Annotated in this window: 53 protein-coding genes (1 of these 53 cut by a window edge); 20 read left to right on the plus strand and 33 right to left on the minus strand. The window is 70.9% G+C overall.

The genetic code is table 11. The annotated features are described in order from the left end of the window. The first annotated feature begins 248 nt into the window (after positions 1-248). The 3 genes from ACZ5GT_RS06270 to ACZ5GT_RS06280 all read left to right on the plus strand — a co-directional run bounded on the left by ACZ5GT_RS06270 (position 249) and on the right by ACZ5GT_RS06280 (position 5,773). Complete coding sequence (locus ACZ5GT_RS06270) at positions 249-1,682, plus strand: endo-1,4-beta-xylanase (protein WP_469015204.1); 1,434 nt, start codon at positions 249-251, stop codon at positions 1,680-1,682. A gap of 712 nt (positions 1,683-2,394) precedes the next feature. Next, positions 2,395-4,800, plus strand: a complete 2,406-nt coding sequence (locus ACZ5GT_RS06275) for an SdrD B-like domain-containing protein (protein WP_469015207.1) — start codon at positions 2,395-2,397, stop codon at positions 4,798-4,800. 310 nt (positions 4,801-5,110) lie between these two features. After that, positions 5,111-5,773 (plus strand): hypothetical protein, encoded by a 663-nt coding sequence (locus ACZ5GT_RS06280; RefSeq protein WP_469015443.1) that lies wholly within the window; start codon positions 5,111-5,113, stop codon positions 5,771-5,773. A 26-nt stretch (positions 5,774-5,799) separates the two neighbouring features. Here ACZ5GT_RS06280 and ACZ5GT_RS06285 read toward each other — a convergent pair whose 3' ends face one another. Next, positions 5,800-7,137 carry a right-handed parallel beta-helix repeat-containing protein gene (locus ACZ5GT_RS06285; RefSeq protein WP_469015210.1) on the minus strand — a complete coding sequence of 446 codons (1,338 nt, stop codon included), beginning with the start codon at positions 7,135-7,137 and terminating at the stop codon, positions 5,800-5,802. An 88-nt stretch (positions 7,138-7,225) separates the two neighbouring features. Between ACZ5GT_RS06285 and ACZ5GT_RS06290 the strand changes: the two genes are divergently transcribed. Continuing rightward, entirely contained in the window at positions 7,226-8,383 is a 1,158-nt protein-coding gene (locus ACZ5GT_RS06290) for a Dyp-type peroxidase (RefSeq protein ID WP_469015216.1), read from the plus strand. Positions 8,384-8,599: 216 nt separating this feature from the next. Here ACZ5GT_RS06290 and snpA read toward each other — a convergent pair whose 3' ends face one another. Further along, on the minus strand, positions 8,600-9,292 hold the full coding sequence (snpA, locus tag ACZ5GT_RS06295; RefSeq protein ID WP_469015219.1) for a snapalysin: 693 nt from the start codon (positions 9,290-9,292) through the stop codon (positions 8,600-8,602). Positions 9,293-9,475: 183 nt separating this feature from the next. On the opposite strand from snpA, the gene ACZ5GT_RS06300 reads away from it, so the two are divergent. Next, positions 9,476-10,501, plus strand: a complete 1,026-nt coding sequence (locus tag ACZ5GT_RS06300) for a LysR family transcriptional regulator (protein ID WP_469015222.1) — start codon at positions 9,476-9,478, stop codon at positions 10,499-10,501. 546 nt (positions 10,502-11,047) lie between these two features. Here ACZ5GT_RS06300 and ACZ5GT_RS06305 read toward each other — a convergent pair. From ACZ5GT_RS06305 to ACZ5GT_RS06320, 4 genes are all read right to left on the minus strand, one after another. After that, positions 11,048-11,461, minus strand: a complete 414-nt coding sequence (locus tag ACZ5GT_RS06305) for a (R)-mandelonitrile lyase (protein WP_469015226.1) — start codon at positions 11,459-11,461, stop codon at positions 11,048-11,050. A gap of 47 nt (positions 11,462-11,508) precedes the next feature. Continuing rightward, complete coding sequence (locus ACZ5GT_RS06310) at positions 11,509-11,835, minus strand: carboxymuconolactone decarboxylase family protein (RefSeq protein WP_469015229.1); 327 nt, start codon at positions 11,833-11,835, stop codon at positions 11,509-11,511. 64 nt (positions 11,836-11,899) lie between these two features. After that, a complete protein-coding gene (locus ACZ5GT_RS06315; protein ID WP_469015232.1) occupies positions 11,900-12,667 on the minus strand; it encodes a glucose 1-dehydrogenase in 768 nt (255 codons plus the stop codon). A 285-nt stretch (positions 12,668-12,952) separates the two neighbouring features. Continuing rightward, complete coding sequence (locus tag ACZ5GT_RS06320; RefSeq protein ID WP_469015236.1) at positions 12,953-13,969, minus strand: zinc-dependent alcohol dehydrogenase family protein; 1,017 nt, start codon at positions 13,967-13,969, stop codon at positions 12,953-12,955. A gap of 235 nt (positions 13,970-14,204) precedes the next feature. On the opposite strand from ACZ5GT_RS06320, the gene ACZ5GT_RS06325 reads away from it, so the two are divergent. Then, positions 14,205-15,128 (plus strand): helix-turn-helix transcriptional regulator, encoded by a 924-nt coding sequence (locus ACZ5GT_RS06325; RefSeq protein ID WP_469015240.1) that lies wholly within the window; start codon positions 14,205-14,207, stop codon positions 15,126-15,128. A gap of 170 nt (positions 15,129-15,298) precedes the next feature. Here ACZ5GT_RS06325 and ACZ5GT_RS06330 read toward each other — a convergent pair whose 3' ends face one another. Together ACZ5GT_RS06330 and ACZ5GT_RS06335 are read right to left on the minus strand one after the other, a co-directional pair. Next, complete coding sequence (locus tag ACZ5GT_RS06330; RefSeq protein ID WP_469015246.1) at positions 15,299-17,083, minus strand: sensor histidine kinase; 1,785 nt, start codon at positions 17,081-17,083, stop codon at positions 15,299-15,301. Continuing rightward, complete coding sequence (locus ACZ5GT_RS06335) at positions 17,073-17,768, minus strand: response regulator transcription factor (RefSeq protein WP_469015250.1); 696 nt, start codon at positions 17,766-17,768, stop codon at positions 17,073-17,075. The genes ACZ5GT_RS06330 and ACZ5GT_RS06335 overlap by 11 nt, the downstream gene beginning before the upstream one ends. Positions 17,769-17,913: 145 nt before the next feature. Here ACZ5GT_RS06335 and ACZ5GT_RS06340 point away from each other — a divergent pair, with 145 nt between their 5' ends. The 4 genes from ACZ5GT_RS06340 to ACZ5GT_RS06355 are packed head-to-tail and all read left to right on the plus strand — an operon-like array spanning position 17,914 to position 21,797. Continuing rightward, positions 17,914-18,510 carry a hypothetical protein gene (locus ACZ5GT_RS06340; RefSeq protein WP_469015253.1) on the plus strand — a complete coding sequence of 199 codons (597 nt, stop codon included), beginning with the start codon at positions 17,914-17,916 and terminating at the stop codon, positions 18,508-18,510. After that, a complete protein-coding gene (locus tag ACZ5GT_RS06345; protein ID WP_469015256.1) occupies positions 18,500-19,849 on the plus strand; it encodes an efflux RND transporter periplasmic adaptor subunit in 1,350 nt (449 codons plus the stop codon). The genes ACZ5GT_RS06340 and ACZ5GT_RS06345 overlap by 11 nt, the downstream gene beginning before the upstream one ends. Next, entirely contained in the window at positions 19,846-20,535 is a 690-nt protein-coding gene (locus ACZ5GT_RS06350; protein ID WP_469015259.1) for an ABC transporter ATP-binding protein, read from the plus strand. The genes ACZ5GT_RS06345 and ACZ5GT_RS06350 overlap by 4 nt, the downstream gene beginning before the upstream one ends. Then, positions 20,532-21,797, plus strand: a complete 1,266-nt coding sequence (locus ACZ5GT_RS06355) for an ABC transporter permease (protein WP_469015264.1) — start codon at positions 20,532-20,534, stop codon at positions 21,795-21,797. Before ACZ5GT_RS06350 ends, ACZ5GT_RS06355 begins: the two co-directional genes overlap by 4 nt. Positions 21,798-21,994: 197 nt before the next feature. Here the strand turns inward: ACZ5GT_RS06355 and map are convergent, their stop codons facing one another. Continuing rightward, positions 21,995-22,777, minus strand: a complete 783-nt coding sequence (gene map / locus ACZ5GT_RS06360) for a type I methionyl aminopeptidase (protein WP_469015267.1) — start codon at positions 22,775-22,777, stop codon at positions 21,995-21,997. A 65-nt stretch (positions 22,778-22,842) separates the two neighbouring features. Here map and ACZ5GT_RS06365 point away from each other — a divergent pair, with 65 nt between their 5' ends. Next, the gene (locus ACZ5GT_RS06365; RefSeq protein WP_469015270.1) at positions 22,843-23,148 is read left to right on the plus strand and encodes a helix-turn-helix domain-containing protein; all 306 of its coding nucleotides are present in this window, start codon (positions 22,843-22,845) and stop codon (positions 23,146-23,148) included. 295 nt (positions 23,149-23,443) lie between these two features. On the opposite strand, the gene ACZ5GT_RS06370 is transcribed toward ACZ5GT_RS06365, so the two are convergent. Then, positions 23,444-24,055, minus strand: coding sequence for a TetR/AcrR family transcriptional regulator (locus tag ACZ5GT_RS06370; protein ID WP_469015275.1), 612 nt, complete (start codon positions 24,053-24,055; stop codon positions 23,444-23,446). A gap of 280 nt (positions 24,056-24,335) precedes the next feature. On the opposite strand from ACZ5GT_RS06370, the gene ACZ5GT_RS06375 reads away from it, so the two are divergent. Beyond that, entirely contained in the window at positions 24,336-24,830 is a 495-nt protein-coding gene (locus ACZ5GT_RS06375) for a hypothetical protein (protein WP_469015279.1), read from the plus strand. Between the two features lie 52 nt (positions 24,831-24,882). On the opposite strand, the gene ACZ5GT_RS06380 is transcribed toward ACZ5GT_RS06375, so the two are convergent. Further along, entirely contained in the window at positions 24,883-26,244 is a 1,362-nt protein-coding gene (locus tag ACZ5GT_RS06380) for a class I SAM-dependent RNA methyltransferase (RefSeq protein ID WP_469015286.1), read from the minus strand. 55 nt (positions 26,245-26,299) lie between these two features. Next, positions 26,300-28,348 (minus strand): APC family permease, encoded by a 2,049-nt coding sequence (locus ACZ5GT_RS06385; protein ID WP_469015289.1) that lies wholly within the window; start codon positions 28,346-28,348, stop codon positions 26,300-26,302. Between the two features lie 392 nt (positions 28,349-28,740). Between ACZ5GT_RS06385 and ACZ5GT_RS06390 the strand changes: the two genes are divergently transcribed. Continuing rightward, positions 28,741-29,412, plus strand: a complete 672-nt coding sequence (locus ACZ5GT_RS06390) for a potassium channel family protein (protein ID WP_469015449.1) — start codon at positions 28,741-28,743, stop codon at positions 29,410-29,412. After that, a complete protein-coding gene (locus ACZ5GT_RS06395; protein ID WP_469015293.1) occupies positions 29,412-30,089 on the plus strand; it encodes a potassium channel family protein in 678 nt (225 codons plus the stop codon). The genes ACZ5GT_RS06390 and ACZ5GT_RS06395 overlap by 1 nt, the downstream gene beginning before the upstream one ends. Positions 30,090-30,176: 87 nt before the next feature. On the opposite strand, the gene ACZ5GT_RS06400 is transcribed toward ACZ5GT_RS06395, so the two are convergent. The 6 genes from ACZ5GT_RS06400 to ACZ5GT_RS06425 all read right to left on the minus strand — a co-directional run bounded on the left by ACZ5GT_RS06400 (position 30,177) and on the right by ACZ5GT_RS06425 (position 34,356). Next, the gene (locus tag ACZ5GT_RS06400; RefSeq protein ID WP_469015296.1) at positions 30,177-30,956 is read right to left on the minus strand and encodes a DUF3159 domain-containing protein; all 780 of its coding nucleotides are present in this window, start codon (positions 30,954-30,956) and stop codon (positions 30,177-30,179) included. Positions 30,957-30,959: 3 nt separating this feature from the next. Further along, positions 30,960-31,358 carry an OB-fold nucleic acid binding domain-containing protein gene (locus tag ACZ5GT_RS06405; protein WP_469015300.1) on the minus strand — a complete coding sequence of 133 codons (399 nt, stop codon included), beginning with the start codon at positions 31,356-31,358 and terminating at the stop codon, positions 30,960-30,962. A gap of 193 nt (positions 31,359-31,551) precedes the next feature. Next, complete coding sequence (locus tag ACZ5GT_RS06410; RefSeq protein ID WP_469015304.1) at positions 31,552-32,283, minus strand: ABC transporter ATP-binding protein; 732 nt, start codon at positions 32,281-32,283, stop codon at positions 31,552-31,554. Positions 32,284-32,403: 120 nt separating this feature from the next. Continuing rightward, positions 32,404-33,162 carry a DUF3710 domain-containing protein gene (locus tag ACZ5GT_RS06415; protein WP_469015307.1) on the minus strand — a complete coding sequence of 253 codons (759 nt, stop codon included), beginning with the start codon at positions 33,160-33,162 and terminating at the stop codon, positions 32,404-32,406. Position 33,163: 1 nt separating this feature from the next. Next, positions 33,164-33,715, minus strand: a complete 552-nt coding sequence (gene dut / locus ACZ5GT_RS06420; RefSeq protein ID WP_469015314.1) for a dUTP diphosphatase — start codon at positions 33,713-33,715, stop codon at positions 33,164-33,166. A gap of 56 nt (positions 33,716-33,771) precedes the next feature. Further along, positions 33,772-34,356 (minus strand): PaaI family thioesterase, encoded by a 585-nt coding sequence (locus tag ACZ5GT_RS06425; protein WP_360757051.1) that lies wholly within the window; start codon positions 34,354-34,356, stop codon positions 33,772-33,774. A 58-nt stretch (positions 34,357-34,414) separates the two neighbouring features. Between ACZ5GT_RS06425 and ACZ5GT_RS06430 the strand changes: the two genes are divergently transcribed. Then, positions 34,415-34,879 carry a DUF3093 domain-containing protein gene (locus tag ACZ5GT_RS06430; RefSeq protein WP_469015322.1) on the plus strand — a complete coding sequence of 155 codons (465 nt, stop codon included), beginning with the start codon at positions 34,415-34,417 and terminating at the stop codon, positions 34,877-34,879. A gap of 4 nt (positions 34,880-34,883) precedes the next feature. Here ACZ5GT_RS06430 and ACZ5GT_RS06435 read toward each other — a convergent pair whose 3' ends face one another. From ACZ5GT_RS06435 to ACZ5GT_RS06450, 4 genes are all read right to left on the minus strand, one after another. Further along, a complete protein-coding gene (locus ACZ5GT_RS06435) occupies positions 34,884-35,801 on the minus strand; it encodes a hypothetical protein (protein ID WP_469015329.1) in 918 nt (305 codons plus the stop codon). Positions 35,802-35,814: 13 nt separating this feature from the next. Beyond that, positions 35,815-36,111 carry a DUF4193 domain-containing protein gene (locus ACZ5GT_RS06440; protein WP_003997302.1) on the minus strand — a complete coding sequence of 99 codons (297 nt, stop codon included), beginning with the start codon at positions 36,109-36,111 and terminating at the stop codon, positions 35,815-35,817. Between the two features lie 404 nt (positions 36,112-36,515). Next, on the minus strand, positions 36,516-37,754 hold the full coding sequence (locus tag ACZ5GT_RS06445) for a sensor histidine kinase (RefSeq protein ID WP_469015335.1): 1,239 nt from the start codon (positions 37,752-37,754) through the stop codon (positions 36,516-36,518). A 5-nt stretch (positions 37,755-37,759) separates the two neighbouring features. Beyond that, complete coding sequence (locus ACZ5GT_RS06450; RefSeq protein WP_055494404.1) at positions 37,760-38,413, minus strand: response regulator transcription factor; 654 nt, start codon at positions 38,411-38,413, stop codon at positions 37,760-37,762. A 414-nt stretch (positions 38,414-38,827) separates the two neighbouring features. Here ACZ5GT_RS06450 and ACZ5GT_RS06455 point away from each other — a divergent pair, with 414 nt between their 5' ends. Continuing rightward, positions 38,828-38,992: a hypothetical protein gene (locus ACZ5GT_RS06455; protein ID WP_165954967.1), complete on the plus strand. Its 165-nt coding sequence runs from the start codon at positions 38,828-38,830 to the stop codon at positions 38,990-38,992. A gap of 164 nt (positions 38,993-39,156) precedes the next feature. Here the strand turns inward: ACZ5GT_RS06455 and ACZ5GT_RS06460 are convergent, their stop codons facing one another. Next, the gene (locus ACZ5GT_RS06460) at positions 39,157-39,972 is read right to left on the minus strand and encodes an inositol monophosphatase family protein (RefSeq protein ID WP_469015347.1); all 816 of its coding nucleotides are present in this window, start codon (positions 39,970-39,972) and stop codon (positions 39,157-39,159) included. 8 nt (positions 39,973-39,980) lie between these two features. Further along, positions 39,981-41,108, minus strand: coding sequence for a ferrochelatase (locus ACZ5GT_RS06465; protein ID WP_469015350.1), 1,128 nt, complete (start codon positions 41,106-41,108; stop codon positions 39,981-39,983). Between the two features lie 169 nt (positions 41,109-41,277). Here ACZ5GT_RS06465 and ACZ5GT_RS06470 point away from each other — a divergent pair, with 169 nt between their 5' ends. From ACZ5GT_RS06470 to sepH, 3 genes are all read left to right on the plus strand, one after another. Continuing rightward, on the plus strand, positions 41,278-42,516 hold the full coding sequence (locus tag ACZ5GT_RS06470) for an MFS transporter (protein WP_469015355.1): 1,239 nt from the start codon (positions 41,278-41,280) through the stop codon (positions 42,514-42,516). Further along, positions 42,476-43,804, plus strand: coding sequence for a D-arabinono-1,4-lactone oxidase (locus ACZ5GT_RS06475; RefSeq protein WP_469015360.1), 1,329 nt, complete (start codon positions 42,476-42,478; stop codon positions 43,802-43,804). The genes ACZ5GT_RS06470 and ACZ5GT_RS06475 overlap by 41 nt, the downstream gene beginning before the upstream one ends. A gap of 478 nt (positions 43,805-44,282) precedes the next feature. Beyond that, positions 44,283-45,323: a septation protein SepH gene (sepH, locus tag ACZ5GT_RS06480; RefSeq protein WP_469015367.1), complete on the plus strand. Its 1,041-nt coding sequence runs from the start codon at positions 44,283-44,285 to the stop codon at positions 45,321-45,323. Between the two features lie 316 nt (positions 45,324-45,639). Here the strand turns inward: sepH and ACZ5GT_RS06485 are convergent, their stop codons facing one another. The 3 genes from ACZ5GT_RS06485 to ACZ5GT_RS06495 form a co-directional block, all read right to left on the minus strand. After that, complete coding sequence (locus ACZ5GT_RS06485; RefSeq protein ID WP_469015372.1) at positions 45,640-47,148, minus strand: APC family permease; 1,509 nt, start codon at positions 47,146-47,148, stop codon at positions 45,640-45,642. 134 nt (positions 47,149-47,282) lie between these two features. Next, positions 47,283-48,635, minus strand: a complete 1,353-nt coding sequence (locus ACZ5GT_RS06490) for an aminotransferase family protein (protein WP_469015379.1) — start codon at positions 48,633-48,635, stop codon at positions 47,283-47,285. Between the two features lie 64 nt (positions 48,636-48,699). Continuing rightward, entirely contained in the window at positions 48,700-50,172 is a 1,473-nt protein-coding gene (locus tag ACZ5GT_RS06495; RefSeq protein WP_469015381.1) for an aldehyde dehydrogenase, read from the minus strand. A 242-nt stretch (positions 50,173-50,414) separates the two neighbouring features. On the opposite strand from ACZ5GT_RS06495, the gene ACZ5GT_RS06500 reads away from it, so the two are divergent. Further along, positions 50,415-51,032 carry a TetR/AcrR family transcriptional regulator gene (locus tag ACZ5GT_RS06500; protein WP_469015384.1) on the plus strand — a complete coding sequence of 206 codons (618 nt, stop codon included), beginning with the start codon at positions 50,415-50,417 and terminating at the stop codon, positions 51,030-51,032. 49 nt (positions 51,033-51,081) lie between these two features. Here ACZ5GT_RS06500 and ACZ5GT_RS06505 read toward each other — a convergent pair whose 3' ends face one another. The 6 genes from ACZ5GT_RS06505 to ACZ5GT_RS06530 all read right to left on the minus strand — a co-directional run. Continuing rightward, positions 51,082-52,008, minus strand: a complete 927-nt coding sequence (locus ACZ5GT_RS06505) for a LysR family transcriptional regulator (protein ID WP_469015391.1) — start codon at positions 52,006-52,008, stop codon at positions 51,082-51,084. 173 nt (positions 52,009-52,181) lie between these two features. After that, positions 52,182-53,327, minus strand: a complete 1,146-nt coding sequence (locus ACZ5GT_RS06510) for a M20 family metallopeptidase (protein WP_469015396.1) — start codon at positions 53,325-53,327, stop codon at positions 52,182-52,184. Continuing rightward, positions 53,327-54,001: a DUF1028 domain-containing protein gene (locus ACZ5GT_RS06515; protein ID WP_469015399.1), complete on the minus strand. Its 675-nt coding sequence runs from the start codon at positions 53,999-54,001 to the stop codon at positions 53,327-53,329. The genes ACZ5GT_RS06510 and ACZ5GT_RS06515 overlap by 1 nt, the downstream gene beginning before the upstream one ends. After that, positions 53,998-54,468 carry a RidA family protein gene (locus ACZ5GT_RS06520; protein WP_360754680.1) on the minus strand — a complete coding sequence of 157 codons (471 nt, stop codon included), beginning with the start codon at positions 54,466-54,468 and terminating at the stop codon, positions 53,998-54,000. The genes ACZ5GT_RS06515 and ACZ5GT_RS06520 overlap by 4 nt, the downstream gene beginning before the upstream one ends. 10 nt (positions 54,469-54,478) lie before the next feature. Next, a complete protein-coding gene (locus ACZ5GT_RS06525; protein ID WP_469015406.1) occupies positions 54,479-55,795 on the minus strand; it encodes a flavin-containing monooxygenase in 1,317 nt (438 codons plus the stop codon). A 285-nt stretch (positions 55,796-56,080) separates the two neighbouring features. Next, on the minus strand, positions 56,081-56,357 hold the final stretch of the coding sequence (locus ACZ5GT_RS06530) for a sulfurtransferase (RefSeq protein ID WP_469015409.1). Its footprint extends 572 nt past the window's final position; only the last 277 of its 849 coding nucleotides appear in the window; its start codon lies off the right edge, out of view; its stop codon occupies positions 56,081-56,083.

Genomic DNA, 56,357 nt, shown 5'->3' on the forward strand with positions numbered 1-56,357 from the left:
CGAAACATTCGAAGCAAGCTCAGAAACTTTTGCGCCGCCAGAGTATTGACGATGCATCGTCAATGCCTCAATCATCCCAACCTGAGAAGGCGACCCGGTTCGACATTTCGAACCCTCCGGGCTGCCGGGCTCCGCCCTGCCCCGCCCCGTCCGTCCGTCTGCCCGCACGGCAGTGGGCGACGCAAGACCCTGCGCCGCAAGACCCTGCGCTTCAGTCCTTCCGTGATGTCTATCTTGGAGGCACATTCATGGGCTCGTACGCCCTTCCCAGACCCGTTGTCCGCCGGAAGATCCGCGGCCTGCTGTTGACGCTGATCGTCGGCGTCCTCGGTGTGGTCGCCGCACTTCTCGCGCCGCCGACCGCACACGCCGCCGAGAGCACGCTCGGCGCCGCGGCGGCGCAGAGCGGCCGCTACTTCGGCACCGCCATCGCCTCGGGCAAGCTGGGCGACTCGGCGTACACGACGATCGCAGGCCGTGAGTTCAACATGGTGACGGCCGAGAACGAGATGAAGATCGACGCCACCGAACCGCAGCGGGGCCAGTTCAACTTCACCGCCGGCGACCGTGTCTACAACTGGGCGGTGCAGAACGGCAAGCAGGTGCGCGGCCACACCCTGGCCTGGCACTCCCAGCAGCCCGGCTGGATGCAGAGCCTCAGCGGCAGCACCCTGCGCCAGGCGATGATCGACCACATCAACGGCGTGATGGCCCACTACAAGGGCAAGATCGCCCAGTGGGACGTCGTGAACGAGGCCTTCGCCGACGACGGTTCGGGAGGTCGGCGGGACTCCAACCTGCAACGCACCGGGAACGACTGGATCGAGGTCGCCTTCCGCACCGCGCGCGCCGCCGACCCGGCGGCCAAGCTCTGCTACAACGACTACAACATCGAGAACTGGACCTGGGCCAAGACCCAGGGCGTGTACAACATGGTCCGGGACTTCAAGCAGCGCGGTGTGCCCATCGACTGCGTCGGCTTCCAGTCTCACTTCAACAGCGGCAGCCCCTACAACAGCAACTTCCGCACCACCCTGCAGAACTTCGCCGCCCTCGGCGTCGACGTGGCCATCACCGAACTCGACATCCAGGGCGCCTCGGCCTCGACCTACACCAACGTGACCAACGACTGTCTGGCCGTCCCGCGCTGCCTCGGCATCACCGTCTGGGGGGTGCGCGACACCGACTCCTGGCGATCCGGGGACACGCCGCTGCTCTTCAACGGCGACGGCAGCAAGAAGCCCGCCTACACCGCCGTCCTCAACGCACTCAACGGCGGCACCACCACCCCGCCCCCTTCGGACGGCGGACAGATCAAGGGCGTCGGTTCGGGCCGCTGCCTGGACGTGCCCAACTCCGGCACCACCGACGGCACCCAGCTCCAGCTGTGGGACTGCCACAGCGGCACCAACCAGCAGTGGACCTACACCGACGCCGGCGAGCTCAGGGTCTACGGCAACAAGTGCCTGGACGCCGCCGGCACCGGCAACGGCGCCAAGGTCCAGATCTACAGCTGCTGGGGCGGCGACAACCAGAAATGGCGCCTCAACTCCGACGGATCCATCGTCGGCGTCCAGTCCGGCCTCTGCCTCGACGCCGTCGGAGCCGGAACCGCCAACGGCACCCTGATCCAGCTCTACTCCTGCTCGAACGGCAGCAACCAGCACTGGACCCGCACCTGACGGGACCCGCAGGACATCGTCGACGGTCCCGGGTCGCCGCCGTCGTGGCGGCGACCCTCGCGATCGCATGCCCGCCGCGCTGAATCGGCGCCCGCCGAGGCAGCAGCGGTCCTTTCACGCTCCTCGGCCGGAATGAACCCGTCCCGAATGCGCCATCCGGACGGCACGGACCCGACGCGACCAGATTCGGCCAGAGTGGCCATCATTTCGCAGCCGAACATTCTTCCGGCCGCCGTTCTGCTGCGCTCGCGCGCTATCGCTGATCCCGATGAATGTGAGGGGTTCTTGTGGTGGCGGCGAGACCCCAGGGATACGATATTGCGCGCTGCTCGCAACGGCCGGGGATGAGGGTGACACACCTTGATTGAGCTGCAAGAACACGCAACCCGAGGCGGTCCCGCCCGAGGTCGTGAAGGCGCTTTCACCTTTCACGCTTGCGACACTCACAAGTTATCCTCATACGATCACTATAAAGCGGCCCACGCGACAGCGGTGGGCCCTTTTCATTGCCTGCCGTTGGCGACCGGCGTCCGCGCCCGGGGTCGCGAAGTGGGCGTGCGGCGAAAAGCGAGTGCTTCGTTCTCACGACAAGACAAGTGTGGAGTGTGATGCCATGAATCGACTCGGCAGAGATTCGCGCCGGTCGGCCTGGCGGCTTGCGGAGCCGCCGGCGCGCGTCGCGTTATCCGTTCTGTTGCTGGCAGGGGGCGCCGTGGGAGCGACGGCCGGACCGGCTGCCGCTTCGGCCGCCGACGGCACGCTGACGGTCGAGGTGCTGCGCGACTTCTTCGGCACCGGAGTGGTCAACACGACGATGGACCTGCCGCAGCGGGGCATGAAGGTGAAGATCTCCGACCCCGCCGGACACAGTGTCACCGGCGTCACGGATGCCACCGGAAAGGTCGTGACGCCGGGGTCGACGGCGCTGAGCGGCGGCCGGTACCGCGTCGACGTCAGCATCCCGGCGCCGTACAGCGACTACCTCCGGGCGGCGCCCGCGTCGACGAAGGAGAACCACTTCGACAGCTTCACGTCGTTCGTGGACGTGTCGGACGGCAAGAACGCCTCGGTGGTGACGGGGGTGTGGAATCCGGCCGACTACGCGCTGCCGGACTCGCGGTACTTCGTGCCGGTCCACAACGGCGCCAACGGGACGGACAACCGGGCGCTGGTGGCGTTCGGGACGAAGGTCCGGGGCACGTGTCCCACCGATGTGGCGTGCCCGACCACGCTGGCCACGCAGGACCAGGTGGGCACGACGTTCGGGCTGGCGTACGACAAGAACAGGACCCGGCTGTTCCAGAGCGCGTTCGCCCGCCGCTACGCCCCGTACGGGCCGCAGGGCGGGGGCGCGATCTACACGGTGCCGGTCGACGGCTCCGGTGTGCCGCGGCTGTTCGCGCGGGTACCGGACGCCGCGGTGACGCGGCACGACACCGCCAAGATGATCAAGGATGCCGGGTTCACCGACGTGCCGGGCAAGGAGAGCATCGGTGGCCTGGCCCTGTCGGAGGACGGCTCCACGCTCTACGCGGTGAACCTGCGGACCCGCAGCCTGGTGAGCTTCGACGCGACAGGGGCCACCGCCGCGGCGCCCAAGTCGACGGTCCCCATCCCGGATCCGGGGTGCGCGAGCCCCGAGGACTGGCGGCCGTTCGGTCTCCAGGCCCACGACAACACCCTGTATGTCGGCGGCGTGTGCAGCGCGGAGAGCACGCGGCAGCGCGCGGACCTGAAGGCCTACGTCTCCGCCTACGACGGCAAGCGGTTCACCACGGTGCTGAGCCACCCGCTCACGTACGAACGCGGCACCGTCTTCGGTTCCGGCGACAAGGCCACCCACTGGAACCCGTGGAACACCAGCCTCGACACGTGGGACGACCGCAAGTCGGGCAACGTCTACATCGATCCGCAACCGGAGCTGGCCTCCCTCGCCTTCACCCGCGACGGCTCGATGGTCCTGGGATTCCGCGACCGGTTCATGGACGTGCTCAGCTGGGGAGGGCTGGACCCACGACCGGGGAACGACACGGCCGAGAACGGCATGTCCGGTGGTGACATCACCATGGTCTGCGCCACTCCCACCGGTGAGTACCAGTGGGAAGGCACGGGGAACTGCCCCGACCACGCCACCCCCGCCAACAACGGCGGCCAGCCCGCCGATGTCGTCGAGTACTTCCCGGGCGACTTCTACGCCAACGCGCACCGGGAGACCGCGCTGGGGTCGGTGGCCTACATCCCGCAGCAGCAGTGGGTCGTCAGCACGGAGTTCGACCCGGTCGTCAACGTCGCGACATCGGGGACCGGGTACTTCGACATCGCGACCGGTGAGGGCCCGGGCAACAACCCGACCGCCAACGGGTTCCAGTTCGTCAGCCGGGAACAGGGCGGGTTCGGCAAGGCCGGCGGGCTCGGTGACATCGCGTACGCGGCGGCGAACGCGCCGGTCCAGATCGGCAACGTCGTGTGGTTCGACGGCGATCACAACGGGATCCAGGACCCGGGGCACGTGCTGCTGCCGGGGGCGACGGTCAACCTGCTGGACGCGGACGGCAAACAGGTCGACACGACCAGGACCGATGCCGCCGGCGAGTACTACTTCGGTGGTGTCGGCGCGGCGTACGAGCTCACGCCGGGCGCGAAGTACACGGTGCAGTTCGACGTGTGCACCGCGGACACCGGCCAGGTGCCCGAGCAACCCCCGGCGAGCGAGCTGAGGTTCACGCTCCCGCGAGCCGGCGCCGACCGTGCGCACGACTCCAATGTGACCCCGCCGGCCACCGGGCCGTTGTGCAGCGGCTACGCGCCCGTCACGGCGCCGGACAAGCCGGGCGGGGTCGATCACACGATCGACGCCGGGGTGTACATCCCGAAGGAAACACCGACCCCGACACCGACTCCCACCCCGACCCCGACACCGACGCCGCCCGCGCACTCCACGGCGCCGTCGCCCGCGCCGCCCGCCAACCACCCGGCCCCGGCCGGTGGCGACGAGGGTTCGCTGGCGAACACCGGTACGTCCGGGCTGGCGGAGCTGATCGGCGTCGTCGGTCTGCTGGTGGGTGCGGGCCTGGTCATCGCGTTCGTGACCCGGAATCGTCGCGCCCGGCACCACTGAACGAACCGCACAGCGCTGATCCGCCCGTCCGTGATCCGGACGGCGCGGACGGGCGGATCACGTCCGAGGCCGGTCCACGAGGGCCGGCCTCGGCGTGGTCCGTCACCGGACTGCCGAGTGCCGCCGCGAGGCCGCGGCGGCGGACGGCGTGGTGACCGAAAGGATGAATCGCAGAGTGTCAGCGTCGAACCGCGTGCGGAGCATGAGAACCCTGCAAGCCCCACCGGGCCGTCCGGCCGGCCGGCGCCGATGGCCGCGGTCGCGCCGCGCCGCGGCCGTCATGGGCATCGCGGTGGCCGCGGTGGCCGCGGTGGCCGCGTTCCTGATCACCGACGGCGACTCCGGCGCCCACGGTGCACGCCCGCTGACGACCGATGAGACGAGCCGACTGGCGATCACGCGCTTCCGCAACTACCAGGCGCAGGGCCGCGCGGTGACGATCACCGTGCCGGGCGCCGCCGGCGGGCTGACCGTCACCGGGTCCGTCGACTACCGGCACAAGGTCGGTTACGGCGTGGTGCACGGCACCGGGCGCGACAAGTCCAGCGACGGGCTGATCCGGTGGACGCCCACGGCGGTGCACGTCCGCCCGATGACGGACGCCCCGGCGCACGCACCCGTGCCGCCGCCCCGTTCGGGCTGGTACGACCGTCCGCTGCTGTCGACCGGCAGCGCGCTGGACACCTCCCTGTCCATCACGCTCGGTCTCGGCGGCGACCGGCCGGACAACGCCGAACTGCTGCCGCAGAACGGCGCCGCGTGGTTGGGGCGGGACCAGGTGGACGGGCGCCGGGTGGACGTCATGACCGGACCGTCCTCCCCGGACCGCTCCGGTACGGCGGGCAACGTGCGCTACTGGATCGGCTCCGACGGCACCATGTACCGCGTCCGGGTCAGGGTGGGTTCGCAGCCGGAGCCGGTGGTCATCGATTTCGACACCCACAAGTACGTCCCGGTCGAGCCGGCACCCTGAAACTGCTGCGGCCCGGTGACCGCCGTTCAGGACGTCCGCACCCGCGCGTTCGCGGCGAGCAGTGACACGGGCGGCAGCCGGACGCCCTCCAGCTTCGGCAGGGCCGGGACGGGCGGGACAGCGGTGGCGCCCGCGGTGGCGGCGTGCGGGAACTGCGGCTGCGGAGCGGGCGCCGCGACCTCGGTGAACGGGATGCCACCGGGTGCCGTCGGCACCGTCCACCTGCCGGACGGCGAGGACACCCCGGCCGGAACCGGGCAGGCCGCACTCGTCGCGAGCCGGGCGGGCACGGTGGTGCGCAGATCGTTGCCCCGCAGGCAGTTGCCCCGTCCCCGCGTGGCGGTGGGGAACGTCCAGCCGACGTCGACTCCATTGCCGGTGAACATGTTGTCCACGATCTGGTTGCCGACCGGAGGCATGTCGGTGGTCGCCGTGATCACCAGCCCGGCGTTGCGGTTGCCGGCGATGCGGTTGCGGACGAACCGGTTGTCGCTGCCGCCGTCGACGCCGACGCCGATTCCCCACCCGCCGTCCGCCTGCTGAGGGGTGGCCGTCCGCTGGTTGCCGGCGATGAGGTTGCCCGCGATCACCGAACCCTTCTGCGGGACGAGTTTCTCCTGGTGGTCGGAGTTGGTGGTGAGTCCGACCCGGTTGCCGACCAGGCGGTTGCCGACCACATACATGTCCTCGCTGGCGTTGGTGCCTTCGTAGCCGACCGCGTTGAGTTCGGCGACGTTGTCCCGCACCACGATGTTGCAGGGCTTGCACTGGCCGACGTAGATCCCCGAGTCGGCGCCGCCCGACGCGTACGAGTGCTCGATGACCCCGTTCTGGGCGGAGAACGCGTAGATGCCGTACAGACCGTTCCGCGTCGCGGTCACGTGGGAGACCAGGAACGACTTCAGGAAGGTGACGGGCTCGTCGCCGGTGTCGTAGCCGCCGTTTCCTCCCGGCAGGCCGGCGGCCGCCTTCGCCGAACCGGTGACCAGGACCCCGTTCTGCGTGTTGTTCTCCACGGTCAGGTTCTCCACGGCCACCCCGGGCGCGGAGACGACGACGCCGTTCGGCTGCTGCAACCGCCCGTCGATGACGACCTTGTCCCGGGACAGACCGCGAAGAGTGATGCGCGCCGTGCCGATCCTCACCGACTCGTGGTAGACGCCCGGCGCGACCAGCACCAGGTCACCGGGCCGGGCCAGGGACACCGCATCCGAGATCGTGGGGGCATCGGCAGGGACGCGGATCGTCACGTGCGCACCGGCCGGACGCCGGCCTCTGTCCGGTCCGCCACCGCCGCCGCAGCCTGCCACCAGTGTCAGCGTGCCCACTACCGCCGCCAGCACGCGAAGAGCTAATCGAGGCATGATCCCAGTCTGGCATGACGCCCCAACCCCCTTCCGGAACCGCGAGATTGACGGGATTTCGCGATACGGGTGTGGCACTCTGCACCCCATGCGCCGAGCCGACCGCCACCTGTCACGCCGCACCTTCCTCGATGTCACCGGCGCCATGACGGCCGCCGGCCTGACCGCCGGGTGCACATCGGACTCCGCCCGGCCGGGCCAGCACGCCCCTGCCCGGGGGGCTGCGCCCGTGCCGATTCCGGCGACGGGCCGCCACCAGGCGGGCATCACGCTCCCCCGGCCGGCCCAGCCCCATCTGCTCGCCGTGGTGGCCGACCTCGGTGCCACCGTGGCACCCGGTCCGTTACTGGCCGAACTCGGACAGGCCATCCGCGCACTCACAGCGGGCACCGACCCGCGGCTGCTGGGCCTGCCGCCGGGCGACCTCACCGTGACCATCGGCGTGGGCCCCCGGCTGGTGCGCACGGCCGGTGCCTCGCTGCCCGGCACGGCCGACCTCCCACGATTCTCCCGCGAGCGGATCGCCCCGCAAGCACGCGGCGGTGACCTGCTGATGCAGATCTGCGCCGGCGACGCGCTGCTCCTACCGGTCGTCGCCGCCGCGCTCCTGGACCACGCCGGTGACCGCGTCCACGAACGCTGGCGGCAGTCCGCACACCGCGGTACGAACGTGCCCGTCGGCAACGGCCTCAGCGCGCCACGCAACCCGCTCGGTTTCATCGACGGCATCGTGGGCCCGCACACGCCCGCCGAACGACGACGCGACCTGTGGCTGGCCGGGCCCCCCGCGGTCGCCGGCGGCACCCTTGCCGTACTGCGGCGTATGGAACTCGACCTGCCGCGGTTCGCCGCCCTGTCCGTAGCCGAACAGGAAGCGGTCTTCGGGCGACGCCGGGCGAGCGGCGTCCCCCTCTCCGGCGGCACCGCCGCCTCGGGCCCGGCACTCGGAGCCAAGACACCGGACGGGCGCTATCTCGTCCCCGCGGACGCCCACGTACGCAGAGCGCACGCCACCGTCGTCGGGGTCGGCCTCATGCTCCGCCGTTCCTACAGCACCGACCAGCCCGCCCCCGGCCTGCTGTTCATCAGCTTCCAGAACGACCTGCGGACCTTCACCGCCACCCTCACCCACATGGACATCTCCGACGCGCTGCTGCCCTTCACCACCACGACCGCCAGCGCGACATTCCTGATCCTCCCCGGCTTCGACCGGCAACATCCGCTCGGTTCCCCGCTGTTCGGCTGATCACGAGCGACTCGATGGGCGGCAGACCTCAATCGCTCACACCGCCTGACGACTTACCCATGGCCGCAAGGGTCGCAAGGGGCGCGTCAGTCGGATGCGGCGGCAGTCCTACCGGCCCGACCCGGCACAGATGTACGGACCGCGGCGGGGAACCGCGGTCCGTACACGTGTGGTGAGATCACGGCCCGCAGGCCGGTCCGCCCGTGGCGCGGTCGGTCAGCGCTGCACGCCGGCCTTGGCGAGGGCCTTGGCCAGACCGTTGGCCCACAGTTGGTTGACGCGGGACCTCTCGGTAGCGTTCGGGTAGCGGTTGGTGCAGGACGTGCCGGGGCCACCGCCCGACATGAGCTCACTGCACGGGCCGCTGTAGTGGTCGGGCAGGCCCAGCACGTGGCCCGTCTCGTGGGCGGCCACCCGGATCGAGTCGTACTGCTGGTTCTGCGCGTAGTCCAGGAAGATGTAGCCGCTGCCGTGGCCGTCGGTGGACGCGTACGACCCGCGTGAGTCGTTGCCCTCGTAGTAGGCGAAGTCAGCGCTGCCCGACGTCGCCTGGAGCTTCACGTTCGACACGGAACTGTTCCAGATCGAGGCGGCGCTCGATATCTGCGAGCGGAAGCTGGGTGCCTGGGAGGCGTTGTAGTAGACGGTCACCGCCTGGAGGGAGGGCTGCGCGGCCTGCCGCTGGGCGACGGACTTCAGTACCGCGTCGAAGAAGGCCTTGTTGCCGGCGTTCTCAGCGGAACCGACGTAGCCGGCGGCGCTACGGGCCTGGGCGCGGTCGGCGCCCTGGGGCTGGGCGCCCGCCGGGGCCGCGGTGCCCAGGGCCGCCGCGGCCAGTCCGAGACCGAGGGCGAGAGCTGCGAGTCTCCTGGAGTTCTTCTTCCTGGCGTTGGTACGCAACGACGCCATGTGGGGGGCTCCTGTTCGTTCTGTGGGGTGGAACGATCGGTTGCCAGGAAGTCTCGGACATCTGAACGGGCCCCGGGATGATGGCAAATGGGGATAGCGCCGGGCTATCAGGGTCCAACTCATCCACATTCGCAGGCACTTGAACACCTGGTGTCACACGGAGCCCCGCTCTACGCTCCCCCCATGGAGCTGGAGGTCAGGCACCTGCGCGTGCTCTGCGCCATCGCCGACACTGGCAGTCTGCACAAAGCGGCGCGGGAACTCGGCATGGCGCAGCCCTCGTTGAGCACCCAGCTGCGGCGCATCGAGAACACCTTCGGCGCCCAGTTGTTCGTACGCAGCCGCACCGGCTGCCGCCCCACGCCGCTGGGCCTGGCGGTGCTCAGCCGGGCCCGGCCGCTGATGACGGAGTTCTCGGCGATGGTGACGGAGACCCGGGCCGAGGCCGCCCGCGCCGCCTGCGGCTTCCAGCTTCGCATCGGCGCCACGGCGAACCGCGCCATCCCGGGCTGGCTGTACCGGCTGCGGGCCGGGGTGGCGCGGATCGAGCCGACGCTCCAGATGAGTGTGTCCGCCAACTCGCTGCTGGCCATGGTCGCCGCCGGCAAGCTCGACATGGCGTTCGTGCACGAGGTCGAGGGCAGCCCGCTGCGGATGCCGCCCGGACTCTGCGTCCGCGTCCTCGTCGAACGCGAGCCGCAGTTCGTCACGCTCGCCGCGAACCACCCGGCGGCCTCGCGAGGCCGGGTGCGGATGGCCGACCTGGCCGGTGACCGCTGGATGGTCGATGCCACCGTCGACGGCGAGTGGGACGCGCTGTGCCGGACCCTGCGGTCGGCGGGCCTGCGGCCGGAGATGCTGCACGGCGACTACCTCACCGCGTACTCGCTGGCCGCGATCGGTGAGGTCGTCACCGTCAGCCAGCCCACCGCCCACCCCCGCCCCGATCTGGCCATCCGCCCGCTGGAGGGCGACCCCATCGGCGTACGGCTGCTGCTGGCCGCCCGCACCGAGGCCGAAGTGGACGAGGTCTACCCGTACCTGGAGGAGTCCTACTGGGCCGTGGCCCGGGAGGCACCGGCCTACGTGGAGTGGCTGGAGAGCGCCGGCACTCCGGCCGCCCCGCCGCCCGTCGGCGCGCCCGGCCCACCCGACGGCCGACGCCGACCGGACGGGCTCGCGAACACGCCGCCCCGAACACCGGCCTGAGCCCCTGCGCGGTCAGCGCGCACGAGCGTCATGGCCTCCCATCCATCTCTTCCTCGGGCGGACCGGATCGCCGAGCCCGGACACCTCGGCACGAGCCCGCTCCCGCTCGCTGTGGACGGAGGCTCGCGCATCATGCCTCTTACGGCTCCTCGGGTCGCCGTACGGGAGGCATGTCCTCCACAGTCCACAGCGCCCCACACCCGCCGAGGGACCTCTCGGGCGCCGACCGGGCGGATATCGCCTGCGCGGTGCTCGGACCGCCGCGCAGACAGGCTCCCCCTTTCGGAGGGAATACCTCGACGCTGGTCAGGCGGAGCTGTCGCTGGTCGAACGGCTCGGGTCCGCCGCCCAGGACGCCAGCATGCGCAGGCTGTCGTGGGTCGGAGTACCGGCTTCGGCGGTCCGGACGACGATCTGCAGGTCGGGGTCGTCGGCATCTGCAGGTCGGGGTCGGCGGCCCAGGTGACGGCGTTTCAGTCGAGATACCCCCCAGCCTCAGGTCGGACGGCCTGTCGAACCGTCTTGAGAAGGGCGAAGCACTCGGCCTCAGCGGGTGACGGCGGCAAGCGCCGCGGCGTACTGCTCGTCGGTCACCGGTTCCAGCCACGTGGTGCCATCGCCGTCGGCGTCGCCGACGACCATGGCGATGTGGGCCATGAGAGTGGTGCCGGTGCCTCCGTGCCAGTGCTCCTCGCCGGGCGGGCACTTGACGGTCTGGCCGGCACCGACCCGTGCGACGTGACCGTCGCGGGTGCAGACGAGGCCGACGCCGTCGGTGATGTAGAGGGTCTGGCCGTTGGCGTGGGAGTGCCAGTTGGTGCGGGCGCCGGGGGTGAAGCGGACCAGGGCGGTCGCCAGCCGGGCCGGTTCCGCCGGGGTCTCGATCATGTTGAGGTAGACGTCGCCGGTGAAGCGCTCGGCGGGGGCCTTGACGGTCGGAGTCTGCGTGATGTGTTCCACGAAGGGGTTCCTTGCTGTGCGGAGGTGGAGGAAGCGGTGGGCCGGTGTCAGGCGCCCCGCTCGTCGGCGAGCTTCTTGAGCAGGCTGATCGCGGTCATGGCGTTGGGCCAGCCGGCGTAGAAGGCCAGGTGGGTGATGGCCTCGGACAGCTCCTCCACGGTCAGGCCGTTGTCCAGGGCCAGGCTCAGGTGGTACGGCAGCTGCTCGCCGCGGTAGAGAGCGGCCAGGACGCTGACGGTCACCAGGCTGCGATCGCGCGGTGAGAGTCCCGGACGCTTCCAGACATCACCGAAAAGCACCTCGTTGGTGACCTCGACGAGCTTGGGTGCGATCGCCGCCAGCTCCTGGGGCGCGGGCTGCTTGGGTTCGGGCATGTGGGTCACTCCTTGTTGCGTACCGCATCGGCTTCCGAGGGGAGGCCGCTCACTGTCTGTGCTGCTACTGGGCGACGTAGCCGCCGTCGACGGGGAGGGCCACACCGACCACGAAACCGGCACCGGGGCTGCACAGCCACAGGACCGCCTGGGCGATCTCATCGGCCGTACCCAGGCGGTTGACGGGCTGGTTGGCTTCGGCCTCGGCCCGGTCGAGTTCCCCCTTGACGATCATGTCGCTGACCATGGGAGTGTCGATGGTGCCGGGGCAGATCGCGTTGATCCGGACGCCTCGCGGGGCGTACTCCAGTGCGGCGCTGGTCGTCAGGCCGATCACGCCGTGCTTGGAGGCGTGGTAGGAGGCGCGGCCGGGCAGGCCGACCAGGCCGCCGAGGGAGGAGCAGTTGACGATCGCACCACTGCCCTGGTCGCGCATGTGCCGCAGCTCGTGCTTCATGCTCGCCCAGACGCCGCGGAGGTTGATGGCGTGAACACGGTCGAACATCTCGGCCGCTTCCTCGGCGGCATCGGCGGGCGGGATCTGGACACCGGCGTTGTTGTAGGCCATGTCCAGGCGGCCGAACGTCTCCACCGTCCGGTCGACCGCGGCGGCGACCTGGGACTCGTCGGTGACGTCGCAGGTCAGGGCGATCACTCGGCGGCCTTCTTCGGTGAGCCGCTGTACAGCCGCGTCCAGGGCGGCTTCGTCGATGTCGGCGAGGCCGACTGCGGCACCGGCTGCGGCGAAGGCGCGGGCGGTGGCCAGACCCATTCCGGAGGAGGCGCCGGTGACGAAGGCGGCCTGACCGGAGAAGTCGTACGTGGGGTTCAACGGGCTTTTCCCTTTCGGTGCGGTGCGGACAGGCGGGAGTGCAGCGCCGAGCAGATGTGACGGCAGGTTCACGCTCGGGCTGCTGTGCTCGGCGTCGGATCGGATCGCGCCGGAGACGATCAACTGTGCGGCGTGGATGCTCTCGGGCCGGGACCGACACCGGCACCGGCACCGACACCGACACCGACACCGACACCGACACCGACGAGGGCATACGTGGTCGTGCTGGGGTCCTTCTCCGCCGGGGCCCGGTGTCCGGCCCCCCGGGTACGGGAACGTGCGAGGTCAGGGCTTGAGGAGTGCCTTGATGGCGCGGCGCTCGTCCATCGCCTTGTAGCCCTCCGCGACCTGCTCCAGCGGCAGGGTGAGGTCGAAGACCTTGCCCGGGTCGATGCGGCCGGTCAGGACGCGGTCGATCAGGTCGGGCAGGTAACGGCGCACGGGGGCCGGGCCGCCACGCAGGCCGACGTGGGAGAAGAACAGTTCCTGGCCGTCGACGGCGACCTCGTGCGGGACGCCGACGAAGCCGACGCTGCCGCCGGGCCGGGTGGAGTGAAGTGCCTGCCGCATGGACTCGGCCGTGCCGACGCACTCCAGCACACTGTCGGCGCCGATGCCGTCGGTGAGCTCCTTGATCCGGGCGACGCCCTCGTCGCCGCGCTCGGTGACGATGTCGGTGGCGCCGAACGCGCGAGCGAGCTTCTGCCGGGACTCGTGGCGGCTCATCGCGATGATCCGCTCCGCGCCCATCTCCTTGGCGGCGATCACGGCGGACAGGCCGACCGCGCCGTCGCCCACGACCACGGCGGTCGAGCCGGGCTTCACCTCGGCGGCGTCGGCGGCCCACCAACCGGTGCCCATCACGTCGGAGACGGCCAGCAGACCGGGCCACAGCTCCTCACCAGGCACCTCGTCGGTGGCGACCAGGGTGCCCTGGGCGTTGGGGATGCGCACGTGGTCGGCCTGGCAGGTGCTCATGAACTCGCGGTGCAGACAGTTCGACTGGAAGCCGTTGCGGCAGTTCGCGCAGGTGTTGTCGGAGGTCGCGAACGAGCCGACGACGAACTGGCCCGGCTTCACGGCCGTGACCTCGGAGCCGACCTCCTCGACGAAGCCGACGTACTCGTGCCCCATCGGATGCGGATCGCCGATCGGCTCCAGCCCGCGCCAGGACCACAGGTCGGACCCGCATACGCAGGTGACAGCCGTACGGATGATCGCGTCGGTCGGGTGGAGGATCTTCGGGTCGTCCAGCGTCTCGAAGCGGACGTCACCGGGGGCGTGGATCACTGCGCCGCGCATGATGGGGTTCCTTTGCGTACGTGGTCCGGACCGCTGCCGCGGTCCGCGTGCAACCGGCCCCGAGCCGCGAGGCACCGGACACCGGGGGCGGGCGGTCTTCACCCGCCGACGTCGGAGGTCGGGGAGAACACCACGTCCTCCAGGTAATCGCCCTTCACCGTGGGCAGCCAGTCACCGTCGATGGGTGTACCGGCAGTACATCCCTCTCGCGGCCCACTGCACGTACGGTCGAGGGGTGGACAACCAACAGGAGGTCCGCGAGTTCCTGACCTCGCGGCGAGCCAAGATCACCCCCGAGCGAGCCGGACTGCCCAGCGGGACCCGGCGCCGTGTTCCCGGTCTGCGCCGCAGCGAGGTCGCGGCCCTGGCCGACGTGAGCGTGGAGTACTACGCCAAGCTCGAACGCGGCAATCTCGCCGGCGTCTCCCCCGCCGTTCTCGAAGCCGTCGCCCGCGCGCTGCGGCTCGACGACGCCGAGCGGGCCCATCTGCTCCATCTGGCCCAGGCCGCCGACGGCTCCGACGTCCTCAGCCGCCCCCGTCGGCGGCGCCCCGCCCGTCAGTGGACCCCCCACCGCAGCCTGCAGTGGACGCTCGACGCGATCACCGCCGGGCCCGCGTTCGTACGCAACGGCCGCATGGACATCCTCGCGACCAACGCTCTCGGCAGAGCGTTCCACCACGACGTCTACGCCACCGCCCACAACCAGGCGAACCTGGCTCGTTTCACCTTCCTGGACCCGGCTTCCCGCCGTTTCTACCCCGACTGGGCCCTCGCCGCCGACGTCACCGTCGCGATCCTGCGCACCGAAGCGGGCCGCAACCCCTACGACAAGGAACTCCACGACCTCGTCGGCGAACTGTCCACCCGCAGCGACGCCTTCCGCACCCGCTGGGGCGCCCACAACGTCCGCCACCACGGCACCGGCACCAAGAACTTCCACCACCACGCCATCGGCGACATCACCCTCGCCTTCGAGGGGCTGGAGATGGCGGCCGAACCCGGGCTCACCCTCACCGTCTACACCGCCGAACCCGGCTCTCCCTCGGAGGAGGGTTTGCGCCTGCTCGCCTCGTGGTCCGCAACGCGGGAAACTCCCGCGTTGCGGACCCAGGACGGTTCAGGGGACGCGGAAGGCGACACCCGCGCCCATCACTGAGCCCGTCACCCCTTGTCGGCCCGCCTGTGCCGTTCGACTCCGTGGACCACGAGTCAGCTGCCGTTTTCCGGTCTGCCGAAGGGTACTTGGGGCACGCGGAGCATCAAACGAGCGTCACGACCGGCACCCATCGGCTTCCGCCTGAGGTCAGGGCACTCGCGCTCCACGGATCAGCTCGGCAACCGCACCAGGAACACCGTCTCCACATGCGGCCGGCTCGCCACGGAGACGTCTCCGCCGTGTGCCCGCACCAGCTGTCTGACGATGGACAGCCCCAGCCCGCTGCCTCCCGTCCGCCTGCTGCGGGACTGTTCGGCCCGCCAGAAGCGGTCGAACACCTGGGGCAGGTCCTCTTCGCAGATGCCGCTGCCCGTGTCCTTCACCTCGATGGCGACGGCGCCTGCCACCCGGCGGGCGCTGAGGGTGACTCGGCCGGCCGGCGGGGTGTGGCGTATCGCGTTGGACAGCAGGTTGCCCAGGATTTGGCGGAGGCGGACCGGGTCTGCGTGGACCGAGAGACCGTCCGGGGCGTGCACGGCGGTCTCGACACCGCCGGCGTGCGCGGTCGCACGGTGCGCGCTCATGACCTGCTCGATCAGCTCGCGGAGGTCCAGTTCCTCTGGACGCAGGCGCAGGGTGCCGGCGTCGGCTGCGGCAAGCACCTGAAGGTCGTCCACGATGTGCTGGAGGAGTTCCGCCTCCTCCTGCAGCGAGGTGAGGAGCGCCGAGTCGGTCTCGGCCAGGCCGTCCTGTGCCGCGTCCAGCCAGCCGCGGATGTTGGTGAGGGGTGTGCGCAGTTCGTGGGCGATGTCACTGACCATGACCCGGCGCTGCTCGTCGGTGCGTTCGCGGCGTTCCGACAGGTCGTTGAGGGCGGCGGCCAGATAGCCGGTCTCGTCCTTCGCGGTGACGGGGATACGGAGGTGCCGGCCCGAGGGGGCGCGCGCCGCGGCGGTCAGCGTGCGCAGCGGACGTACCAGCCTGATCGCGATGACGGCGGTCACGGCGACGGTCGCGGCCAGGACCAGACCGGTGGTGGCCAGGACCCGGAGGGTTCCGGCCGGTGACAGGTCGAAGGCGGCGGTGGCCGTACGGGGTGGACTGATGACGAACAGCAGGGCCGCGGGGGCGACATACGCCGCCAACTGCTCCCGCCGGCCCTCTTCCACACAGTCGTCCACAGCGGCGGAACTCTCCGTGGAGTCGTCGCCGTCCATCCGGAAGTCCATCGCGATGGTCAGCGGTTCGGGCAGGCGCAGGTGGTTGCGCTCGGCGCAGCCGCGGACGAGTCCGGTGAGTTCGGCGAGGGCCGCGGCCTCGGTCGGGGTGGGCACGCTCAGGCCCTTGGACTCGCAGGCCGGGATGAATTCCCCCGAGGTCCTGGTCGTGCGCAGGGCGGGCCTGCCACTGGCCTCCTCGACGATCTGCGCGCGTACCCCCGTCCGGTGGTAGAGGCAGTCGACCTCATCGCGGGCGACCTGTCGCAGCTTCGCCCGCTCCTCGGCGGGCAGGCGGTAGGGGCCGACGGCTCGTGGGTCGATGCGGGAGGCCTGCTCCGCCCGGCCCGCACCCTGATCCGTGGACGGAGCGACGTGCAGCGGATCGATCACCGCGCTCTGGTCGAGGGGCAGCCGTTCCGCGGCCGGCCGGTGCGACGCGGCGATGATCCGGCGCGCCCGCGTGGTCAGGACGATGGTGCGCCCCGTCGACCGGGAGAGATCCAGGACGGTGCGCTCGATACCGTTCCAGTCGCGGTGTGTCGCGGCGAAACCCTCCAGGGTGTCCTGGATGGTGGCGTCGTCCGCGAGGACCTGGCCCCGCTCCTGCTCGATGGCGACGGTGGTGCCGCGTACCGTCAGCCAGGCCGTGGCCCCGATGGACACCAGGGAGATCAGCACGGAGGTGACCAGGAGCCGGAACAGCAGGCTGTTGCGCAGGGGGACTTCAGACGTCACGGCGGCCTCGGGACAGTTTGTATCCGACGCCGTGGACGGTCAGCAGCAGCTCCGGTCTGCGCGGCGAGATCTCGATCTTCTTCCGCAGGTTCACCATGTGCATGTCCACGGTGCGTTCGGTGACGGCTCGGCCGTGGTCGCTGATGCAGTGCAGCAGCTGAGCCCGGGTGAAGACCCGCTCGGGTGCGGCTATCAAGGTGCTGAGCAGGCGGAATTCGCCGGGAGTGCAGTCCACCGGGCGGCCGTTGACGGACACCTCATGCCGGTCCGGGGCCACGGTCAGCGGGCCGGCCTTCAGGAGCACATCCTCCGCGCGCTCCTGCCGGGTGCGCCGCAGCAGGGTCCGGATGCGGGCCACCAGTTCGCGCGGCCTGAACGGCTTGATCATGTAGTCGTCTGCCCCGATGTCCAGGCCCAGCAGCAGATCGTCCTCGGTGGAGCGGGCAGTGAGCATCAGAATGGGCATATCACCCGTGGCGCGTATACGTCGGCATATCTCCAGCCCGTCCATACCGGGCAGCATCCAGTCGAGAACGAGCAGATCAGGTGGCCGCTTTGCGGCCTTCTCGAGGGCTGTCGGCCCGTCGTGCACCACGGTCACGGCATGGCCGTCGTGCACCAGGTAACGACGGATCAGTTCTGCCTGCTTTTCGTCGTCTTCGGCCACCAGTACGTATGCGGACATGGCCCGATGATAAGCCTGCGGAGCGCGTGGTGAACGTCGGCGAATCCTGTTCCATTTCATGACAACTTCCTGACAAACGCATGCAGGGATCCGCTGAAGGGAAATGTTGACACCTTTCTGACAAAGCCTTGTCACGCTTCCAGGCATGCTGAACGAGAAGAAGCTCTTCCTCTCCTGCGCCGTTCTGACGGTGACGCTGATCACCGGCTGCTCCTCCGGGGGAGACGCCGAGAGCAAGAAAGGCGGAGTCGTCTCCGTCACGGAATCCGGTGGAGACGCAGAGGGCGGGGTGACTGGGAGCCCGGCGGCCGATGATTCCGATTCCGGCCGCCCCCAGATTCGACTGGACACCACGCAAATCGAGGAAATCCGCATGTACCAGGGCTACCTGCGCTGCCTCAAGGATCACGGAGTGCCCATTCCGTCGAAGGGGAGCAAAATGCCGGAAGCCGATCCCGGAACACTGTGGTTCCCCGGTATTGATGTGGCCAAAGAGCGTCCGGAAGTGGAAAAGGCTTGCCTCGGAAAGAGGCCCCTGCCGCCCCCGGAGCTGGACCCGAAGAAAAACCCCGACTACATGAACGACTACAGCAAGTGGATCACGTGCGACAACCGCAGGGGGCTCAAGGTGAACCCCCTTCCTGACGGAGGCGGCTGGAACTACAAGCCCGGTGTGACTCAGCCCAGGAACGCCGACCAGATCGACAAGGAATGCATGATCGAGGCGTTCGGTGGCGAGTGAGCGCGACGCCGGGGACACCATGGCCCTGCGGGTGACGGTCCAGGAGGAGGGCGACCCCCGCAGGCCGAGGGCGGCCCGCCGGAAGAAGAAGGCCCTGTATCTCGCCATCGTCGCCGTGCTGCTGGCAGGAGGAACGGGCGCCGGACTGTTGTGGGCCGGCCGGGGCGGGACCGGCTCCGAACCCGAGTCCGGCCCGAAGGTCAAACAGATCGCCGTGGTCAGAACGGATCTGTCGGGCAGCAGAGAGATGCAGGGCATGCTCGGCTACGACTCCACGCGGACGATCCGCAGTGCCGGCGAAGGACGGGTGACGTGGCTTCCGAACCGGGGTGCGACGGTCGAACGCGGCCGGCCGCTGTACCGCGTCGACGAGCGTCCCGCCGTGATCTTCTACGGCAGCACACCCTTGTACCGCAGGCTCGACACCCCCGGCAGCGTCGGCCGTGACATACGAGTCGTCGCCGACAACCTCAGGGCTCTCGGCTACGACATCGGGGCACAGCCGGCGCCGGGCACGGTCGTCCGGCAGCAGGCGTCCGCGGGCGCCCCCGCGTCCGTGACAACGGGCCCCGAGCACGGGGAGACCACGCCCCCGGCCGGCCCGTCCCCGTCCCCGTCCCCGGACGGCGGAGCGGGCCGAGGAACCGATGCGTCACAGGAGGGTTCACCGAGCCCGGGTCCGTCGCAGTCCACGGTCAAGGAGGGCGACGGTGTGCTCACCACATCCCTGATGTCCGCGATCAAACGCTGGCAGAAGGCCGTGGGCATGGATCAGACCGGCATCCTCGACTTCTCCGACGTGGTGGTGACGAAGTCGGCGGTGCGGGTCTCCGACGTCCTCGCCCAGCCCGGGGACGAGGCGCCGGGAGACCTGATGACGGTGACCGCCACCACCAAGTCCGTGACCGTGCCGGTGGAGTCGCTCGACATGGGGTCCGTCAAGTCGGGCCAACAGGTCACCGTGGTGCTGCCCGACCGGACCACCATCCCGGGCCGGGTCGCCGCGATCAGCACCATCGTGCAGGGACAGCAGGGAGACCAGGGAGAGTCGGGCGGCACCGGGCAGACCAAGACCAACGTCACCGTGTCGCTGGACGACCCACACTCCGCCAGGAGCATCGACTCCGCTCCCGTCCAGGCCCGGTTCCAGGGGGAGTCGAAGAAGAACGTACTCGCCGTCCCGGTCGGCGCCCTGCTCGCCCTGCGCGAGGGAGGGTACGCGGTCCGGCTCTCCGGCGGCAGGCTCGTCCCGGTCGACACGGGCATGTTCGCCCAGGGACTGGTCGAGATCAGCGGCCAGGGCGTCAGCGAGGGCATGAAGGTGGACACCACGGCATGACCCAGGTCCTCAGCGTGCGCGAGGCGAGCGTGACCTACCCCCCCGAGGTGAGAGCCCTCGACCGGGTCTCCCTGTCCGTCTCACAGGGCGAACTGCTGGCCATCCTCGGCCCTTCCGGCTCCGGCAAGTCCACCCTGCTCAACATCATGGGCACGCTGGCCGCGCCCACCAGCGGCAGCGTGGTCATCGAGGGGCAGGACGTGGCGGAGTTGTCCGACCGCCAACTGTCCGCCCTGCGCGGGCGGCGCCTGGGTTTCGTCTTCCAGCACTTCCATCTCACGGACGGGCTCACCGCGGCGGAGAACGTGGCGACCGGCCTGCTGTACGCCGGGGTGCCCAGGAAGTACCGGAAGAAACTGGCCGAGGAGGCCCTGGCCCGGGTCGGACTCGCCCGTCGGGCCGGCCATCTGCCGGGGCAGCTCTCCGGAGGGGAGCGTCAACGGGTCGCCATCGCCCGCGCGGTGGTCCATGAGCCGGCTCTGGTCCTCGCCGACGAGCCGACCGGCGCACTCGACACCGCCAACGGCGCCGCGGCGCTCGCCCTGTTGACCGATCTCAACGCGGCGGGCACCACGATCGCGCTCATCACTCACGACCGTGACATCGCCGACCAGTTGCCACGCAGGGTTCACATGCGTGACGGTCGCCTGGTCACGGACACCGCACTGACCGGAAGCCCGTCATGACCGCCCCCGCCAAGCCGTCCCGCGCCGCGCTGCGGCGCTTTTCCCGGCGTACCGAAGACAAGATCAAGCCGGTGCGTCTCGCCTTTCTCGATCTGTTGGGCCTGGGGCTCCTCGGCCTGCGCACCCGCAAGCTGCGCGCCGCGCTGTCGGCGCTCGGCATCTCGATCGGCGTCGCCACGATGATGGTGGTGACCGGGATCCCGGCCTCCAGCCAGCGGGCGCTGATGGACGAGATAACGGCGCTCGGGTCCAACATGCTGCGGGTGCAGCCGTTTTCGGGACAGGCCGTGCCGGTCGAACTGCCCGAGGAATCGGTCGACATGGTGCGCCGCATCAAACCGGTCACCGAGGCGAGCGCGGTGGCCAACACCCATGCCGTGGTCCAGCGTTCCGACCTCGTCGGTGATGACGACTTCTCCGGTACCGGACTCAGTGTGCTCGCGGCCCGACGCGACCTGCTGAGCGTGGTGGGCGGAAAAGTCTCCTCGGGAAGGTTCTTCAGCGCCGCCGACGAGCAGTTTCCCACGGCCGTACTGGGCTACCGGGCCGCCGGCCGACTCGGCATCGGGGAAATCCCCGAGAACGACCCGGCTCCACAGATACAGATCAACAAGTCGTGGTTCACCGTGATCGGCATCCTGCACTCCGTACCGCTTTCCGACGATCTCGACAACGCCGTACTGACGGGATGGCCGGCCGCCAAGAAGACACTGCGCTTCGAGGGAAATCCCACGGTCATCTACGTCAAGGCACGGGAGGCCTATCTGGAGGACGTACGGAGCGTACTCCCCGCCACCGTGTTCCCGGAGCAGCCGGGGCAGGTCCAGGTCAGCCGCCCGTCCGACGCCCTGGCGGCCAAGCGCGCCACGCAGAACACCTTCTCCTCCCTCTTCCTGGGCCTGGCCGGTGTCGCACTGCTGGTAGGCGGAATCGGCGTGGCCAACACCATGGTCATCTCGGTCCTGGAGCGCCGAAGGGACATCGGGCTGCGCCGGGCACTGGGCGCGACCCGCGGTCAGATACGCGTCCAGTTCCTCGCCGAGTCCGTGGGCCTGTCGCTGCTCGGCGCCCTTGCCGGAACCTTGTTCGGTGTCCTCGCCGACATCGGCTACGCGCACTGTCAGGGCTGGCCGACGGTGATCCCGCTGATCTCGGTCACGGGTGGCTGCCTCGGCGCCGTGCTGATCGGCATGGCGGCCGGTGTCTACCCCTCGGTCCGCGCGGCACGCCTTCCTCCCACAGAGGCACTGGCGTCGACGTGACCGGCGGCGAGCGGTGGCACCACGGTTCGTCCCCGCTCAGCCCTCGTCCGCCAGGTCGAGGTCGTCACGTGTGGCGTAGCTGACCCGCTTGCTCAATGAGGCCCCGGTCAGTGCCTGCACCCCTTCGAGACTGTCGAGGACGACGAGCATCGACGGCGGCGCACCCTGCCCGCTGAGCTCCTCGTGACAGCGTCCTCTTATGGTCGTGCCTGCGTGGGCAGGGTGAGGATTTCGGCTCCGCTGTCGGTGATGGCGATGGTGTGCTCGCTGTGCGCGGTCCGGCAGCCTGTCGCGCTGCGCAGCGTCCAGCCGTCGGCGTCGGTGAGGAGTGTGGCAGTGTCGGCCATGACCCAGGGCTCCAGGGCCAGCAGCAGTCCGGGGCGCAGCTTGTATCCACGGCCTGGCCGTCCGGTGTTCGCGATGTGGGGGTCCTGGTGCATGGTCGAGCCGATGCCATGGCCTCCGAACTCGGTGTTGATCGGGTAGCCCGCCGCACTGAGGACCGTGCCGATGGCGTGAGAGAGATCACCGATGCGCGCCCCGGGCTTGGCGGCGGCGATGCCGGCGGCCAGTGCGCGTTCGGTCGTCTCGATCATCGCGACGCTCTCCGCCGGCCTGGCTCTGCCCACCAGAAAGCTGATCGCGGCGTCTGCGGCCACCCCGCCTCTGGCTACTGCGAGGTCCAGAGTCAGCAGATCCCCGTCTGCCAGCGTGTAGTTGTGAGGCAGCCCGTGGAGCACTCCGTCGTTGACGGCCGTGCAGATGTAGTGCCCGAACGGGCCGCGCCCGAAGGAAGGCGCGTAATCGACGTAGCAGGACTGCGCTCCCGCCTCGGTGATCATCTCTTTGGCCCACTGGTCGATGTCCAGCAGGTTCGTCCCGACCGTGCTGCGCTGCTTCAGTGTGTGCAGGATGTCTCCGACCAGAGCGCCGGTGCCCCTCGCCCGCTCGAGCCGCGCGGAGTTCAGGATCTCGATCATGGGGGACCTCTCACGTACGTCCAATAACTATCCCGGTCTAACTGTACCGGTATTAGAATGGGGTCATGGTCAGGTTGCCGCTCACCCCCGCCGAGGTAGAACGCGGACAGCGCCTTGGCGCCCTGCTCCGCCGAGCCCGGGGCAGCCGCTCGATGCTGGACGTGGCGCTCGCTTCGCACATCTCGCCGGAAACCCTGCGGAAGATCGAGTCCGGCCGTGTGGCCACCCCCGCCTTCCCGACCATCGCGGCGATCGCCGACACCCTCGGCCTGTCCCTCGACGCCATATGGGCCGAGGTCAACCGGACGGAGCGAACCGTCGAGGACCAGTGGGTCCCGCCTGTCACACGGCGCCCGTCGCTGGTTTCGTAACACCCACTCCACACAAACGGCCCGCTGCGGGAGCGTACGCCGACAGTGGAGGTCTCCACGCCCTGCCGGCAAGCACTTCTCGGTCCGCCGCCGCAGCATCATCGCCGGCATCCCCTACCTGCTACCTACCGGCCGTGCTGGTGACTGCGGTCGTCGTCAAGGACTCCACGGTCGGCAACGTGCTCATCGAGCGGGTCGCCGCCGAACACTCCGGTCTGCACAAGGTGGTGCACGTCTCACCGTGCTCTCGCGCCCCCACCCGTCGGGGTAACCGGTGCGGGGGGGTTGGTTCGGTTCACGGGCGAGTCGGCCCGGCGGGTGATGGGGGGCAGGTGGAGAGGACGTGGTCGACGGCGGCGTTGAGGGTGTCGGTCTCGGCGATGAGGACGGATTCGCGGGTGGGCAGGGCGCGTTGAACCGAGAGTCCGTTGAGGACGGCGAGGAGGAACCTGACGTTGCGGGTGTGGTCTCCCGGGGGCAGTGCGCCTTCCTCGGCGAGCACGGCCAGCCAGTGTTCGACCCGGCGCTCCGCCTCCCGCTCATGGCCGAGATATGCGGCGCGTACCGATTCGGTCGGCTCGGGCTCGATGAAGGTCCGGTACATCGCGCCCCATGCGGTTCGCGCGTCTTCGTTGGTGCCGAGCGGTGCGAGAACCTGCCGCAGGCAGTTCAGCAGCCGTTCGCGGGGCGGCAATGCCTGGTCCCGGATCGGGTCGCCGGGCAGCAGGTGTTCGTAGATCCGCGCGAGCAGGCTGTCCTGCAGGGCGCGCTGGGTGGGGAAGTGAAACCTCAGCGAGCCGGTGCTCACTCCCGCCCGCGCGGCGACCGCTCGCACGCTCAGCTTCGCCGTCATGTCCTCGGCGATCATCTCTGCAGCGGCCTGGAGGATCTTCTCGCGTGTTTCCATGCCCGCTCTCCTTCGCTTCTCCCCAGCCCCCTCACTGTACTAGCACGCCGTACTAGTACAGCGTGCTAGCGTTTCTTCTAACACGCTGTACTAGTAGTGGTGCGGCTGATGTGCGAGGGGTGGAGCATGGCGTGGGCAGCGGTGGGCGGCATCGAGGCGCCTCAAGCCGGGAGACGGCAGGGAACTGCAGCGGTTCCGCTGGTGGCAGCTCCCCCTGCGCTCCCTGTTCTGGTTACGGCTTCCCGGTGCCGACGGGCACGCCCGGCTGCATGCCGTCGACGTGAGGCACTGGGCGCGGTTGGACAACGGCCGGATCCGGGCGCATCTGTTCCTGAACGGCAGGCACGTGGCCGAGTCGAAACTGCCTGCGGTCTTCCCCGTCGACGGGGGTGTCATCGAGGTGGCGATGAGTGCCTACGGCGTCAGGCGCTGCCACTACCGCCCCTTGGGCGGGCAGCCGTGTCAGCTCGCGCCCGACCCGGCCTCGGCGGAGGGACGGCGGGCCCGCTTCGGCGCCCGCCATCCGGGACTGAGCCGGGCGATCGGCATCGGATCGGCGCTGCTGCTCGTCATCGGAGTGGGCCTGAACCTGTTGCAGCTCGCCGAACCCCTCTCTCACATTCCTCCCGTCACTCAGCGGGTCGGGACGTTCGAAGCACCGATACACCTGCCGCTCTGGCTGAACCTCGCCCTGGGGGCCGGGGCCGTTCTGGCGAGCATGGAGCGCGCGCTCCGCCTGCGCTACTCCGCTCTGCTCGACGCGGCCGGCCACTGACCCCGCGAAGCCAGGAAGACACGACCACGCCGGCCCTCTTCGGCCGGCCAGTTCAGGACCCCTTGCCTGCGGGCTCGAGGATCGCCACGCACTCCACATGGTGCGTCATCGGGAACAGGTCGAACGCCCGCAGCGTCCGCACCCGGTAGCCGCCGTCCCGGAAGTACGCGAGGTCCCGGGCCAGGGCGGCCGGGTCACAGGCGACGTAGGCGATGCGGCGGGCGCCCAGGGAGGACAGGTGCTCCACCGTGCGGCGGCCCGCTCCCGCGCGAGGCGGGTCCAGGACGATCAGGTCGACCTCGGTGATGCCGGTGCGCGGCAGGACCGACTCGACCTTGCCGTGCTCGATGCGGACGCGGTCGAAGCCGGCGAGGTTGTGCCGGGCGTCCTCGACCGCGCGCTTGCCGGACTCGATACCGAGGACCGCGCCCTGGTCGCCGAGCCGGTCCGCGAGCGCGCCCGCGAACAGGCCGACGCCGCAGTACAGGTCGAGCGCCATCTCGCCCTTGCGCGGCAGCAGGCCCTGCATGACCGCGGTCACCAGGGTGTCCGCCGCCTTCGGATGGACCTGCCAGAAGCCGCCGCTGCCGACGCGGTAGGTGCGTCCGTCGGCGCGTTCGCGGACGAACGGGCGGCCGTGGACGCGGTGGACGCCGCCGTCCTTCTCCTCGACCCGCATCACCGACACCGGCCGGTCCAGCTCCACGATCGGCAGGCGGGCGCCCGGCTGCGGCGTGAGGATCACCTGCCGGTCCTGCGAGCCGGTCGCCGCGATCGCGTCCACCGACGCCATGCCGCTCCAGTCACGCTTCTCGATGCCCAGCTCGCTGACGCCCTCGGCGGCGATCATGCAGTGGTCGATCGGTTCCACCTCGTGCGAGCGGTGCCGGCGCAGACCGGCGTGCCCGTCGGCGTCGACCGCGTACTGCACGCGCGTACGCCACTGCGGCACCTGCCCGGCGGGCAGCTTGTCGCCCTCGGCCGGCACCACCGTGCCGTCCCAGCCGGCCTCCTCGGGGGTGAGACCGGCCAGGCGCCGGAGCTGCTCCTCGACGACCTCGCCCTTGAGCCGGCGCTGCGCCCCCGGCTTGGCGTGCTGCCAGTCGCAGCCGCCGCAGCGGCCGGGACCGGCGTAGGGGCAGGGCGCCTCGATGCGGTCCTTGGACGCCGACAGCACCCGCACGGCGTCCGCGCGCAGGAACCGGGCCCCCTCCTCGCCCTCGGTGACCCGGGCCACGACCCGTTCACCGGGCAGCGTGTGCCGGACGAACAGCACCTGCCCCTCGGACGTGCGGGCGATGCAGTGGCCGCCGTGGGCGACGGGGCCGACCTCGACCTCGTACTCCTCCCCCACGAGGGATCCGGGCGAGCCGGCCGGGGACCCCGCCTGCGAATTCTTCGGTTCTGCCTGCATGGCGGGGTGACTCCAGTAGCGAGAGGGGGAACGGGCGGGACAACAGCCCACCAGTCTACTTCGGCGCCGGTGTCTCCTTGGCCCGCTGCTGGGCCGGACCACGGCGCACCGAACCCGGCGCGTTCCACTCCTGCCGCCTGCGGGCGCGGAGCTTGGCCGCCTCGGAGGACTGCAGCTGGTAGGGGACGGAGGTGACCATCACGCCCGGCGTGAACAGCAGCCGGCCCTTCAGCCTGAGGGCGCTCTGGTTGTGCAGCAGGTGCTCGTACCAGTGGCCGACCACGTACTCGGGGATGATCACGGACACCGCGTCGCGCGGCGACTCGGCGCGCAGGCCCTTGACGTACTCGATGACCGGCCGGGTGATCTCCCGGTACGGCGAGTCGAGCACCTTCAGCGGTACGTCGATGCCGCGCTGCTCCCACTCCTCGCGCAGCAGCTTGGTCTCCGCCGGGTCGACGTTGACGCTGAGGGCCTCCAGGGTGTCCGAGCGCATCAGCTTGGCGTACGCCAGCGCCCGCAGCGTCGGCCGGTGGATCTTGGAGATCAGCACGACGGAGTGCACGCGGGACGGCCGCACGCTGTCGTCGCTGGGGCCCTCGGGGGCCGCGATCTCCTCCGACACCCGGTCGTAGTGCTTACGGATGGCCGTCATCGTCGCGTAGAAGATCACCATGCCGAGCAGGGCGACCCAGGCGCCGTGGGTGAACTTGGTGACCAGCACGACGACCAGCACCAGGCCGGTGAAGAAGGCGCCGAAGGTGTTGATCGCGCGCGAGCGCACCATGTGGCTGCGCCGGGCGGGGTCCTTCTCCACGGCCAGATGGCGGTTCCAGTGGCGGACCATGCCGGTCTGGCTGAGCGTGAAGGACACGAACACGCCGACGATGTAGAGCTGGATCAGCCGGGTGGAGTCGGCGCCGTAGATGACGACGAGCAGCATCGCCGCGCCCGCCAGGAGCACGATGCCGTTGGAGAAGGCGAGCCGGTCGCCGCGGGTGTGCAGCTGGCGGGGCAGGTAGCGGTCCTGGGCGAGGATCGAGCCGAGCACCGGGAAGCCGTTGTAGGCGGTGTTGGCGGCCAGGAACAGCACCAGGGCGGTGGCCGCGGCGAGCACCACGAACAGGAAGCTGCCCTTGCCGAAGACGGCCTCGGCGACCTGGGTGATCACCGGGTTCTGCACATAGCCGGCGCCGACCCCGACGCCGTTCTTCAGCAGGTCGGTCGCCGGGTTCTCGGCCATCCTGACCTTGGTGGTCAGGGCGAGGACGATGATGCCGCAGAACATGGTCACCGCCAGCAGGCCCATCATCGCCAGCGTGGTCGCCGCATTCCTCGACTTGGGCTTGCGGAAGGCGGGGACGCCGTTGGAGATCGCCTCGACGCCGGTGAGCGCGGCGCAGCCGGAGGAGAAGGCGCGCAGCATCAGGAAGACCAGCGCGAACCCGGCGAGCCCCTGGTGCTCGGCCCGGATCGTGTACTCGGAGGTCGGCGCCCGCATGCTGTCGCCGAGGACGAGTCCGCGGAACGCGCCCCACGCGATCATGATGAAGACGCCCGCGACGAAGACGTACGTCGGGATCGCGAAGAGCTTGCCGGACTCCTTCACGCCGCGCAGGTTCATCAGCGTCAGCAGCACGATCACGGAGACCGCGCAGGCCACCTTGTGCTCGACGACGAACGGGATCGCGGAGCCGAGGTTCTCGATGCCGGAGGCGATCGAGACGGCGACGGTGAGGACGTAGTCGACGAGCAGGGCGCTGGCGACGGTCAGACCCGCGCGGGGGCCGAGGTTGGTGGTCGCCACCTCGTAGTCGCCGCCGCCGCTGGGGTAGGCGTGCACGTTCTGCCGGTAGGAGGCGACCACCGTGAACATGAGCACGACGACGGCGAGCGCGATCCAGGGGCTGAAGTGGTACGCCGACACGCCCGCGATGGACAGGACCAGCAGCACCTCCCCCGGGGCGTACGCCACGGAGGACAGCGGGTCGGAGGCGAAGACGGGTAGGGCGATGCGCTTCGGCAGGAGGGTTTCCCCCAGCCGATCGCTGCGCAGTGCGCGCCCGATGAGAATCCGCTTGGGCACGTCGGTCAGTTTGGACACAACAGAGCATCGTAGGCGTTCGAACGAGTGACCAGCCACCCGCCACCCCGCATCTGCCCACCGGGTGAAAACGGGGCCGTCCCGGCTGCGGATTCCGCAGCCGACGGCACCCGCATGCCTATATGACAAACCCCCGCTCGTTTACCGGCCCTTGCCGCCACCAGGAGGTCCCATGCCCAGCACCGCAGAGCTGATCGGCGCCGCGACGGCCCTCCTCGGCCTCGGAATCCTGACACTTGCGAGCGTCCGCAGCATCAGCCGCCGCTGACCGTCACCGCCCCGAGGGGCAACCACGCACGGGGGTGCCGCCGTCCTACCGCGCGTGTGTAGCTTGGGCGTCGGTCTGAGAACCTGATGTGACCGAGCAGTATCTGGAAACCGGAAGGACGGTCGTGCACATCGTCATCATGGGCTGCGGAAGAGTAGGTTCCGCTCTCGCCCATACGCTGGAGCAACAGGGGCACACGGTCGCCGTCGTCGACCAGGACCCCACCGCCTTCCGTCGTCTCGGCCCCGGCTTCGGCGGCCGCCGGGTGACCGGGGTCGGCTTCGACCAGGACACCCTGCGCGAGGCCGGCATCGAGGAGGCCGGCGCCTTCGCCGCCGTCTCCAGCGGCGACAACTCCAACATCATCGCGGCGCGCGTGGCCCGCGAGATGTTCGGCGTGGAGAACGTCGCCGCCCGTATCTACGACCCCCGCCGCGCCGAGGTCTACCAGCGCCTGGGCATTCCCACGGTGGCGACCGTCCGCTGGACGGCCGACCAGATGCTGCGCAGGCTGCTCCCCTCGGGCGCCGAGCCGCTGTGGCGCGACCCCACCGGGGGCGTCCAGCTCGCCGAGGTGCACACCTCCCCGGCCTGGGTCGGCCACAAGATCAGCAAGCTGCAGGAGGAGACGGGCGTCCGGGTGGCGTTCCTGACCCGCCTCGGCGAGGCGATCCTGCCGTCCTCGCAGACGGTGCTGCAGGAGGGCGACCTGGTGCACGTGATGATGCGCACCGACGAGGTCCACAAGGTCGAGGCGGCGTTCGCCAAGGGTCCCGAAGAGGAGGGCGGTCACTGATGCGGGTCGCCATTGCCGGTGCCGGCGCGGTCGGCCGCTCGATCGCGGGCGAGCTGCTGGAGAACGGCCACGAGGTCCTGCTCGTCGACAAGGCGCCGACCGCCATCTCGGTCGAGCGCGTCCCGCAGGCGGAGTGGCTGCTCGCCGACGCCTGCGAGATCACATCCCTGGACGAGGCGGCCCTCCAGCGCTGCAACGTCGTGATCGCCGCGACCGGCGACGACAAGGTCAACCTGGTCGTCTCGCTGCTGGCGAAGACGGAGTACGGCGTGCCGCGGGTGGTCGCCCGCGTGAACAATCCGAAGAACGAGTGGCTGTTCAACGAGGCGTGGGGCGTGGACGTCGCCGTGTCGACCCCGCGTCTGATGTCGGCGCTGGTCGAGGAGGCGGTGAGCGTCGGTGACCTGGTCCGCCTGCTCCGCTTCAGCCACGGCGACGCCAACCTGGTCGAGCTGACCCTGCCGGAGGAGTCGGCGCTGGCCGGCACGCAGGTCGGCGACGTGGAGTGGCCCGAGGACACCTCCCTGGTGACCATCATCCGCGGCACCCGCGTGCTGACCCCGTCCCGCGACGACTCCCTGGAGCCGGGCGACGAGCTGCTGTTCGTCGCCGCGCAGGCCCGCGAGGAGCAGTTGGAGGACCTGCTGTCGGTGCGGCGGAAGGACACCGCGGGCTGAGCGCCGCGGCCGGTACGTGTACGCGTGAGGGGCGCCCGGAGATCCGGGCGCCCCTCACGCACGTCGTACACCTGGTCGTACCGGCGCCTACGGCTCCCGGCGGTGCCGTCCGCTCGTGGTCTCCCCGCGCTCCGGCGCCGCCGCGTCCGCCTCCTGCTCGGCCTTCCGCTCCCGCTCGGCCTTCTCCTCCGCCTCCATCTCGGCGAAGACGTCGATGGGAGCGGGCGCCTTGGCGAGGAACACCCAGGTCAGCCATACGGCGAGCAGGAAGGGCGGGATCTTCAGCGCGACCAGGACCCAGCCCAGCTGCGTGGTGTCGGCCCACCAGTACAGCGGGAAGAGGATCGCGCACTTGGCGAGCAGGATCAGTCCCCAGGCCCAGCTGGCCTTCGCGTAGGCGGCCTTGCGGCCCGGGTTGCGGGTGCGCCAGGAGAGGTTCTCCTTGAAGACCGGGCCGAGCATGAGGCCGATCAGCGGCACACCGGCCAGCGTCGTGATGATGTACGTCAGCGCCAGGCCCAGCGTGTACAGCATGCCGGGCAGGTAGAAGTCCTTGGCGTTGCCCGTCATCATCGCGAAGACCACGCCGAAGACCACGCCGAAGACGCCGCTGAAGGCGTGCTTGACGGTGTCCCGCATGGCCAGCCGGACCACCACCAGCAGCAGGGACACGGCGAGGGCGGCGATGGCCGACCAGTGCAGGTCCTTGTTGATGGTGAAGATGGTGACGAACAGGAGGCCGGGCAGCACCGTCTCGACCATGCCCCGGACACCGCCGAACGCCTCGAAAAGCGCGGCCTCGGTCACCGCCCGGGCGTCGTCCTGCTGAGTGGTGTCTTCGGTCGTCGGCTTGTCGAGTGACGTCACCGGCTACTCCCGTCCGAGGGGTCTCAGTTCGTATTTGGGGTTGAACAGCACCCGGCGGCCCCGGCTCATCGAGATCCGGCCCGATGCGATCAGCCTGCGCCCCGGCTCTATCCCCACTATGGAACGCCTGCCGAGCCACACCACGTCCAGGGAGCCGGTGCCGTCGAACAGCTCGGCCTCCAGGGCCGGTACCCCGGCCCGCGGGCGCAGCGTGACCGTGCGCAAGGTACCAGTAACCGAGACGACCTGTCGGTCGCCGCAGTCACCGATCCGGGTGCAACCCGCCGTCTCGGCGTCCTCCCGCAGCTCCTCCGACTCCAGGTCCTCCTGGGACGAGGAGAGCCGGTCGAGCATGCGCCGGAACCGGCCCACCGGCTTTTCGGAACGAGGAACAGCACTCATGTCTGAAGCCTACCGGGGTGCACTGACGGTTACGTACCCGCCGTGCGCCGCCCCGAACCGGCGCGTACGGGCCGTACGCCGCCGTCTGTCGAACCGGTGGCCCTGTCCCGCCCTGTACGGAAATGCCGGGAACGTGACGGATCAGACTCCACCATACGGGCCGGCCGCGTCCCGCACATCCGCCCGGTGGTCGTCAGCGTTCGACGATCTCGCCGTCGCTCAGTTCCAGCACCCGGTCGGCCAGGTCGAGCAGGTTGGCGTCGTGCGTGGCGACGAGCACGCAGGGCGGCCCCTCCGCCCGGCCGAAGCCGAGCGCGGGCGACTGCTCGCTGTGCACGACGGCCCGCAGCAGTTCCATGACGTGGTGGCCGGTCTCCGCGTCCAGCTGGCCGGTGGGCTCGTCGGCGACGATCAGGGCGGGGCCGTTGGCGAGCGCGCGGGCGATGGCGACGCGCTGCTGCTGGCCGCCGGACAGCTCGCCGGGGCGCTGCGCCGCGTGGTCGGCCAGACCGACCAGGGACAGCAGCAGCTGCACGCGCTCCTCGCGTTCTCGCTGGTCGGTCCGGCGCAGCCGCATCGGGACGCCGACGTTCTCGGCGGCGGTGAGGATCGGGATGAGTCCGAAGGACTGGAAGACGAAGCCGACGCGGTCGCGGCGCAGCGCGAGCAGCCCGTCCTCGTCCAGCCCGGCCAGGTCCAGTCCGTCGACCTCGACGCGTCCGGCGTCGGGCGCGTCGAGTCCGCCGACGATGTTCAGCAGTGTCGTCTTCCCGGATCCGGAGCGTCCTTTGAGGGCGACGAGTTCGCCGCGCGCCACCTCGAAGGAAACTCCACGCAGGGCGTGCACGGCGGCGGCTCCGTGGCCGTAGGACTTGTGGACGTCCTCGACGCGCACCATGGTCCCGGTGAGCACCCGGCTGCTCATGTCGCCTCCCCCGTCGGCCCGGCGCCAGTATCGCCGTCCGTCGCCCGCCCGTTCAACGGCTGTGCGCACGAAGAAAGGCCGCACCCGACGACGGGTGCGGCCCTCTGACACCTGTTACGGCTACCGGACCTCGGTGATCTCCGGTCCGCGCTGGAGCTGACCCATGCCACCGGCGAAGCGGGAGCCCTCCTCCTGCTGGACGCCCTCGGGCACCATCTGGGCGTCGTTCGGCAGCTGCAGGACGATCGGGTCGCGGGGCGCCATCGGGCCGTCGCCGCGGACCACGACCGTGTCCCGGAAGATCTGCTCGAGCAGGCCGGCCGCCTGCGGCTGCACCGCGCCCTGACCCGAGATCACCCCGCGCAGGAACCAGCGGGGACCGTCCACGCCGACGAACCGTACGACCTGGAAGCCGCCGGTGCCGTCCGGCAGCTGCACCGGGACCTGAGCGCGCAGCTCCCAGCCCAGCGGCCCCTCGCTCTCGTCGACGATGCCGCCCTGCTGGGTGATGCCGGTGGCGATCTCCTCGCGCACCTCGCCCCAGATGCCCTCGCGCTTCGGTGCGGCGAAGGCCTGGAGCTGGATGGCGCTGTCGCGCAGCACGACGGTCGCCGCGACGATCGCGTCGCCCGCGACCTCGACCCGCAACTCCATGCCGTCCACGCCCGGCACGAACAGCCCGCCGAGGTCCACCCGGCCCTCGTCGGGCCGGCTGACCTCGGAGCTGTCCCAGGGCCCTTCGGGCCGCGGTCCCGGCGCGAGCCTCACGCGCTCGCGCTCGACCTCGTCGTCCGCCTCAGCGTCGACACTGTCGACGACCTGCTCGGCCTCGCCGGCCGCGTCCTCGGCGGCATCCCTCTTCTTGCGACGTCCGAACACGTCACTGTCCTTCCCGGTCGGATACGACCGAAGCGTATCGATTCCCACCCGCCTGGCCGCCCACGGCGGCCTGACCGCTTGTGCCGCTTTTCCCGCCCACCGCGGCGTGACCGCCCGTGGACCCGAAGCCCCCTTCGGCCCGCGCCGAGCCGGGAAGCTCCGCCACCTCCTGGAAGCGGACCCTCTCGACCTGCTGGACCACCAGTTGGGCAATCCGGTCGAAGCGCTCGAACCGCACAGGCTCGTGCGGGTCGAGATTCACCACGATCACCTTGATCTCCCCACGGTACCCGGCATCAACCGTCCCCGGGGCATTCACGAGGGCGACACCGCAGCGGGCGGCGAGACCGGATCGCGGGTGCACGAAGGCCGCGTACCCCTCGGGAAGCGCGATGGACACACCCGTGGGCAGCACGGCCCGCTCCCCCGGCCGCAGTTCGCGGGCGACGGTGGTGCGCAGATCGGCTCCCGCGTCACCGGGGTGCTCGTACGCCGGAAGCGGTACGTCCGGTTCGACGCGTCGGATCAGCACGTCCACGGGTCCACGGCTCACGGGACCACGGCTCTCGGGTTCGCGGCTCTCTGATTCGCTGCTCACGGATTCGCTGCTCACGGGTTCACCTCGAAGGCGCGGGCCCGCCGGAGCTGGTCCGGGTCGTCCATGGCCGCCTGGATCTCCTCCTTGCGGCCGTGGTCGACGAAGTGGTCGACCTTGACCTCGATGAAGAGGGCGTCGGCGCGGACGGCGACGGGTCCGTCGGGGCCGCCGATCCGCCCGGTGGCGGTCGAGTAGATCTTGCGGCCCGCCACCGCGGTGACCTCGGCCTCCAGATAGAGCACCGTGCCCACCGGGACGGGGCGCACGAAGTCGGTCTCCAGCCGCCCGGTCACGGCGATGGTCCGCAGCAGCCAGTTCAGCGAGCCGAGGGTCTCGTCGAGCGCGGTGGCCAGCACCCCGCCGTGCGCGAGGCCGGGCGCGCCTTGATGGGCGGGCTGCACCGTGAACTCGGCGGTGATGCGGACGCCCTCGCCGGCCCGGGCCGCCAGGTGCAGCCCGTGCGGCTGGTCGCCGCCACAGCCGAAACACTGTCCGTAATGGGCGCCGAGAAGCTCGCCGGGCGCGGGGGCGTCGGGATGGCGCACGGGTGTCACCGCGTCGGCGGGAGGCTTCAGAGCTGCGGAAGTACCACTCACAGCCGCAGACCTTACCCGCGAGTCGGCGGGTTCCGGACACCGTGCCAAGCTTGGCTTCATGCAGCTCTCCGCCGCCCCTTACGAAGAACGCCTCACCGCCCCCCGCGCCTGGTGGCTGGTGTCGGTCCTGGCCGGGTGCGCCCTGGCCCTGATCCTGCTGCCGTTCGGCACCCTGCCGATGCTGGGCGGCCTGGTGGGCGGCACCGCCGCGGCGGCGGTCGTGGCGAGCTCCTACGGTTCGGTCCGGGTCCGCGTGGTGGGCGGTTCGCTGATCGCGGGCGAGGCGAAGATCCCGGTGACGGCGCTGGGCGAGGCGGAGGTCCTGGACGCGGAGCAGGCCCGGGCCTGGCGTACCCACAAGGCGGACACCCGCGCCTTCATGCTGCTGCGCGCCTACATCCCCACGGCGCTGCGCGTGGAGGTCACCGACCCCGAGGACCCGACGCCGTACCTGTATCTGTCGACGCGGGAGCCGGAGCGGCTGGCGCAGGCGCTGAAGGCGGCCCAGGAGGCCGCGCGGTAGGGGCTCAGCGCCCGAGTTCCTTCCCGAGCTCCTCCGGCGTCAGCGGGTCCGCCGGCTGCTCCAGGGGCGGCAGTTCCGGCAGCGCTTCCCAGGGCACCTGGATGCGTCTGAGGTCGGCGCGGACGCGGGCCGCGAGCTTTCTGGTGTCCCGGCGGTTCATCAGGGCGCCCACGGCGGCTCCCACCATGAAGGGCATCAGGTTCGGCAGGTCGCGCACCAGGCGCCGCATGATCTGCTGCCGCAGCCGCTGTTTCAGGCCGCTGTTGACCGCTCCGCCGTAGGTCGACGGCTTCGTCACGTCGATCCCGCGCTCTCCCGACCAGGCGTCGAGGTAGGCGGCGGTGCGCTGCGTCAGGTTCCCGGGCGGTCGTACGCCGTACACCTCGTGCAGCTCGGCGATCAGTTTCAGTTCTACGGCCGCGACGCCGGTGATCTCCGCGGCCAGCTCCGTCGGCATCGCGGGCGGCACGGGCAGCATCGCTGCGGCTCCGACGCCCGCTCCGACCGTCGAGGTGCCCAGCGCCGCGCCCGCGACGAGCTTGTCGGCGAGTTGTTCGGGCCCCAGATCGGGGAACTGCTTGCGGAGGGTCGCGAGGTCCCGTACGGGGATCCGCGGGGCGTTCTCGACGACCCGGTCGGTGAGGTACGCAAGGGCCGCCCTGGCGCGGCTGCCGCCCTTGCGGACGCCTTCCCGGGCCGTGTCACGTATCGCCGCCGCCCGCCGCCGTGCGACGGGCGCGGGGTCGGTCGGCGGCGCCAGGGAAGCCGTGCCGTCGGCCGGTTCGAGCGAGGCCCCCGCGGTCCCTGGGGTACCGGAAGGGCCTCGCTCTTGGTCACGCGCGCCGTGAGGACCGTCGGACGGTCCGTGGTCCGCTCCCGGCAGGGGGGAGCGGCGCTTCCGAGGAGGGGTCGAGCCGGTCACGGCCGACCCGTCCTCAGTCGCAGTCGCGGCAGATCGGCTGACCGTTCTTCTCCCGGGCCAGCTGGCTGCGGTGGTGCACCAGGAAGCAGCTCATGCAAGTGAACTCGTCCTGCTGCTTGGGCAGTACCCGGACGGCCAGCTCTTCGTTCGAGAGGTCCGCGCCGGGCAGTTCCAGTCCTTCCGCGGCCTCGAACTCGTCGACGTCCACCGAGGAGGTCGACTTGTCGTTCCGCCGGGCCTTGAGTTCTTCAAGGCTGTCCGAGTCGACGTCGTCGTCGGTCTTGCGTGGGGTGTCGTAATCCGTTGCCATGTCGCTCTCCCCCTCTGGGTGTCTGCAGTGTCTCCAGCGCACGTAACGCGTGAGAGGCCGGACTTGTGCCCGACCCGAGGCGGAGATTTTGCCTCACATCAAGGTCTGTTACTCAATCGACACCCAACCGGACTCCTCAAGAGTGATCGGCTTGGATGGCGAACCGGACCGTACACGGTCCCTGTGCCACTCTTCAAAGGCGTCTCACCCTGTACTTCCCGTGATCACGACCCTCGAAAACCCGGATTTTCCACGCTTTCCGGCAGGTGTTGAGATCACTGAGAGTAGATGGCCGGAAATTCGCCCTTGTGATCGATCACACACAGTACCGCCGGGTGAGCGCCCGGGAAATTCCGCGCAAAGCGAACATCCCCGGTCTCCGGCGGCGTGGCGGCGGCATGATCTCAGACCGGCAGGGTGACGCGCATCACGAGACCGCCGCCCTCGCGCGGCTGCGCCGAGATGTGCCCGCCGTGCGCCCGGGCCACCGAGCGGGCGATGGACAGTCCCAGGCCGACGCCCTTGTCGCTGCCGGTGCGGTCCGTCCGCAGCCGTCTGAAGGGCTCGAAGAGGTTGTCGACCTCGTACGCCGGCACCACCGGGCCGGTGTTCGCCACCACCAGGACCGCCTGGCCGTGCTGCACGTCGGTCGTCACGTCGACCCAGCCGCCCTCCGGCACGTTGTACCGCACGGCGTTCTGCACCAGGTTCAGCGCGATGCGCTCCAGCAGTACGCCGTTGCCCTGGACGACCGCCGGCTTCTGCTCGCCGCGGATCACCACGCCCTTGGCCTCCGCCTCCGCGTGCACCTGGTCGATGGCCTGCCCGGCGACCTCGGCGAGGTCGACCGGTTTTCGCTCGACGATCTGGTTGTCGCTGCGGGCGAGCAGCAGCAGCCCCTCGACGAGCTGTTCGCTGCGCTCGTTGGTCGCCAGCAGCGTCTTGCCGAGCTGCTGGAGCTCCACCGGCGCGTTCGGGTCGGACAGGTGCACCTCGAGGAGGGTGCGGTTGATCGCCAGCGGGGTTCTCAGCTCGTGCGAGGCGTTGCCGACGAAACGCTGCTGCGCCGTGAAGGCCCGCTGCAGGCGCTCCAGCATGTCGTCGAAGGTGTCGGCCAGCTCCTTCAGCTCGTCGTCCGGGCCGTCCAGCTCGATACGGCGGGACAGGTCCGAGCCGGCCACCGCGCGGGCGGTCCGGGTGATCCGGCCGAGCGGCGACAGGACACGGCCTGCCATGGCGTAGCCGAAGGCGAAGGCGATCACCGCCAGGCCCAGCAGGGCCAGCAGGGAACGGCTGAGCAGGTCGTCGAGGGCGTGCTGGCGCTGGACCGCCTCGCACTGCTTCAGCACCGCGTTCAGCTCGCTGTCCGGCGCCGTGTTCAGCGCGGGGCAGGTGGAGCTGGTGATGTCCAGGTTGCTTCCGGTCACCGAGAAGGACTGGCCGCTGCCCTCGTGCAGGGCCTGGGCCGCCAGCAGGTAGATGATCGACAGCAGCAGGATCCCGGCGATCAGGAACATGCCGCCGTACAGCAGCGTGAGCCTTATCCGGATGGTCGGGCGCAGCCAGGGGAACGGGGGCTCCGGCCGCCTGGGGTCCCAGGTGGGTTTCGGGGGCGCCTGGGGAGGCGCGGGAGTCGCCGCCACGGGGATCAGATCCGGTATCCGGAGCCGGGCACGGTGACGATGACGGGCGGCTCGCCCAGCTTGCGGCGCAGGGTCATCACGGTCACCCGCACCACGTTGGTGAACGGGTCGGTGTTCTCGTCCCAGGCCTTCTCCAGGAGCTGCTCCGCGGAGACGACCGCGCCCTCGCTGCGCATCAGCACCTCCAGGACGGCGAACTCCTTGGGGGCGAGCTGGACCTCCTTGCCCTCGCGGAAGACCTCACGGCGGTTGGGGTCGAGCTTGATCCCGGCGCGCTCCAGGACCGGCGGCAGGGGCACGCTGGTGCGCCGGCCGAGGGCCCGCACGCGCGCGATCAGCTCGCTGAAGGCGAACGGCTTCGGCAGGTAGTCGTCGGCGCCGATCTCCAGTCCCTCGACCCGGTCGCTGACGTCGCCGGACGCGGTGAGCATCAGCACGCGGGTGGGCATGCCCAGCTCGACGATCTTCCGGCAGACGTCGTCCCCGTGGACCAGCGGGAGGTCGCGGTCCAGGACGACCACGTCGTAGTCGTTGACGCCGATGCGCTCCAGGGCGGCCGCGCCGTCGTACACGACGTCGACGGCCATGGCCTCCCGGCGCAGTCCGGTGGCCACCGCATCGGCGAGCAGCTGCTCGTCCTCGACGACGAGTACGCGCACGTCGCTGTCCTTCCTGTGTCCACCCGCGTAGCGCCTGACGGGCGCGCGCGGGCAGGGGTCTTCATGGGTGTGTGCCTCCATCCTGCCCTTTTCGGTCATAAGTCGGCTGTAAGGCGGGTGGCCCCGGAACGAAGGGCGGGCGGGCGATCCGGGAATGCGAGATTTTCTCGTCGGGTTGAGGTTTCCGCGGGAGAAACGGCGGGGAGGACGGTTCATACCCCGCGATCACGCTCTGCTAGTGCCGCAACACCATGCGGCACGGCGCCATCCGCTTTCCGCAGAGCGGGCGTGGGTGTCCGGCACCGTCGCCGCCCGGCTGGGGCAGCGCTGGGCATCCACCGCAGACGTGATCGTCCCTTCCGAACGGCACACCCCCGTGCCACCGACCCACGACCCAGGACGAGGGGGCGCAGCATGGACGCATTCACCGCAGGACTTCTGCAGCGCATAAAGGCGACCGAGTCCGACCTCACGCGGGCTCGCGACGAGGGCGACGACTTCCTCGTCGAGGTTGAGCAGGGCGAACTCGACGACCTGCGCCGCCTCGCCGCCGAACACGGTGTGGAGGTCGGCGCCTAGCGTCTGATCGCTTCGTGAGCACCACCCGCTTCGTGAGCACCACGCGAAGCACGACCGAGCCCCCGGCGAATCCAGCGCCGGGGGCTCGGTCGTGCCCGGGTACCCCGTGAGTGCGGCCCGCAGTCGCTTCCCCTGCCGACGGCAGAGGTCCGCGGACGCCCGGTTCAGTCGTGCCAGGCGCCGAAGTCGTCCAGGAGTTGCTGGAGGGGCTCGAAGACGCCGGGGGTCGCCGCTACCGCGAGGTCGCGTGCCGGGGGTTCTCCGGGGCGTCCGCCGGTCAGGGCGCCCGCTTCCCGGGCGATGAGGTCGCCCGCCGCGATGTCCCACGCGTTGAGGCCGCGTTCGTAGTAGCCGTCGAGGCGGCCGGCCGCCAGGTCGCACAGGTCGACCGCGGCCGATCCGCCGCGCCGGATGTCACGCAGCAGCGGGATCAGCCGGCCGGCCACCTCGGCCTGGTGGGTGCGGACCTCGGTGACGTAGTTGAAGCCGGTGGAGACCAGGGCCTGGTCCAGGGGCGGCGCCGGGCGGCAGGACAGGCGGCGCTCGCCCTCCCAGGCGCCGGTGGCCCAGGCTCCGCCGCCGCGCACCGCGTGGAACGTCTCGCCGCGCATCGGGACGGCGACGACTCCGACGACGGTCTCGCCGTCCTGCTCGGCGGCGATGGAGACGGACCAGGTGGGCAGGCCGTAGAGGTAGTTGACCGTGCCGTCGAGCGGGTCGATCACCCAGCGGACGCCGCTGGTGCCGTCGGTGGCGGCGCCCTCCTCGCCGAGGAAGCCGTCGTCCGGGCGCTGTGCGGAGATCAGGCCGGTGATCAGCTTCTCGGCCGCGATGTCCATCTCGGTGACGACGTCGATCGGGCTGGACTTGGTGGCGGCGACCGCGAGGTCGGCCGGGCGGCCGTCGCGCAGCAGCTCACCGGCGCGGCGGGCGGCCTCCTGGGCGCACCGCAGGAGTTCTTCGTGCAAGGGTTCGGTCACGGGGTTCCTCACGCGTAGGGGCTGTCGGCGCCCGCGGCGGCCGGGCGGGGGGCCCGGCCGGGGCAGCAGCCCGCCGGGCAGAGGTCGTGGCTCGCGCCGAGCCCGCCCAGGGCGCAGGGGGTGACCGGCTCGCCGCGTTCGGCGGACGCGCGCTCCAGGATCAGCTCGCGGACGGCGGCGGCGAAGCGCGGGTCGGCCCCCACGGTGGCCGAGCGGCGTACCGGCAGGCCCAGCTCGCGGGCCTTGTCCGTGGCTTCGGTGTCGAGGTCGTAGAGGACCTCCATGTGGTCGGAGACGAAGCCGATGGGGGCCATGACGACGGCGGGGACGCCGGCCGCGTGCCGTTCCTCGAGGTGGTCGCAGATGTCGGGCTCCAGCCACGGGATGTGCGGGGCGCCGGAGCGGGACTGGTAGACCAGCTGCCAGGGGTGGTCGACGCCGGTGCGCTCGCGGACCGCGTCGGCGATCAGCCGTGCCACCTCCAGGTGCTGCCTGACGTACGCGCCGCCGTCGCCGTGGCCCTCGACCGGGCCGGAGGTGTCGGCGGAGGCCGTGGGGATGGAGTGGGTGGTGAAGGCGATGTGCGCGCCGTCCCGGACGTCCTCGGGGAGGTCGGCGAGGGAGCGCAGGACGCCGTCGATCATGGGTTCGACGAAGCCGGGGTGGTTGAAGTAGTGCCGCAGCTTGTCGATCCGCGGCGGGTCGATGCCCTCGGCCTCCAGGGCGGCCAGCGCGTCGGCGAGGTTCTCCCGGTACTGGCGGCAGCCCGAGTAGGAGGCGTAGGCGCTGGTGGCCAGGACGAGGATGCGGCGGCGGCCGTCGGCGGCCATCTCGCGCAGGGTGTCCGTCAGGTACGGCGCCCAGTTGCGGTTGCCCCAGTGGACCGGCAGGTCCAGGCCGTGCGCGGCGAAGTCCTCACGGAGGGCGTCCAGCAGGGCGCGGTTCTGCGCGTTGATCGGGCTGACCCCGCCGAACCGGAAGTAGTGCTGCCCGACTTCCTTGAGGCGTTCCTTGGGGATGCCCCGCCCGCGCGTCACGTTCTCCAGGAACGGGACCACGTCGTCCGGGCCTTCCGGGCCGCCGAAGGAGAGCAGCAGCAGGGCGTCGTAGGGGGTGGCATCGAGCGCGTCTGACATGGGTCGATCCTGCCACCCGGCACCGACAGCCGGAAAACGGTGGACCGCCCGGTGCATCGGGGTGTCCTGACTCGTAAGCTGTATCGACGCTAGTCGCACCTTACTGAGCCACCCTCGTCCACACCGCGTCGAGCTTTCGCCGCGGGTGGCCGGACCCATCGGAGTTCCCGTGCCCAGCCCTTACCGCGCTCTGTTCGCCGCTCCCGGCTCGCTGGGTTTCTCCGCCGCGGGTCTCGTCGGACGGATGCCGCTGTCGATGATGGGCATCGGCGTGGTCACGATGATCTCCCAGATCACCGGGCGCTACGGGCTGGCCGGCGCCCTGTCGGCCACCATCGCGCTGGCCGCGGCGGCGCTCGGGCCGCAGATCTCCCGGCTGGTGGACCTGCACGGCCAGCGCAGGGTGCTGCGCCCGGCGACGCTGGTGGCGCTCACGGCCGCGGCCGGGCTGCTGCTGGCCGCGTACTTCGGCTGGCCGGACTGGGTGCTGTTCGTGTGCGCGGCCGGCATCGGTTCGGTGCCGAGCCTCGGCGCGATGGTCCGTGCCCGCTGGGCGGCCCTGTACCGGGGCACCCCGCAACTGCACACCGCCTACTCGTTCGAGTCGGTGGTGGACGAGCTGTGCTTCATCATCGGGCCGATCATCTCCATCGGCCTGTCCACGGCCTGGTTCCCGGAGGCCGGTCCGCTGCTCGCCGCCTGCTTCCTGGCGGCCGGCGTCTTCTGGCTGACCGCCCAGCGGGCCACCGAGCCCGCGCCGCACCCGCGTGAGCACCACGGCGGCGGCACCGCCCTGCGCTCCCCCGCCCTTCAGGTCCTGGTGGCCACCTTCGTGGCGACCGGGGCGATCTTCGGCGCGGTCGACGTGGTCACCGTGGCCTTCGCCGACGAGCGGGGCCACAAGAGCGCCGCGAGCGTCGTGCTGGCGCTGTACGCGGCCGGTTCCTGCGTCGCGGGGATCGTGTTCGGGCTGCTGCGCCTGAAGGGAGCCCCGGCTCGGCGCTGGCTGCTGGGCGTGTGTGCGACGGCCGTGAGTATGATCCCCCTCCTACTGGTCGGGAACTTGCCGTTTCTGGCCGTGGCGCTCTTCGTCTCGGGTCTGTCCATCGCTCCCACGATGATCACGACGATGTCCCTGGTCGAGGAGCACGTACCACGCGCGCAGTCGACCGAGGGCATGACCTGGGTGAGCACCGGGCTCGCGGTCGGCGTCGCGCTCGGTTCGTCGGCGGCCGGCTGGGTCATCGACGCGGCCGGAGCGCGGGCCGGGTACGGGGTTCCGGCGGTGTCCGGGGCCGTCGCGGTCGCGGTCGGTTTCCTGGGGTACCGCCGGCTCAGCAGGCCGGCTCCGCGTCGGGGAGGCACCGTTGAGCAGCACAGCGAGCGGCAGGAACGGCACGTGGCGTAACTGGGGCGGCAACGTCGCCGCGCGTCCCGCGCGGGAGGTCACCCCGGCTTCCGTCGAGGAGCTGGCCGCGGCCGTGCGGGAGGCGGCCGAGGACGGCCTGCCGGTGAAGGCGGTCGGCACCGGGCACTCCTTCACCTCCATCGCCGCCACCGACGGCGTGTTGATCCGCCCTCAGCTGCTGACCGGCATCCGCAAGATCGACCGGGACGCCATGACGGTCACGGTCGAGGCCGGCACCCCGCTCAAGAGACTCAACATGGCTCTCGCCCGCGAGGGCCTGTCGCTCACCAACATGGGCGACATCATGGAGCAGACGGTCTCCGGAGCCACCAGCACCGGCACCCACGGCACCGGCCGCGAGTCCGCCTCGATCGCCGCCCAGATCAAGGGACTCGAGCTGGTCACGGCCGACGGCTCGGTGCTCACCTGCTCCGAGAAGGGGACCGCCGAGGAACGCGACGTCTTCGCGGCCGCCCGCATCGGCCTGGGCGCCCTCGGCATCGTCACGGCGATCACCTTCGCCGTGGAGCCGATCTTCCTGCTCACCGCGCGCGAGGAGCCGATGCCCCTCGACCGGGTCCTCGCCGAGTTCGACCAGCACTGGGCGGAGAACGAGCACTTCGAGTTCTACTGGTTCCCCCACACCGGCAACACCAATACCAAGCGCAACAACCGCAGCGCGGGCCCGGAGAAGCCGGTGGGCCGGGTCGCCGGCTGGCTCGAGGACGAGTTCCTGTCCAACGGCGTCTTCCAGGTGGCCCAGTGGGTCGGCCGCGCGGCGCCGGCGACCGTCCCGTCGATCGCCCGGATCTCCAGCAGGGCGCTGTCGGCGCGCACGTACACCGACATCCCCTACAAGGTCTACACATCGCCGCGCCGGGTGCGGTTCGTGGAGATGGAGTACGCCGTCCCGCGCGAGGCCCTGACCGAGGTGCTGCGGGAACTGCGGGCGATGGTCGACCGCTCCGGGTTCAGGATCAGCTTCCCCGTCGAGGTGCGCACGGCCCCGGCCGACGACATCACGCTGTCGACCGCGTCCGCCCGGGACAGCGCCTACGTCGCCGTACACATGTTCCGCGGCACGCCCTATCAGGCGTACTTCACCGCGGCCGAGCGGATCTTCACCGCGCACGAGGGCCGGCCGCACTGGGGCAAGCTGCACACGCGCGACGCGGAGTACTTCGCCGGCGTCTACCCGCGCTTCGGCGAGTTCACCGCGCTGCGGGACCGGCTCGACCCGGACCGCCGCTTCCAGAACGCCTACCTGCGCAGGGTGTTGGGCGCCTAGGTGCGCTGTCCGGCGGATCATGCCGGGCAGGCCTTAGCGGCCAACCCGCGGTAACGGAAGGGTCGTGCGGGCGAAACCTTCGGTTCCGCTTCTGACGCTCGCGTGAAATACGCCACGTTCAAGATCCAGAAACCCGCTCAACGGACGGCTTCAGGCCATTTCTTGCCAGAAGTTGGGCGGCGCGCCAATCCACGCAGGTGGTCCGAATGGAGTACTGTTGCGAGCCCTGGGTCCGGTCTCCCGCCAGGGCGTCCGGGGCCTTGCCGGACCGCCGGGAGGGGGCGAGTTGCACAGGGTGACGGAGTTGGTCACTTAGCGTTGCAAAGAGGTAACCGTGCCATAACGGCGATCAAGGGCCCGCGCCCGACACGCCGGGCAACACGGCAAGGTTGTGGCAGGCTGCACCCGGGCAGGCCACACTCGACTAGCGGAAGCAGCGACGCACGTGACGTCGGCAGGCACCACCCGGGAGGTCCCCATGCCCGAACTGCGTGTCGTGGCCGTCTCGAATGACGGCACACGGCTGGTGCTGAAGGCTGCCGACTCAACGGAGTACACGCTTCCGATCGACGAGCGGTTGCGTGCCGCCGTTCGCGGCGACCGGCCCCGCCTCGGCCAGATCGAGATCGAGGTGGAGAGCCACCTCCGCCCCCGTGACATCCAGGCGCGGATACGTGCCGGTGCCACCGCGGAAGAGGTCGCGCAGATGGCCGGCATCCCGGTGGACCGGGTACGCCGTTTCGAGGGGCCGGTGCTCGCGGAGCGCGCCTTCATGGCCGAGCGGGCCCGCAAGACGCCCGTGCGCAGGCCCGGCGAGAACGCGGCCGGACCGCAGCTCGGCGAGGCCGTCCAGGAAAGGCTGCTGCTGCGCGGCGCCGAGAAGGACACCGTGCAGTGGGACTCCTGGCGCCGCGACGACGGCACCTGGGAGGTCATGCTGGTCTACCGGGTCGCGGGCGAACCCCACTCGGCGAGCTGGACGTACGACCCGCCCCGGCGGCTCGTCCAGGCCGTCGACGAGGAGGCGCGCTCGCTGATCGGCGAGTCCGACGACCTCGCCGCGCCGGAGCCCAGCTTTCCCTTCGTGCCGCGCATCGCACGGCTGCCGCGCGACCGCCCGCTGGACCGCCCCGACCGGGAACGGCCGAGCCTGCCCGCGCAGGCGTCCGAACCCGCCGAGGAGAGCACCGGCGAACGGGACTCGCTGACCAGCCTGTTGGAGGCGGTACCGAGCTTCCGCGGCGACCTGGTGGTCCCGGAGCGGCCGTCGGACACCTCGTCGGAGGAGCCTCCCGCCGAACCGGCGGAGGAGGAGCCCCCGGCCCCCGCGGCCTCCGCGGGCGCCGGCTCCGCCTACGCGGACGTCCTCATGCCCCGGTCCGTCGGCAGCCACCGCGAGCGCCTCGTCGGCTCCACCGACCGCCAGGCGGAGGCCGACGGCGTCCGCCCCGGCCGCCGGGCGGCGGTCCCGAGCTGGGACGAGATCGTGTTCGGCACGCGCCGCAAGAAGCAGGAGTAGCCGGCCGCACCGAGCGGTACGACATGACGAGGGCCGCGCCGTCGGGCGCGGCCCTCGTCATGTCGTCGGAGCCCGAGGTCGCCAGGGCTGAGAGACCGTCAATTCACTGGCGCACAGGGCCGGTCGAGATGATGGTGGGGACATCCTCAATCGGTCTTCGAGGAGTTGTTCGCCCGGCAGCCGGAACGTCCAGCACGCTCCGCGCCGGTGGCGACGCTCTACCGCCGGACGACGAGACCGCGTCGGTGAACACGGCCCGGCCACGCCGAGCGCTTCGGTGCGGGAAGGGACGAGGTACTGCGGACCTGATCCGTCGTCACCGCCCGTGACCTTCTTCCGTCCCTGCTGCGAGGGCCGCGTCCGGTCGGCGGGCGACCAGCACGCCCACGGCTCCGACGGCGAGCAGGACGCCGACCGTGCCGAGGGTGAAGAGCTCGAACGACACACGGGAGACTCCCCACACGTCCCGGAAGTCGTAGTCGATGCCGAACAGCCCCTCCAGCACACCGGGGAAGAGCGCCGACCACGATCCGACCGCGATCCAGGCGTAGACGAGGCCCGCGCACACCAGGAAGCCGGCGCTGCCGAAGGGCACGCGGTAGGGGCGGTGGACGTCGGGGCGTCGCAGCCGCAGCACGACCAGGGCGGGGACGATCACGAGGTAGGACAGCAGCAGGGTGGTGACGGCGACCGTGAGGACCACCGAGAACACGGCGGCGGCGTCGCCGTCGGCCAGCCGCATGGCGGCGAGCATGAAGAGGGTGGCGACGACCCCGGACAGCAGGTTGGTGCGCACGGGGGTGCCCAGCCGGGGATGGAAGGCACCGAGTGCGCGGGAGAAGAACCCGCCGTCGGCCGCGGCCATGGCCTGCATGCGGTCGCTGACGATCATCCATGCGCTGCCCTGGGTGAGGAGGGCGAAGACGAACATGACGGCGGTGAGGGTCAGCAGCGGGCCGCCGGCGCCACCGTAGATGCCGAAGACCAGGCGGGCGCCTTCCATGAATCCGCCGATGCCGGTGACCTGGTCGGCGGGGACGACGGCGAGGAGGGCGAGGACGGGCAGCACGTAGCAGCCCGCGGCGACGGCCGCGGACCGGCCGAGCGCGGCCGGCACGTCACGCTGGGGGTCCTTCATCTCCTCACCGGCGGCGTTCGGGGCCTCGAATCCGACGTAGGCGAACAGCAGGATCGGCACCAGGGCGAGGAACCCGGCCGTGCTGGGCGTGAAGCGGGCGTCGTCCAGGCCGTGGAAGCCGTGGCGGACCCCGTACAGGACAGCGGTGGCCGTGAAGAGGACGAGGGAGAAGACCTTCACCATGGCGCCCGCGGTGGTGATCCACTTGCCGCGGCGCAGGGACACCACGGCGGTCAGGATGGCGATCCAGACGAACGAGAGCTTGAAGGCGTAGTCGGCGACCGTGCCGGAGCCGAGGGGGAAGACGAAGCCGTCCCAGGTCTCGGCGGCGAGGAAGACCAGCGAACCGCCCAGCCAGATGGGGTTGGTGACCCAGTAGAGCAGGGTGGTGAGGGCGGCGGCCGTACGGCCGAAGGCGAGCTTCACCCAGACGTACGGCCCTCCCTCCTGGGGGAAGGCGGCGCCGGTCTCGGCGAAGAGCAGGGCGTAGGGGATCAGGAAGAACAGGGCGATGGCGGCTGTCCAGGTGGCGGCCTCACCGCCGCCGGTGGCGATCTGCCCGACGGTGTCGAAGGAGATCACCGCTGCGATGCCCATGGCGGTGATGTCGAAGCGCCGCAGGCTGCGCTTGAGGTGGGTGGCGGCCTCGGGCGCACGCGCTTCGGTCGTCGAGGGATGAATGGACACGGGCAGTTCCTCGGGGATGTGTGCGGACTGCGGGAAGGCGCGTGCGGGGCGCCGCGACGGTGTGGGGTCCGTGTCGGGTGGTGCTGTCCGGGTGCCGGGCCGGGCAGACCGGCCCGGCGCCCTCAGGAGTCGGTTCAGGCGGGGCGGATCTCGCCGTCGGGCGCGGTGCGTTCCAGGACGCCGCACAGGGCGTCGGCGACTTCCTCGGCCTCCGCCTCGGTCATGATCAGCGGCGGGGAGAGGACCAGGCTGTGGGCGGAGTCGCGGACGATGACTCCGGTCTCCCGCCGGATCACGTCGTGCGGCATCCGGTCGGGGTTCAGCGGCAGCGGGGTACGGGTGGCGCGGTCGGCGACGAGTTCGACGGCGAGCATCATGCCGACCGAACGGATCTCGCCGACCACCGGCAGGTCGCCCAGCCGGGCTTGAAGTCCGGCGTGGAGGAGGCCGCCGATGGTGGTGGCGCGGGCGAGCAGGTCCTCCTTCTCGATGAGGTCGAGGTTGGCGAGCGCCACCGCGGTGGCGACGGGGTGGCCGTTGTAGGTGTAGCCCATCGGGAAGCCGTGGTCGCGCAGCAGCACCTCGGCGACATGGTCGCCCACCAGCAGGGCGCCGAGCGGCACGTAGCCGGAGGTGATGCCCTTGGCGGTGACGATGATGTCCGGGGTGACGTCGAAGTACCGCGCGGCGAACCACTCGCCGACCCGGCCGTAGGCGGTGACGACCTCGTCGAAGATCAGCAGGATGCCGTGGCGGTCGAGGACCTCGCGCACCCGCGGCCAGTAGTCGGCCGGCGGCACCAGCATGCCGCCGACACCCATGATCGGCTCGCCGATCATCGCCGCGATGTTGTCCGCGCCGATCCGCGCGATGCGCTCCTCCAGTTCGCGGATCAGGAAGTCGGTCGGGTCCTCGCCGCCGTAGAGCTCGGTGCGGTACGGCCACGGCGGGGTGAGGTGGGAGACGTGCGGCATCATCGGGGCGAAGCCCTCGTGGTAGACGGGGAAGCCCGTGGCCGAGCCGCCGCCGTAGCCGATGCCGTGGTACGCCTTGTCGCGCGCCAGGATCCAGGTGCGGTTCGTGTCGCCCCGGCGGTGGTGGTAGTAGCGGGCCATCTTGATGGCCGCCTCGTTGCCCTCGGAACCGCCCGAGGTGAAGTACACGTGGTTCAGCGGGTCCGGGGCGATGGACGCGAGGCGGGCGGCCAGTTCGATCGCGCGGTCGTTGGAGAACTCCCAGAAGCTGGTGAAGTACTCCAGCTTCCGCATCTGCTCGTGCGCGACGTCGGCGAGCTCCGCGCGGCCGTGGCCCACCTGGGCCAGCCACAGGCCACCGGTGGCGTCGAGGTACGAGCGGCCCTCGGAGTCCGTCAGCCGGCAGCCGGACCCCTCCGTCATGATCACGCGCTCGGTGGCGGTGCCGGGCAGGTAGGGGTGGATGATGTGCTCGCGGTCCAGCCGGAGCAGTCGTGCGGCGTCGAGGGTCATGGGCGGGTGCGTCCTTTGCTCGAAGACGGGTGCGGGTGTCGGAGGTGGGCGGTGGCCGGCCAGGTCAGCCGTAGGCGATCCACGTGGTCTTCAGGCCGGTGTACTTGTCGAAGGAATGCAGCGAGAGGTCGCGGCCGTGGCCGGACTGCTTGAACCCGCCGAAGGGGGTGAAGGGGCTGAGCGCGTCGACGGTGTTGACCGACACGGTGCCCGCGTGCAGCGCGTCCGCGACCCGGTGGGCGCGGCCCAGGTCGCGCGTCCAGACGGACGCGGCCAGGCCGTACGCGGAATCGTTCGCCAGGTGGACCGCCTCCGCCTCGTCACGGAAGGGCAGCACCGTGAGGACGGGGCCGAACAGCTCCTCCCGGACGAGCGGGGCGTCCGCCGGCAGGCCGGTGACGACCGTCGGGTCGAGGTAGGCACCCGTACGGTCGGGGCGGGTGCCGCCGCACACGAGGGTGCCGCCGGACGCCCGGACAGCGGCGAGAATCCGCTCCACCTGCGCCTCGTCGACCAGCGGGCCGAGCCGGGTGGCGGGGTCGAGGGGGTCGCCCGGGGTCCAGGTGCCGGCGTGTTCGGCGACCCGCTCGGTGAACTCCGCCGCGACCGACGCCTCCACCAGCAGACGCGTGTTGGCCGAGCACACCTGTCCGGCGTTGTAGGCGAAGCCCCAGGCGGCGCGTTCCGCGGCGGCCTCCAGGTCGGCGTCGGCGAAGACCAGGTTGGGGCTCTTGCCGCCCGCCTCGGGCCACACCTGCTTCATGTTCGACTCGGCCGCATAGGCGAGGAAGCGTTTCGCCACCGCGGTCGAGCCGGTGAAGACCACCGTGTCCACGTCCGGGTGCAGGCCCAGCGCCCGACCGGTCACCTCGCCCCGGCCCGGGACCACGTTCAGGACCCCGTCGGGCAGGCCGGCCTCCGCCGCCAGCTCGGCCAGCCGCAGCGCCGACAGCGGCGACTGCTCGGCCGGCTTCAGCACGACGCTGTTTCCGGCCGCCAGCGCCGGGGCGAGCTTCCAGGTCGCGAGATCCAGAGGGAAGTTCCACGGCACCACCGCCCCGACCACCCCGAGCGGTGCGCGGCGCACCAGGGCGAGGTTGCCGGGCGGCGCCGGGGCGACCTCGTCGTAGAGCTTGTCGAGAGCCTCGGCGTACCAGGCGAACACACCGGCCGCACCGGGTACGTCGGTGCCGTAGGACTCCGCGACGGGCTTGCCCATGTCGAGGGTGTCGCACAGGGCGAGTTCCTCGCCGTGCTCCTCGATGAGCCGGGCGAGGGTGAGCAGGACGCGCTTGCGCTCGGCCGGCGCGGTACGCGACCAACGGCCGTCCTCGAAGGAGGTACGCGCGGCACGCACGGCCCGGTCCACGTCCGCCTCGGAACCGGCCGCCACCTCGGCGATCGTCTTGCCGGTCGCGGGGTTCACGCTGGGCAGCCAGGTGTCGTCCACGGGCCCGGTCCACCGGCCGTCGATGAACAGGCGCGTGCGGGGCTCCAGGCCGGCCGCGAGCCGCTGCCAGTGGTCGTACGTCGTCATGCTGTGGCCTTCGATCACGTCGTGGGACGGGGAACCTGCCCGCTCCCGTCGGAGCGGTACCTGTCGGGCATCCGGCCGAGCGGCTGAGAGCGGTGGCCCGGGAGGGAGACGCGATGGCTCGCCTCGCAGGCGTTCACCCGACTTCTTTGAGCCGCAATTCAAACAATCGATGAACCGGTCGTCAATGCTCCGGGCAGGCGCTTCTTGCCAAAGCCGACTCCGGTAACAGAGAATTAACGACCATGGGGAAAGTCGGTAGACCACGCAACCAGACGGCTCGCCGGGAAGCCCTCGTCCTCGCGGCAGGGCGCGCCATCGCGGAGCGCGGCCTCGAGGGTCTGCGCATCAAGGACATCGCGGACGCGGCAGGCGTCTCCCAGGGCTCGGTGCTGTACTACTACCCGGAGCTGGACGACCTGGTGCTCGAAGTGCACCGGGAGGCGGTGGAGAGCTACCTCTCCGCCCGGCAGAAGGCCTACGACGACGCGCCCGCCGCAGACCCCGCGGGACGGCTGCGCGCCCTCCTGGCGAGCGGTCTGCCGAACGCCACGGAGGACGAGGTCCACGGACTTCTCTACGAACTCCACCGCCGCGCCGGCCGCAGTCCCGGCCATGCCGAGCTGATGACCTCCCTGTACGCCCGGGAAGTGGCGCTCTACACGACCGCGCTGGAGGTCGGCTCCGCCACGGGCGTGTTCACCCTGGCCGCCGGCGCGCAGGAACTGGCGCACGGCCTGGTCGCCATGGAGGACGGCTACGGTCTGCACATCATCAGCCGCAACGCGGCGCTCGACCCCGACAAGGCCCGCCGGATGATCCTCGCGCACGCCAGAGCGGTGACGGGCTGCGCCGCGCTGTGACCGGGCGAGGAACGTCCCGGCCACCGTGAGCCGGCCGGGCGACCACCGTTCAGCCGGTCGCGTCCCGGGCGGCGATCTCCCGAAGCATGTCCATGACCGCGCGAGCCCGGGCGGTCTGCGTCACGCCCTTCAGGCGGACCAGCGCGACATCCAGGGCGGCCGTACGGTCACGCAGCCTGAGTTCCGCGATCTCGCCACCGCCGTAGGTCTGGCTGGTCGCCGGCCGCTGGTTCAGCACGGAGTAGCCCAGCCCCCGGCTCACCAGGGAGCGCACGGTCTCGTAGCTCTGGGTGCGATAACGCACGTCGGGTGTCACCCCGGCGGCGGCCAGCAGCGAGCGGAAGTAGTCACGGCTGTGCGGAAGGTCGAGCAGCACCATCGGCTCGTCGGCCAGTTCGGTCAGCTCCACGGAGTCCCGGCCGGCGAGCCGGTGACCCGCCGGGACGATGACGTGAGGCGGAGCCTGGGCGATCGACTCGGCGCCGAGGTCCGTCTCCGGAGCGAGCCCGAGATCGTAGGTCAGGGCGAAGTCGAGGCGCCCCGCGCGCAGCGCGGTGGCCAGCTGCTCCGTCTCCGCTTCCACGATGTCGATCTCGATACCCGGGTAGCGGACGGTGCATTCGCTGAACAAGGCGGGCAGGAAGTAGGGAGCCAGGGTCACGAAGCAGCCCACGGCCACCGGTCCGTAGAGCGTCTCTCCTTCCCCGCGGGCCTCCCGCTCGATCTCCTGCGCTCGCGACAGCAGATCGCGAGCCTGCTGCTGAAGGCGCTGCCCGGCGGGCGTCAGGGTGAGCCCCCGGCCTCTACGGCGGACGAACACCTGCACGCCCAGGTCGCGCTCCAGGTTGTGGACGGCCGCGGACACAGCGGACTGGGCGATGTGGAGCCGCGCCGACGCCACGGTGAGCGACCCGCACTCGGCGGCCACGAGGAAGTAGCGGAGCTGGACGAGCGTGAAACCCACCGCGGGCGTCATGTGCACCTCTTGTACCTGTGTCGCGGGACCGGGGCCGTTCTCGGCGCGACGCCTTCTTCCGCGACGGGCGTGACGGGCCGTCGACGCGGTGCCCGCACCGTGAGCGGGGCGCCGCCATCAGAATGCCTCACGGCGGCGACGGGCCGGCCTGCCGGGAGGGCCGGAGGGTCGGCTCACCGCGCGGAAGGTCCGGCGGGGGTGCCGGTGTCCACCGCGGTCCAGGCCAGGGCCACGGCCCCGTCGAGGAGAGCGCGTTCGGCCGTGCCGCCCACGCAGTACGCGGCGAACTCGTGCTGGTGGTTGGTGGCGGGCAGCGAGCCGATCCCGATGTACGGGTGGATGGCCGGCACGACCTGGGAGACATTGCCCATGTCGGTGGAGGCGCGGTTCATCCGCGCGGCCTGCCCGGGTGGCGCGAACTCGCGCCCCAGTGCCAGGGCGTTGGTCCGGTAGCGGGCGAGGGCGGCCTCGTCGGTGCGGAACTCCGCGTAGGGCTTGCTCTCCGGCTCGACCGTCAGCTCGCACCCGGTGGCGAGCGCCCCCGCCTCGAAGGCACGCATGACCCGCGGTTCCAGCTCGGCCAGCTCGGCGAGGGTCTCGGCCCGGACGTACCACCGGCCGCTGGTCCGCTCCGGGATCGCGTTCGGGGCGTCCCCGGCGTGGGTCACCACGCCGTGCACCCGTGCCGAGGCGGGCAGTTGCTGGCGCAGCAGCCCGATGGCGACCTGGGCCACCGTGAAGGCGTCGGCCGCGTTGACCCCTGCCTCCGGGTACGCCGCGGCATGCGCCGACTTTCCGGTGTAGGTGATCCGGGAGTGGCTGACCGCGAACGGACGGGCCTCGGCGACATCGACGGGCGCCGGATGCACCATCATCGCCAGGTCCACTCCGGCGAAGGCGCCCCGTTCGAGCATCTCGATCTTGCCGCCGCCGCCCTCCTCGGCCGGGGTGCCGTACACCTCGACCGTGAGGCCGACGTCGTCGGCGACCGTGGCCAGTCCGAGCGCCGCGCCCACCGCGCTCGCCGCGATGAGGTTGTGTCCGCAGGCATGGCCGAGGCCGGGCAGCGCGTCGTACTCGGCGCACAGCGCGACGCGCGTCGGCCCGCTGCCGAACCGGGCGAGGAAGGCCGTCTCCAGGCCCAGGTACGCCGGGGTGACATCGAATCCGGCGCGTTCCAGCAGCTCCGGTACGGCCGCCGCGGCCCGGTGTTCCTCCCAGGCCGTCTCCGGATCGGCGTGCAGCCGCTCGGAGAGGCGGATCAGCCGCTCCGCGTGCCGGTCGACCTCGCGGCGCGCCGCCTCCTTCGGTGTCCCCATCACAGATCACCCGGAACGCCGTACGAGGGCGCGGCAGCGGGATCGAGGCCGCGGCGCACGTAGTCGTCGCGCTGCGGCAGCCACACGCCGACCAGTTCGGCGAGCCGGTCCACCGGGTCATCGGCCCAGTCCACGCGCAGATCGGTGACACGCCAACCGGCGTCCGCGACGACCGCGAGGCCCGCGGAGCGCACCGGCCCCTCCTCGCCGCCGGCCTCGACGGCCGCCCGTAGCGCGGCCAGCAGGCGTTCCTCGAGCTCCCCCGTGGTCGCGGACCAGGCGTCGAGCATGGCCTGGGGTATGTGCTCGCCGGCCAGCATGTTGCCCGCCGCGACCGCGCCGTCCGCGGTGGCGGAGGCGTGGGTGCCCAGGGTGCGGGATCCGCTGAAGGCGTGGCCGGGGCCGGTGCGGCCGAGGACGGTCAGCTGCCGGTACTCGATGTTCGCCGCGTCCCGCCGGTCCGCCGTGACCTCGGCCAGTGCGCGCCCGGCGTCGCCGTGCTCGGCCAGGCGCTCCAGCAGTCTGGTGCCGAGGACGGGGTCGGTGACGTTCTGCGACGCCGCCGCGCCGACGCCGGGGCGCAGATGGGCGACGCGGGCGGCGACGGCGGGGCTGGAGGAGCTGACCACGACGCCGAACCGCTTCCCGTCCCGGACCACCAGGGAGAACGTCACCGTCGTCCCTCCCCCGGGATCACCGCGATCGCGTCGATCTCGCACAGCCACTCCGGCCGGGCCAGGGCGGAGACGACCAGACCGGTGGAGATCGGGTGCACGCCCTTCGTCCAGCGGCCCACGGTGCGGTAGACCGCCTCGCGGTAGCGCGGGTCCACCAGGTAGACGGTCAGCTTGACCAGGTGTTCCATCCGGCTGCCCGCTTCTTCGAGCAGCATCTTGATGTTGGCCATCGCCCGCTCGGCCTGCGCTTCGGCGTCGCCGATCCCGACGGACTCGCTGGTGTCGAGGTCCTGACCGATCTGGCCCCGCACGTACACCGTGTCGCCGGCGACCACGGCCTGGCAGAGGTCGTTGTCCAGGTTCTGCTCGGGATAGGTGTCGCGGGTGTTGAAGGGCCGGATCCGGGTGTGGCCGCCGGCCACGATCGGGGCGTTCGCGCTGCGGCCCTCGTTCGCGGAGGTCATGGTCTGCTCCTCAGCTCTTCGCGCAGGCCGGCGCGGCGCCGGTCCGGTCGGTGGTGGCGTGGGGGGTGGTGGCGTGGGGGGTGGTGGCGTGGGCGAGGTATCCCCGCCGGATGCCGATGTGGTCGGCGACGTACCGGGCGTCGTGCCAGACGCCCCAGATGAAGCTCGACCCGCGCCGGGAGAGCCACGGCAGGCCGAGGAAGTACACACCGGGTTCACGGGAGACCCCCCGGCGCTGGTCGGGCCGGCCCTTCTCGTCGAAGGCGTCGACCTCCAGCCAGCCGTAGTCGGCGGCGAAGCCCGTCGCCCAGATGATCGAGGTGACACCGGCCGCGGCCAGGTCCAGCTCCAGCAGCGGGTCGGTCACGCTGTCCGGTTCCGGACCCAGCACGTGGGCCTCGGGCTCCTCGGGGAGGTCGAGGCCGTTGCGCGTGACGTACTCGTCGGCCGCCTTCAGCAGGGCCAGATACTTCGCGTCGCCGGCCGCGATGTGCTCGGCCAGGTCCGGGGCGAAGCGCAGCACACCGCCGTCGTACCCCGCTGTCATGCCGGCCAGCCGGATGCCGGCGGCGGCGAGGGTGCGGAAGTCGACCGTGCGGCCGCCGTGGGCGCCGCTGACCGCGATGGTCACGTGCTCGGCGCCCTGCGCGGGCGTCTCCGCGTCCCACAGCCCCAGCACCCCCAGCCACCAGCAGAAGTCACGCCCGCGGTACCGGCGGGGAGGACGGTCGTGGGGGCCGACGGAAAGGAAGACGCGGCGGCCCGACCGGCGCAGCTCGTCCGCGATCTGGACCCCCGAGGAGCCCGCCCCGACCACCAGGACCGCGCCCTCGGGCAGTTGCTCCGGATTGCGGTACGCGCTGGAGTGGATCTGCACGGGGACGGCGCCGTCCGGGACGATCGGCGGAATCACGGGCCGCTGGAAGGGCCCCGTCGCCGCGACGACGAAACGCGCGTCGATGGTGCCGTCCGACGTCTCGACCCGGAAGCCGGGCCGGTCCGCGTGCCGACGCACCGACGTCACCTCGACACCGCATCTGACCGGGGCGCCGATCTTCTCGGCATAAGCGGCGAAGTAGTCCGCGACCTGCTCCTTCGAGGCGAAGGAGTCGGGGTCGACATCGGGGAACTCCAGCCCCGGGAACCGGTCGTGCCACGCGGGTCCGTTCGCGACCAGTGAGTCCCACCGCTCGGAACGCCACCGCTCGGCGACCCGGTGCCGCTCCAGGACCACATGCGGGACTCCCAGAGCTGTCAGGTGCTCGCTCATCGCGATACCCGCCTGCCCTGCCCCGACCACGACCACGTCGGTCTCTTCGCTCGCCATCTCAGCCTCCGCACAGCGGTGTTCCGTTCCGGTGCGGTTTTCACCGGCGCCGCTCAGGCCATCCTGGAATCGACCTCGAAAGCTGTCCAACAGTTGTTTTCGACGTGGGTCATCGGATTTACAGATGGGTCGGTCGGTCCCGCTCCGCTTTCGACAGGCCTCCTGGTGATCGGTTCGGTTCGCACCGCCGACCTGCCAAGAGGCCCTGTTGTCATCCGCCGGCCCGCGCGGGAGGCCTCCCGGCCGACGTCGCCGGGCCGGCGTTGCCGGGACGACGTCGCCGGGCTACTGCGGGTCCGGTCCGACCGCCACCGGCCGGGACGGGTCCGCGGACCACTCCGACCACGAACCCACGTACAGGGCGGCCGGAATGCCCGCGACCGCCAGGGCCAGCACCTCGTGCGCCCCCGACACGCCCGAGCCGCAGTACACGCCGACCTCGCGGTCGCCGGAAGCGCCGAGGGACGTGAAGCGTTCGGCCAGTTCCTCGGCGGCCAGGAACCGCCCGTCGGGCCCGACGTTCTCGTTCGTGGGCGCGGAGACGGCCCCCGGGATGTGGCCG

The organism is Streptomyces sp. NPDC031340 (genome assembly GCF_055569945.1).

What these genes read in the sequence shown, in the direction of transcription:
- ACZ5GT_RS06285 (WP_469015210.1), bottom strand. Translation starts at nt 7,137, where the DNA reads ATGCCTCGATTAGCTCTTCGCGTGCTGGCGGCGGTAGTGGGCACGCTG.
- ACZ5GT_RS06410 (WP_469015304.1), bottom strand. Translation starts at nt 32,283, where the DNA reads ATGAGCAGCCGGGTGCTCACCGGGACCATGGTGCGCGTCGAGGACGTC.
- sepH (WP_469015367.1), top strand. Translation starts at nt 44,283, where the DNA reads ATGCCCGAACTGCGTGTCGTGGCCGTCTCGAATGACGGCACACGGCTG.
- ACZ5GT_RS06365 (WP_469015270.1), top strand. Translation starts at nt 22,843, where the DNA reads ATGGTCAGGTTGCCGCTCACCCCCGCCGAGGTAGAACGCGGACAGCGC.
- map (WP_469015267.1), bottom strand. Translation starts at nt 22,777, where the DNA reads ATGATCGAGATCCTGAACTCCGCGCGGCTCGAGCGGGCGAGGGGCACC.
- ACZ5GT_RS06335 (WP_469015250.1), bottom strand. Translation starts at nt 17,768, where the DNA reads ATGTCCGCATACGTACTGGTGGCCGAAGACGACGAAAAGCAGGCAGAA.
- ACZ5GT_RS06505 (WP_469015391.1), bottom strand. Translation starts at nt 52,008, where the DNA reads ATGACGCCCGCGGTGGGTTTCACGCTCGTCCAGCTCCGCTACTTCCTC.
- ACZ5GT_RS06430 (WP_469015322.1), top strand. Translation starts at nt 34,415, where the DNA reads ATGCAGCTCTCCGCCGCCCCTTACGAAGAACGCCTCACCGCCCCCCGC.
- ACZ5GT_RS06455 (WP_165954967.1), top strand. Translation starts at nt 38,828, where the DNA reads ATGGACGCATTCACCGCAGGACTTCTGCAGCGCATAAAGGCGACCGAG.
- snpA (WP_469015219.1), bottom strand. Translation starts at nt 9,292, where the DNA reads ATGGCGTCGTTGCGTACCAACGCCAGGAAGAAGAACTCCAGGAGACTC.
- ACZ5GT_RS06350 (WP_469015259.1), top strand. Translation starts at nt 19,846, where the DNA reads ATGACCCAGGTCCTCAGCGTGCGCGAGGCGAGCGTGACCTACCCCCCC.
- ACZ5GT_RS06520 (WP_360754680.1), bottom strand. Translation starts at nt 54,468, where the DNA reads ATGACCTCCGCGAACGAGGGCCGCAGCGCGAACGCCCCGATCGTGGCC.
- ACZ5GT_RS06340 (WP_469015253.1), top strand. Translation starts at nt 17,914, where the DNA reads ATGCTGAACGAGAAGAAGCTCTTCCTCTCCTGCGCCGTTCTGACGGTG.
- ACZ5GT_RS06440 (WP_003997302.1), bottom strand. Translation starts at nt 36,111, where the DNA reads ATGGCAACGGATTACGACACCCCACGCAAGACCGACGACGACGTCGAC.
- ACZ5GT_RS06405 (WP_469015300.1), bottom strand. Translation starts at nt 31,358, where the DNA reads ATGAGTGCTGTTCCTCGTTCCGAAAAGCCGGTGGGCCGGTTCCGGCGC.
- ACZ5GT_RS06395 (WP_469015293.1), top strand. Translation starts at nt 29,412, where the DNA reads ATGCGGGTCGCCATTGCCGGTGCCGGCGCGGTCGGCCGCTCGATCGCG.
- ACZ5GT_RS06500 (WP_469015384.1), top strand. Translation starts at nt 50,415, where the DNA reads ATGGGGAAAGTCGGTAGACCACGCAACCAGACGGCTCGCCGGGAAGCC.
- ACZ5GT_RS06370 (WP_469015275.1), bottom strand. Translation starts at nt 24,055, where the DNA reads ATGGAAACACGCGAGAAGATCCTCCAGGCCGCTGCAGAGATGATCGCC.
- ACZ5GT_RS06465 (WP_469015350.1), bottom strand. Translation starts at nt 41,108, where the DNA reads ATGTCAGACGCGCTCGATGCCACCCCCTACGACGCCCTGCTGCTGCTC.
- ACZ5GT_RS06510 (WP_469015396.1), bottom strand. Translation starts at nt 53,327, where the DNA reads ATGGGGACACCGAAGGAGGCGGCGCGCCGCGAGGTCGACCGGCACGCG.
- ACZ5GT_RS06300 (WP_469015222.1), top strand. Translation starts at nt 9,476, where the DNA reads ATGGAGCTGGAGGTCAGGCACCTGCGCGTGCTCTGCGCCATCGCCGAC.
- ACZ5GT_RS06525 (WP_469015406.1), bottom strand. Translation starts at nt 55,795, where the DNA reads ATGGCGAGCGAAGAGACCGACGTGGTCGTGGTCGGGGCAGGGCAGGCG.
- ACZ5GT_RS06320 (WP_469015236.1), bottom strand. Translation starts at nt 13,969, where the DNA reads ATGCGCGGCGCAGTGATCCACGCCCCCGGTGACGTCCGCTTCGAGACG.
- ACZ5GT_RS06355 (WP_469015264.1), top strand. Translation starts at nt 20,532, where the DNA reads ATGACCGCCCCCGCCAAGCCGTCCCGCGCCGCGCTGCGGCGCTTTTCC.
- ACZ5GT_RS06290 (WP_469015216.1), top strand. Translation starts at nt 7,226, where the DNA reads ATGCGCCGAGCCGACCGCCACCTGTCACGCCGCACCTTCCTCGATGTC.
- ACZ5GT_RS06490 (WP_469015379.1), bottom strand. Translation starts at nt 48,635, where the DNA reads ATGACCCTCGACGCCGCACGACTGCTCCGGCTGGACCGCGAGCACATC.
- ACZ5GT_RS06495 (WP_469015381.1), bottom strand. Translation starts at nt 50,172, where the DNA reads ATGACGACGTACGACCACTGGCAGCGGCTCGCGGCCGGCCTGGAGCCC.
- ACZ5GT_RS06270 (WP_469015204.1), top strand. Translation starts at nt 249, where the DNA reads ATGGGCTCGTACGCCCTTCCCAGACCCGTTGTCCGCCGGAAGATCCGC.
- ACZ5GT_RS06310 (WP_469015229.1), bottom strand. Translation starts at nt 11,835, where the DNA reads ATGCCCGAACCCAAGCAGCCCGCGCCCCAGGAGCTGGCGGCGATCGCA.
- ACZ5GT_RS06380 (WP_469015286.1), bottom strand. Translation starts at nt 26,244, where the DNA reads ATGCAGGCAGAACCGAAGAATTCGCAGGCGGGGTCCCCGGCCGGCTCG.